This window comes from Streptomyces sp. bgisy027, assembly GCF_057710365.1.
Genome location: NZ_JBYIVZ010000023.1, coordinates 1 through 57,671, shown reverse-complemented (window position 1 = coordinate 57,671; position 57,671 = coordinate 1). Strand labels below are relative to the sequence as shown.

Here is a 57,671-nt window from a genome sequence, read left to right as displayed (position 1 = left end):
TTGTGACGGGGCGTCACCGTTCCCGGACCGGCGAGGCGGTCAGGACCGTTGAGCCCTGCTCTGGGCTCCCTGCTCGTCTTCCCAGCGCTTCCACAGCAGCGGCATCTCCCTGGCCAGCCACGCATAGAAGTCGTGCATAGTCCGCAGCCGTTCCTTGCGCTGCTCCGGAGCGCCTTCCAGAATTCTCAGACCCTGTTCGGTGATGTCGACGAAGGACTGGTAATGCTCGGCCTGACTCTTGGCCAGGGCCGGCCACACACCTTCTTTGATCCGGTAGTAGTCGCGGCGCTCGCCGGGCCGTGAGATCTTCTCCACCATGCCGCTCGGCACCAGGAAGCGGGTCGCGGCGCTGACGGACCCCTTGCTGGCCTGAAGCACTTCGCCCAGGTCGCCGGCCGTCTGCTCCGCGGGGTCGCAGATCAGCAGCCAGGCGAGAACCCTTCCGGCCATGCGGAACAGCCCTTGCCGCTCAAGGCTGATCGCGGCTTCCTCCACGAAGGCAAGCTCTTCCTCGGTGGCAGCGGCCCCGCGCCGTACACTCTGTTCCATTTGTTCAGGATACACCGAACATAGAGAACCTGCCGATCCAGCGCGCACCTCCCCCTCTCCCCTCCCCGCTTCCGCACGCAAGGCTGCAGAGTCCGTACAGAATTTTGCCTTTTGTCTGTCATTGCACTGATATCCGCCTTGCGTTGGCGTTCGTACCGTCATGGCGAGTGCAGCAGACCGTCATCCCCGACACAAAGGATCCTCATGCCTCGCCTGCCTGCCCTGTTCGCCGCCCTGCCCCCGAGCGTCCTGGCCAAGCGGCTGGGCACCTACCTGGCCGGCTGCGTGGTGTTCGCCGCCGGGGCCACCCTCTTCATCCACTCCGATCTCGGCACCGATCCGCTCGACGTCCTCGCGCTGGGCCTCAAGGAGCACATGCCGATCACCATCGGCGTCGCCCAGGCGGCGATCGCCGCGGTGTGCATCGCAGTGTGGTCCCTGTGGAACCGGCGACGCCCGGTCGTGGCACCGTTCGTCACGTTCTTCCTCTGCGGCAGCCTGATCGACCTGATGCTCCTGGCCGACCTGTCGTGGATGGCGAGCGTTCCGTCCCTCACGGCGGCGGTCCTGCTGTGCGCGTACGGCTCGGCACTGATCATCATGAGCGGTGTCGGCATACGCGCCATGGACCTCATCGTCATCACCATGACCCACCGCTGGAAGTGGCCGTTCTGGCTCGCCAAGGCCGGGATCGAGGCGGTACTGCTCGGGCTCGGATGCCTCCTCGGAGGCCCCGTCGGCGTCGGGACGCTGTGCTTCCTGGTGTTCGTCGACGGCCTGATCCAGCCCTTCATGGCGCTCAATCGGCGGGTCCTGCGCCTGACCAACCACGGCCTGGCGGAGGCACCTGCGCCTCCCGGACAGGTACGCGTCTCAGCCTGACCTGCGGGGTCCGGCACCGGGAGCCTCAGCCCCGGTCCGGCCCCGTGGCCAGTCCCCTCCCGGCGGTCGGTCGGATGGCCGGCAGGGGTACGAGTACTCCGAACGCCACGAGGACAGTGCGGCCGGGGCGTCCGGCCACAGGGTGCCACGACAAATGTCCGAGAGCCCTCGGCCAGAACTCCGCAATCATGGCCACCGAAAAGCGTAAAGCGGAATGTAAGGCGAGTGAAAGCGCAGCCTAAAGGAATCGCGGATGGCCAGGTCAGAGCACCAACAGGCATCAAGAAAAGAGAAGTCGACACCCCGCACGGAATCGAAAGCGGACCGCTCTTCGAAAGCTTGACCGGTAAATCGGCACACCAATACTTGAGGGCATGACCGAAAAGATTGAGGGCGCCATATCCGAGCGCTCCACCCTCACCGAGGCAGAGAAGTCCTTCGTCCACAAGATCGCCGAGCACTACCACATCACCGACGGGATGGAGTGGGAGCGCGGCTACGTCATCGGCTGGATGATCATCAGCTACCCGGCGAAGCAGAGTGCCAACGAGATCGCCAAGGCGCTGGACATCCCCCGCGAGCCGGTGGACTGGATCGCCGACCTGCTCACCCCGCCGGGCGTGTACACCCGCGAGGAGATCCCCGGTACCGACGACTACTCCATCACCCTCAACGACGGCGCCTGGCCGAACGCCGTGGAGCACTCCTTCCGCCGGATCCCCGAGTTCCACGCGGCCGTTCAGCACGGCCTCGAGGTGCTCAAGGACCAGCCGGAGGAGCGGATCGAGCGCCTGAAGCGCATGGAGTACCTCTACGGAGTCATCTCGCGCAAGCTCGAGGGCGTCTTCGACGTCTTCGAGGAGCACCGCAACTCCGCGGCCGTCTGAACCGGCCCGTCCTTCCGCCCGGCGTCCCTGGGCGTGCCCAGGGACGCCCCGTCCACCGCCGGCCACCACCTTCAGGGCGACGGCCGCGTGCCGAGTCCGGAGAGCACCGAGGGACCATGACCAGGGAACCCCACGTCACGTTGAGCAGAACCGACGTGCACCTGTGGATCGAGTCCTCCGCAGGTCCGGACGGCGAGCCCCGCAATCTGCGCGAGCACGAATCGGTTCTCTCCCCCGAGGAGCGCAACCGGGCCGATCAGTTCTACTTCGCGCGCGACCGCGCCCAGTTCGTGATGGCGCGCTCCCTGCTGCGGCGCTGTCTCTCCGAGTACGTCGACATCGAACCGGCCGAGTGGGAGTTCGAGTTCAACCGGTTCGGCAAGCCGGCCGTCCACCACCGGCTGGGCGTCGATCTCGACTTCAACCTGTCGCACTCACGCGGGATGTGCCTGCTCGGCATCACGAGGGAACGTCCCATCGGAGTGGACGTGGAGAAGCGTGACGCGCGCATCTCGCTCCCCGACCTGATCCACCAGGTGATGTCCGAACCCGAGATCGAGGAACTGCGCCGGCTGCCCGCGCGTGCCTGGAAGAGCCGTTTCCTCGACGTGTGGGTGTTCAAGGAGGCGTACGCCAAGGCGCGCGGCCAGGGCATCTCGCTGCCGTTGCGGGACATCTCCTTCCTCTTCCCGGACGGCCGTACCCCGCAGCTGGTCCTCAAGCCCTCGCTCGCGGACCGGCCCGACCACTGGCTCTACGACTTCGTCAAGGTTCCGGTCGACTTCCATGCCGCCGTGTGCATCGGCCGCCGCCGTGACGAGGAACTCCAGTTCGAGATGCGTGAGCCCGAGCCGCTGTAGTCACCGCGCACATCACCGTCCACCACGGCCTCCCCCGTACCCGGGTGGAAGCGCCGCCACCCACCCCTGTCCTGGAGGACTCCCGTGCACTCGCCCGACGGTACGTCAGGTACACGGGCCGCCGCCCCACGGTCCGGCATGCGGCCGGAAGATCTCGGCAGCGCCGACTTCCGCGCCGACCACGGCGTCGCATACGCGTACGCCTCGGGGTCGATGTACAAGGCCATCGCCTCCGTGGAGCTGGTGGTCCGGATGGGCCGGGCCGGGCTCCTGGGCTACTTCGGCGCCGGCGGTCTCACCGAAGGCGAGCTCGACGCGTCGCTCCGGCGCATCCGCGCGGAGCTCGGCCCCCACCGGCCCTTCGGCGTCAATCTGCTGGCCTCGAGGCCGGAGCGCGAGGACCGCACCATCGACACCTTTCTCGCGCACGGCGTACGGCGCGTGGAGGCTGCCTCGTTCGTGCAGGTCTCTGCGGGCCTCGTCCGCTTCCGCCTGACGGGCGCGCACCGCGCCCCCGACGGCACGGTCCGGACCCCGAACCACATCATGGCCAAGGTCTCGCGCCAGGAGGTGGCGGAGGCGTTCCTGTCCCCGCCACCCGCCACGCTCGTCCGGGACCTGGCCGCCGCCGGGCGTGTCACGCCCCAGGAGGCCGCGCTCGCGCAGTCCGTCGCCATGTGCGACGACCTGTGCGCCGAGGCCGACTCCGGCGGTCACACCGACCAGCGGCCGTTGACCGCCCTGCTGCCGGCCATCCTGACGCTGCGCGACCGGGCTGCGGCGGCCCACCCGGCGGCCGGGCGGGTCCGGATCGGAGCGGCGGGCGGCATCGGCACGCCCGAAGCCGCGGCCGCCGCGTTCGTCATGGGCGCCGACTTCGTCCTGACCGGCAGCATCAACCAGTGCACCGTGGAGGCGGGCACCTCGGACACCGCCAAGGACCTCCTTCAACAGGCCCAGGTGCAGGACACCGCGCTGGTACCGGCCGGCGACATGTTCGAGATGGGCACCAAGGCCCAGGTCCTGCGCCGAGGCCTGTTCTTCCCTGCCCGCGCCAACAAACTCTACGAACTGTGGCTGCGGCACGGGTCGCTGGACGAACTCGACCCGGACACCGCCGACCATGTGCAGCGCCGCATCCTCGGCCGCTCCTTCGAGGAGGTGTGGCAGGAGGTCAAGGCGCGCTATGCGAGCACCCGCCCGGCAGTCGTCGAACGCGCCGAAGAGGACCCCAAGCGACGGATGGCGCTGATCTTCACCTGGTACTTCGCCAGGGCCACCCGGGTCGCGCTGGAGGGCGATGCCGGCAGCCGGGTCGACTTCCAGATCCCGTGCGGCCCGGCGCTGGGCGCGCTCAACGAGCGGCTGCGCGGCACGCCCGGCGAGAACTGGCGTGACCGCCACCCGGACGACCTCGCCCGACTGATCATGACCGGCGCCGCGGAGCTGCTCTCCCGCGCCGCCCACCTCACCCCCACGTCCCGGCCCTTCGCCGCGGCCTAGTCCCTCGACGTCCCTTGGAGATGCGGACATGACGCTCATCCATGTGTTCCCCGGCCAGGGCTCGCACCGCCCCGGAATCGGCCGGGACCTGTTCCCGAAGTTCCCCCACCTGGTCCGCCAGGCCGACTCCGTGCTCGGCCGCTCGATCGCGGATCTGTGTCTGAACGCCTCCGCGCAGGAGCTCACCGACACCCGCAACACGCAGACAGCGATGTACGTCGTCAACGCCTTGTCCTACCTGGACGCCGTCCGGGAGACGGGCCGGGTGCCTGACGCGGTCGCCGGGCACAGCCTCGGTGAGTACGTGGCGCTGTTCGCGGCCGGTACGTTCGACTTCCTCACCGGTCTGGAGATCGTCGTACGGCGCGGCGAGCTGATGGCGCAGGCGCCCGAGGGCGGCATGGCCGCGGTCATGGGAGTCGCGGAGGACCGTATCCACGAGATCCTCGCCGAGCGGGCGCCCGCCGTGGACGTGGCCAACCTCAACGCCCCGGGCCAGACCGTCGTCTCCGGGCCCCGGGACGACATCGCGAGGCTGAAGGACGTCTTCGGCTCGGAGGCCAAGGCCGTGGTGGCGCTGAACGTCGGCGGTGCCTTCCACTCCCGCCACATGGCCGACGCGGCCGCCGAGTTCGGCACGTTCCTGGCGCAGTACCGGCTGGCCTCGCCGCGTATCGAGGTGATCTCGAACGTGACGGCACGGCCGTACGGCACGGACGACCCGGCCGATCTGCTGACCCGGCAGATCGCGTCGCCGGTGCGCTGGACCGAGAGCATCGCCCACCTGCTGGATCGCCCGGAGCCGGAGTTCCGGGAGATCGGTCCGGGTCAGGTGCTGACCGGTCTCGTCGCGCAGATCAGGACCCAGCGGCGGGCGCTGTCGCCCACCGCGTGAACCCCACGAGCGAGTGAGTCGAGAGGCGATCATGGAAGACCAGACGACGCCGACCCGAGTGCGGGCCACCGCCGCCGTGGTCGAGACGTTCCGGCAGGCCAGTGCCGATGACAATCCGCTGCACGTCGACGCCGACTACGCACGGCGCACCGCCTTCGGCGAGCCTGTCGTCCACGGGGTGCTCGGCACCCTCCTCGCCCTGTCCAGCCTGCCGCCGCGTCCTGGCCGCAGCCCCGTCCGCATCTCCGCGCGCTTCCAGGCGCCCGTGTACGCGGACCAGGACTATGTGTGCGAGGTCGCCGAGGACACCGCCGAGCGCGCGACGGTCCAGCTCCGCGACGGCAGCCGCACGCTGCTGGAGGTGACGGCGGAGTTCCGCGAGGGGCCCGGGCCGGACACCGAGGGTCCGGCCGACGCCCCGGACGCCACGGTGCGGCAGCGACCACGCGATGCGGATCTCACGGAGTTCACCGCGGGCATGTCCGTGGGTGAGGGCTACGCGCCGCGCTGGGACGGTATCTCCTGCCTGGTCGATGAACTCGGCCTTCGCGAGCGGGGCCTGGGCCCGTTTCCGGTCGGTGTTCTCGCCTGGATCAGCTACCTGGTCGGGATGGAGGCACCTGGCCGGGCCGCTCTGCTGTCCGACTTCGAGGTGGAGTTCCGGCAGACGGACGGCGATGAGCCGTTCACCGCGCACGCCGAGGTGGCCGACGTGCAGGAGAGGTTCCGCTTGCTGCGGCTCACGGGCACCGTCGAGGCAGCCGGCGTGCGGGCCTCGGCAGCCGTGCGCGCCTTCCACCGCGCGGACGTCCCCGGGGGCGACGCCCGGACGCTGACCGAGCTGCTGCCGGACGGCGAGCCGCTGCAGGGCCGTACCGCCCTGGTCGTCGGCGCCAGCCGCGGCCTGGGAGCAGCCGTCACCCAGGCGCTCGCCCTGCAGGGCGCCGAGGTGTACGCCGGTTTCCACCGCAGCGCCGAGGACGCAACGGCGGCCACCGCGAGCATCGGCAGCGCGGGGACCCGGATCCACCTGCTGCCCGGCGACGCCGCCGACCCCGAGTGGGTGGCCCGCGCCTTGGACCGCGTCCGCGAGGAGCGCGGCGGGCTGGACCTCCTGGTACTCAACGCCTGCCCCACGCCGGCCGAACTTCCCCTGGAACCGACGACTTCACAGCGCGCGGCCGATCATGTCGCCCGCGCACTCGCCCTCAGCCGTGAGCCTCTGGCCGGCCTCGCGGGCGAGGTCGCCGGGCGCGGCGGATGCGTCCTGGCCGTCTCCAGCGCGTGGACGGCCGCTCCCCCGCCGGGCTGGTCGGCGTACGTGACGGCCAAGTTCGCGGTCGAGGGGCTGGTCCACGCGGCCGCCGCCGAACACTCCGGCGCGTCCTGGCTGATCGCGCGCCCGCCCCGGCTGCGTACGGCGATGACGGCGACCCCGCTCGGCAACGACCGCGGTGCGGCCGTCGAGCCGGTGGCCGCGGCGCTGGTCCGCGTCCTGGCCGGACCCGCCGAGCCGGGCACGGTGCACGTGCTGGACTTCACGGACGACGGTACGGCGCTCATCGACTCGGACCCGGAGCCCACGAAGGAGACCACCGACAGCTCCAGTACGCGGGTCCGGTCCCCCGAGACAGCCTCGGACACGCGGGAAACCCAGGACGCCCGGGAGACCGCCCCCGCGCTCCGTCCCCTCGACCTCGGCCTCGTCGCCACCTTCACCCTCGACCCGCTGCTCGACCCGCTGCAGCACTGGTGCGACCGGCTGGGACTCGGGCTCCAGGTCCGGCCGGCCGGCTACGCGCAGGTCTTCCAGGAACTCCTCTCCCCCGACGGGGTGTTCGCCTCGGTCGAGCAGGGCGTCAATGCCGTCCTGGTCCGGACGCAGGACTGGCCTCAGGGCGAGGGCGTCCGTACGGCCGAGGAGTTCACCGACGCGGTGCGCGCACACGCCGGCCGCAGCTCTGTCCCCGTACTGGTGCTGCTGTGCCCGCCGTCTCCCGCACATGCCGGTGGCCGCGGCCGGGACGCAGAGCTGACCGCCGCCGAGGAACTGATCGAACAGCAGCTCGGCGACGTCTCCGGCGTGCACGTGATCGGCCGGGAGCGGTGGGCGGGCGGAGTGGTCCCGGCCGGCGAGACCCACTACGACGGGGCCCGTGACGCGGCGGCGCACATCCCGTTCACGCAGGAGGGCTGTGTCGTCCTGGCGGCCGGCGTGGCACGGGCCGCGCACAGCGCGCTGACCGCTCCGTCGAAGGTGATCGTCCTCGACTGCGACAACACGCTGTGGGGCGGGGTCGTCGGCGAGGACGGCCCGCACGCGGTACGGCTGGAGCCGGCGTACCGGGCGGTGCAGGAATGGGCCGTGGCCCGCCAGCGCGAGGGCGTCCTCCTCTGCCTCGCCAGCAAGAACGAAGCGGCCGACGTCGACGAGGTGTTCGCCGTCCGGGAGGACATGCCGCTGCGTCCTGAGCACATCACTGCGCGCCGGGTGAACTGGGAGCCCAAGGCCCTGAACATCGCCTCGCTCGCCGCCGAACTCGACCTGGGTCTGGACAGTTTCGTCTTCCTCGACGACAACCCGGTCGAGGTGGCGGCCGTCCGCTCCGCCCACCCGCAGGTCCTGGCACTGCAACTGCCCGAGGACGGCGACGCGGTCCCGGCCTTCCTGGACCGCGTGTGGTCGCTGGACCGGCTCACCGTCACCGACGAGGACCGCCGGCGCACCGACTTCTACCGGGCACGCGGCGAGCGCGACTCAATGCGCCGCAACGCGGCGTCGTTCGCCGACTTCATCGCCGGCCTGCAGTTGTCGGTGGACGTGGCGCCGCCGACGCCCGAGCAGTATGCGCGGGCGTCGCAGCTGACCTACCGCACCAACCAGTTCAACCTGTCCACGGTCCGCCGCGGCGAGGCCGAGATGCAGGTGCTGCTCGCCGACCCGAAGGCGCGGATCCGCACCGCTCATGTCCGCGACCGCTTCGGCGACTACGGCCTGGTCGGTCTCGCCATCACCCGGGAGGACGCCGACGGTACGTCCGCGACCCTCGACACCTTCCTGATGAGCTGCCGGGTGCTGGGCCGCGGCGTCGAGCACGCGTTCCTCGCCTCCGTGGCCGGGGAGTTGGCCGAGGCGGGTGTGTCCGAGCTGGTGGCGCCGTACGTGCCCAGTGAGCGCAACACTCCGGTGCGCCGCTTCTTCGACTCGGTGCTCGGCGCGTTCGCCGAACCCGGCGAGGACGGTCACATCACGTACCGGGCGCCGGTGGTCACGGCAGCCGAAGCGGTATTCGCGCCGGAGGACGCGCAGCCGGCGGAGGAGGCCGGGGCCAAGCCCGCCCGCAAGCGGCAGGCGAAGCCGTCCGACGCGGCCCTACGGGACACCGTGCGCCGCCGTGCCCTGGTCGACCTCGCGCAGGACGCCGATCCGCTCACGACCGTGCTCCACGCCACCCGGCCCTCCGCCCGGCTCTCGGCCACCGCGGCACGGGAGTCGGCCCAGGAGCCGGCGGTGCCGACCTCGGGCAGCCTCGCCGAGGCGCGGGAGGCCGTCTGCTCGGTCGTCGCCGAGGTGCTGGGACTGCCGCTCGCGGACATCGGCCCGCACACGCCCCTCGAGGCGATCCGTATGACCTCGCTGGCCGTGGTGGACGCGATCATCCGGCTGGAGAAGCGGTACGGGCAGCTGTCCAAGACGCTGTTCTTCGAACACCGGACACTCGGCGACATCGCCGCGACGCTGGCCGGTGACGCGGGTGAGGAGACAGTCGTGGGCGGCGCGGCGGAAGCGCGCCCGGCGCCCGCGCAGTCCCCGGTCGTACGGCGCACCGCCGCCCGGGAACCCGCGGTGGTCCCGGCCGACGGCACGCCCTCGCCCGAGCCCGTCGCCGACCCGATCGCCGTCGTCGGCCTGGCCGGCCGCTATCCCGGCGCCGACAGCCTCGACAAGCTGTGGCAGAACGTGCTGCACGGCCGCAGCGCCGCCCGGCCGGTGCCGTCCGACCGCTGGGACCACGCAGCGGTGTACACCCCCGAGGGCGGGCAGGGCCGCACATACAGCGGGATCGGCAACTTCCTGGACGGGGTCGCCGACTTCGACTCGCTGTACTTCGGGATCGCGCCGCGCGACGCCGAGCAGATGGACCCCCAGCAGCGGGTGTTCCTGGAGACGGCGATCGAGGCCGTTCAGGACGCCGGCTACGACCGGCACACGGTGGAGCGGAACACCGGCGTCTACGTGGGCGCCATGGCCGACGACTACCGCACCTTCAGCGCCAACGGCGCGGCCACCGGCCACTCCCCCTACCCGTACGCCGACAACTACGCCATCGCCAATCGCGTCTCGTACTTCCTGGACCTGACCGGCCCGAGCATGGTCGTGGACACCGCCTGCTCCGCCTCCGGTGTGGCGCTGCACCTGGCCTGCGAGGCGATCCGGCGCGGTGAGGTGTCGGCCGCGATCGCCGGTGGGGTGAACCTGGTCCTGCATCCGGTACGGCACATCCAGTACGCACAGATGGGGATGCTGTCGAGGACCGGTGCGTGCCGTCCGTTCGCCGAGGGGGCCGACGGCTTCGTCATGGGCGAGGGCGCGGGGGCGGTGCTGCTCAAGCCGCTGTCGCGGGCGCTTGCCGACGGTGACCACGTCTACGGGCTCATCCGCGGCACTGCCGTCAACTCGGGTGGTCGTACCAGCGGATTCACCGTGCCGAGCCCCGAGGCTCAGGCGGCGCTGGTGTCGTCGGCGCTGCGCATGGCGGGCGTGGACCCGGCCACCGTCGGCTATGTGGAGGCCCACGGCAGCGGCACCTCGCTGGGCGACCCCATCGAAGTGCGGGCGCTGACACGGGCGTTCGGCGAGCGGGAGCAGGCCGGGAGCTGCGCTCTGGGCAGCGTGAAGGCCAACATCGGCCACCTGGAACCCGCCGCCGGCATCGCGGGGCTGACGAAGGTGCTGTTGCAGCTCAAGCACCGCACCCTGCCGCCGACTCCGCACGCCGACAGCCCGAATCCGTTCATCGAGCTGGACGGCAGCCCCTTCCGGCTGCAGACCGAGGCCGCGCCGTGGGAGCCGACGGGCGCGGAGTCCGACGGCGGCACGCCACCGCTGCGCGCGGGCGTGAGTTCTTTCGGCGCGGGCGGCGTCAACGCGCATCTCGTCGTCGAGGCGTACGAGCAGCCGCCCACGGAAGAGGAAGCGGAGGACGCGGTGCGTACGGAGTTGTATGTGCTGTCGGGGCGCACGGACGACCAACTGCGCGCCAGCGCACAGCGGTTGGCCGCCCACCTGCGCGGTCCGGGGCAGTCGGTCCGGCTCGCCGACGTGGCGCACACCCTGCGCACGGGACGCGAGGCCCTGGACGTACGGGCCGCGTTCACCGCCGGCGGTCGCGAAGAGCTGCTCGGCGTGCTGGACCGGATCGCGGAGGGCATCGAGGACGGCACCGGCGCGGTGCACACCGGACGGCTGGTGCGGGGCGGCCCGCTCACAGGGCTCTTCGCAGATCTGGCCGGCGGGCAGGACTTCCTGGCGTCGCTGGCCGCGCGGGGCGAGCTGAACACGCTGGCCCGGCTGTGGGTGCAAGGCGCGGACCTCGACTGGACGGTGCTGCTGCCCGCCGCGCGCCGCACTCCCCTGCCCGCCTATCCGTTCGAACGCGTGCCGTACTGGCTGCCGTCGGCCGCCCTGAGCGTCACCGGCACCCCCGCGCACGCCGTCGACCAGGCGCCGGCGGCCGACCCGAACGGCACCGCCACGATCTGGACGCCCCGCTGGGAGCCGTCGGTCCTGCGGACCGCCGACGGTGCGCAGCCGCCCGCGACAGTCCTGGTGCTCGACACGCCCGGCACCGAGCCGGTCGCCGATGACGACCCGGACCGGCCCTGGCTGCTGCTGCACGCCACGGAGTACCCGGCGGGCGAGGTGCCCGACGACGCCCTCGGCCCTGTGGTGCGCCGCGGCAACGCCGACGACCTGCGCCTGCTGCTGGAGCGGGCGGGCGCCGAGGGGCCCGTGGTGCTGGTCGACCGGCGCGGGCTTTCCACGCCGCCGCGGCAGCCGGAGGAGTGCGCGTCCGCGGTGGCCCAGCGGCTGCCCGCCGACCTGGGCCGTGCCGTCTCGGTCGGCGCGCTGCCCCCGGTGACGTACGTCCAGGTGACCTCGGCGGACGGGGGTGACCCGGTGGAGCACGCGATCGCCGCGTTCGGCCGCTCCCTGGCCCGGGAGACGAGCCGCTACCGGCACGTGCGCGTCGGCGTCGCCGACGGCGTGTCAGCGTCCCTCGCCGCGCTGGTCGCGGAGGCCGGCAGCGCGGACGCCGAGGTCCGGCTCGGACCGGACGGACGTCGGGTGCTGCGCTTCACCGACGACCCCCCGGCCGGCGGCCACGGCGGGCCCGGTTTCACCGAGGGCGGCCACTACGTCGTCACCGGCGGCTCCGGCGGCATCGGCCGACTGGTCGCGGTGCACCTGGCGGAGCAGTACGGCGCCAGGGTCACGCTGGTCGGACGGTCGGCGCCGGGCCCCGAGCACGAGCGGTTCTGCTCCCGGCTGCGCTCGCTCGGTGGCGACGGGCTGTACGTGCGGGCGGACGTGACTGACCGATCCTCCCTGGACACCGCGCTGCGCACGGCCCGCTCGCGCTTCGGTTCGCTCTCCGGTGTGCTGCACGCCGCGGGGCTGATCGAGGACGCGCTGCTCCAGGACAAGCGGGACGAGCAGATCGCCCGGGTGCTGGCACCCAAGACCACGGGCACGGCACTGCTCGACGAACTGACGGCCGACGACGGTCTCGGCGTCTTCGTCCTCTTCTCGTCCGTCGTCGGCACCGTCGGGAACGCCGGCCAGTGCGACTACGCGGCCGCCAACGCCTACCTGGACGCCTTCGCCGTACGCCGCGGCGAACAGGTCGCCGACGGTGCGCGCCGCGGCCGTACCGTCTCGGTGGCCTGGCCGCTGTGGTCCGAGGGCGGCATGCGGCTGGACGCCGAGGCGGCGGCGATGGCCGTCACGACGATCGGTCTGGTGCCCATCGACACCGCCGAGGCCATGCGGGTACTGGAGGACGCGGTACGGTCCGACGCGCCACGCCGGTACGTGTCCTGCGCCGGGGCCGACCGCACCGCGTCGGTCCTCGGCCGGGCCGGCCTGGGCGCGCTGCCCGGCGCCGAACCCACGGAGCAGCCGGCCGGGGGTCCGGCTGCCGAACCCGACACGACCGGGGTCCGGACCCTGGTCGTGGAACGCATCGCCGAGGTCGCCGGCACCACTCCCGACCGGATCGACGCGGCCACCGAACTCGGCGCCTACGGCTTCAACTCCGTCCTGCTGACCACCCTCGCCAACCGGCTCAACGACACCTTCGACGCGGCCCTGACGCCGGTGACGTTCTACGAGTTCACGACGGCGGACGCGATCGCCACGCATCTTGTCGAGCGGCATGGTGCAGGCCCTCGCACAGTTCCCGCCGCCGGATCGGCGCCGGAAGCCGTCGCCGAGCAAGCCGAGGCGCAGACGTCGACTCCTCTCGTGGAACCGGCCGTCGACGTCGTCCCGCAGCCGACGCGGGCGAGGGCTCACGCCGACGACGACCCCGTCGCCGTGGTCGGTCTGGCGGGCCGCTTCCCCGGCGCGCCGGACGCCGAGACGTTCTGGCGGAACCTGCTGGCCGGACGGGACCTGGTCACCGAGGTGCCGGCCGAGCGCTGGAACTGGCGGGCGTACGACGGTGATCCGCGCCGGGAGCCTGGCACGACCGACTGCCGGGCGGGCGGCTTCCTCGACTCGGTGACCGCCTTCGACGCCGCCCACTTCTCGCTCTCGCCGCGCGAGGCCTCGCTCATGGACCCGCAGCAGCGGCTGTTCCTGGAGACGTGCTGGCACGCCCTGGAGGACGCCGGGTACGACCCGAAGTCGTTCGCCGGGACCCGCACCGGGGTCTTCGCGGGGGCGACCCTCCACGACTACCTGGAGGTCCTGCGCGAGCACGACACCGACGTCGCCGGTCACACGGTCACCGGCAACGTGCACGCCATCGTCGCCAACCGTGTGTCGTACCTGCTGGACCTGCGCGGTCCCAGCGAGACGGTGGACACCGCGTGCTCCAGCTCGCTGGTCGCCCTGCACCGGGCCCTTGCGGCGCTTCGGGCCGGCGAGTGCGAGGCCGCTCTCGTCGGCGGGGTCAACGTCGTGATGACGCCGACCTGGTACGTCTCGCTGAGCCGTGGCGGCATGCTGTCGCCGGGGGGCCGCTGCCACACCTTCGACAGCCGCGCGGACGGCTATGTGCGTGCCGAGGGCGTCGGCGCGGTGCTGCTCAAGCCGCTGTCGCGGGCGCTCGCCGACGGCGACAGCGTTCGCGCCGTGATCCGCGGCTCTGCAGTGGGCCACGGCGGCCGAGCCCACTCGCTCACCGCTCCGACCCCACGCGGCCAGGCCGACACCATTGTCGCGGCGTTGGGTGACGCGGGCGTCTCCCCGGGCTCCGTCGGATACGTCGAGACGCACGGAACGGGCACCAAGCTGGGTGACCCGATCGAGATCCAGGGCCTCAAGCAGGCGTTCGAACGGGCAGCCGACGGTGCCGAGCTGCCCGCTGGTTCCACCGTCCTCGGCGCGCTCAAGGCATCCGTCGGACACCTGGAGAGCGCCGCCGGCATCGCGGGTCTGATCTCGGCGGTGCACGCCCTGCGGGACCGCGCCCTGCCACCGGTGACCGGGCTCGGCGAGCTCAACCCCTATCTGGAGCTTCAGGGTTCACCGTTCCGCGTGCTGCGCGCACCGCAGCCGTGGGTATCGAACGGTGGCACGCCGTTGCGGGCCGGAGTGAGCTCGTTCGGCTTCGGCGGCGTCAACGCGCACGTCATCGTGGAGGAGCCGCCCAGGCCTGCGGAGCGCGCCGCCGAAGCGTCCGGTCCCCAGGTTGTCGTGCTGTCCGCGCGGACACGAGAGCGGCTGCGCGCCTACGCCGCCCGGCTGCTCGACTTCGCCGCCGGGTGCGACGTACGCCTGGACGACCTGGCCTGGACGTCGCAGGCCGGCCGTACGCCTCGCGCGGAGCGACTCGCGGTCGTCGCCTCGTCCTTGCCCGAGCTGCGGGAACGGCTCGAGGCGTACCTGGGCGACACCGGTGAGGCCGGGACTCCGGGGGTGCACCTCGGCGGACCGCACCGGGAGACGGCCGCCGGTGCCGCCGTGCACCCGACGGACCCCGCGGACGCGGCGGCCCGCTGGACGGCGGGCGAGGCCGTGGACTGGCAGGCGCTGCACGACGCGCCGCGCCGCCGGGTTCCGTTCCCGGGCTGTCCCTTCGACCACGGCACGGAGTTCGGGCCGTCGGGCATTCCGGCACGGACCGTCCGCGCCCCCGAGCCGGCGGCCGGAGAGAACCCGCGGCCCGAGCAGGCCGGCGCCGGTGACGGCGAGGAGACAGTGCCCGAGCTGCTGGCCCGCGACTGGGTGCGTACGCCGCTGCCCGCCCCTTCCGACGGCGGGCGCAGGCCGCTCGGTGTCCTGCTCGTCGCTGCGCAGGACACGCTCGGCTTCGCGGAGGCCGCGGCCCACGCCGCGGGGGCGGAGAAGAGCGGCTGGGTGCTGGTGCGGGAGCGGAGTCTGCTGCCGCACCTGGGACCCGACGAGTACGACATCGACCTCGCCGACCATGCGGCGGGCCGCGCGATGGCGGAGCAACTGTACGACCGCTACGGGCAGTTGGATGCGGTCGTGGACCTGACGGACCTGGCCGCGGGCGGCGGGCGCCGCGCGCCGCTGGTGCGCGAGGCGGCGCGGATCGGTCTGCTCCAGGAGCTGGTGCGCCGCGCCACTGCGGCCGGGCACGAGCTCGCGGTGCTGCATGTGACACGCGGCCGCCAGGCTCTGCGGCACAGCGGGCCGCGCGCCAGGGGTGCGGCAATGGCCGGCCTGGTGCGGGCCGTGGGGGCCGAGTACAAGGCGGTCCGGGCGGCCTCTGTCGACCTCGACCCGGCCGTCACGGAGCCGGACGCGGTCCTCACCTCGCTGCGCGCCGAACTCGCCGCCGTTGCGGGCGCCCCGACCGAGGTCTGTCTGCGCGGCACCGACCGCTACGTTCCGGGGCCGTTGCGCAGGCTTGCCGCGGGGCCGGAGCGGCCTGAGTTCGATCCCGGACGCACCTACCTGGTGACCGGCGGCACCGCGGGGCTCGGACTCGCGGCCGCCGAGCGGCTGACCGAACGGGGCGCCCGCAAGCTGGCGTTGCTGGGACGGCGGCCCCTGCCGCCCCGCTCCGAGTGGGAGCGGATCACGGCCGCCGCGGACACCGCCGGGGACGGGGCCGACCTGCGAACCGCCGAGCTGGTGCGGGTGGTCACCGGGTTGGAGGCCCGTGGGGTACAGGTCCTGATCCACGCCGGCCCGCTCACGGACCGTACGGCGCTCGCCGCCGTCCTGGACCGCGTGCGCGGTGAGCTCGGTCCCATCGCCGGAGTGGTGCACTGCGCCGGCTCGGTCGACCGGCGGCACCCCGCGTTCGTCCGCCGCTCCCCCGAGGCCGTGGCCACGACCTGGGAACCGAAGACCGCCGGACTCCAGGTGCTGGACGAGCTCGTCAGGGCGGACCGCCCCGACTTCTTCGTCCTGTACTCCTCGATCTCGGCGGTGCTGCCGCACCTGGGCGTCGGACTCGGCGACTACGCCGCTGCCAACGCCCACCTGGAGGCCTACGCCGCCGAGCGCAACGCCGAGGAGGGCCCCGACGGCACGCGCTACCTCTCAGTGGCCTGGGGCAGTTGGACGGGCCTGGGCATGGGCGAGGTGAAGGCCGACGCCTACCGGTCGGCCGGCTTCGGGGCGCTGACCCGCGAGTGCGGCCTGGGCCTGCTCGAACGGGTGATCGCGGAAGGCGTCGACGGAGCCGTCGCGGCCTCCGTACGCCCGGGGCACTTCCCGTCCTCGCCGGGGACGACGGCCCCGGCTCCGAGCTCCGAAGGCCCGGCAGCACACCCGCGCGTTCCGGACACCGAAGCCGGTCGCGACGAGACGAATGAGACCCACGAGAAGAAGGAGCAGCAGGTGACCACCTCGGACGGCGCCGCGAGCGCTGCCGTCAGGACGGCGGTCGAGGACTTCCTCCTCGACCTGATGGCCCAGGAACTGATGCTGCCGAAGGACGCGATCACCCCCGACGCCTCCTTCGCCGAGCTGGGAGTGGACTCCATCCTGATCGCCGGGATGGTGGGCAGGCTCGAGGAGCTGACGGACGCCCCGCTGGACCCGTCGGTGGTGCTGGAGAACCCCACCGCCGCCCGTCTCGCCGGCTTCCTGACCCTCCAGTACCCGCGGGGCGTCGAGCGGTGGGCGACCGAGCGCGGCGTCGGACGGGCCTCGCAGGTCCCGGCCGGTGCCGGCGGTGCGCCCCAGCCGCAGCGGCGCGGTGGCCCCGGCTCGGCCACCGGACCGGGGCCCCTGGCCGTCGTCGGCATGGCGAGCCGCTTTCCCGGTGCGCCCGACACGGAGGCCTACTGGAAGCTCCTGGCCGAGGGCCGCAGTGCGATCCGCGAAGTGCCCGCCTCCCGCTGGAGCACCGCCGAGCTGTACACGCAGGGGAACCAGCCCGGACGTTCCGTCTCCCGGTGGGGCGGATTTCTCGACGGGATCGAGGACTTCGATCCGGAGCCGTTCGGGATCGCGCCGGCGGACGCCGCGCACGTCGACCCGCTGATCCGGCTGGTCCTGGAGTGCGCCGAGCAGACGTTCCGCAACGCCGGGTACGAGCGGTCCGAGCTCGCGGGTACCCGCACCGGTGTGTTCGCGGCGGCGCAGACCGGCGCCTACGCTCCGCGGATCCGCGTCCCGCACCGCAACACCGTCACGGGCCTCAACCAGAACTTCGCCGCAGCCCATCTCGCCCAGGTCTACGACCTGCGCGGCCCGCACCTCGTCATCGACACCGCCTGTTCCTCGTCGCTGGCCGCACTGGCCCTGGCCGAGCAGTCGCTCCGGCTGGGCGAGTGCGACATGGCGCTGGTCGCGGCGGCGGACCTGCTGCTCGACGAGATGCCGTACCTGAAGCTCAGCGCGTCCGGGGCGCTCTCCCCGGACGCGCAGTGCCGGGTCTTCGACGCGCGGGCCAACGGCCTGGTGCTCGGGGAGGGAGCAGGCGCGCTGCTGCTGAAGCCGCTCGACGCGGCGCTCGCCGACGGAGACCGCGTGTACGCGGTGGTGGAGTCCGTCGCGGTGAACAACGACGGCCGCACGATGGGCCTGACGACGCCGAACCCGGACGCCCAGGAGGACGTGGTTCGCCGGGCGCAGCAGGCCGCGGGCGTGGACCCCGGGGCGATCGGTCTCATCGAGGCGCACGGCACGGGCACGATGATCGGCGACCCGATGGAGCTGCGCGCCCTGACAAGGGCGTTCGGTGACGCCGAGGGCCACACGGGGTACTGCGCCGTGGGCAGTGTGAAGTCCAACATCGGGCATGCGCTGATGGCCGCCGGCATGGCCGGGCTGCAGAAGGTCGTCCTGGCGCTCAGGCATCGTGCGATCCCGCCGACGCTGCACTGCGAGACACCCAACCCCCGCTTCGACTTCGACCGGTCGCCCTTCTACCCGAACACCGAGCTGCGCGACTTCGCGCCGATCGACGGGGTGCGCCGCGCCGGTGTGAACGCCTTCGGCTTCGGCGGGGTCAACTGCCACGCCGTCCTGCGGGAGCCGACGGAGGCCGAGCTGAGCACCCGTCCGGCCGAGCGCCCGAGTCTGCCCCCGGCCGTCTTCCGCCGTACCCGCCACTGGGTGGAGCGGGACACACGGTCCGTCGTGGCACCGAGGAACGCCGAACCGGCCGTCTCCCCGCCCTCGGTGGAGCCGGCCTCCCCGGAACAGGCCCACCCCGCCCCCGCCTTCTCCGCGCCTGCCGCGCACGCCGTCGGCGGCCGCCCGATCCTGCCGCTCGAGGAGTTGAACTGACGATGTCCGACATCCATCGGTCCGTTGATGTGGAGGCCGCTCAGCGCTCGCTCGCCGGGCGCCGGTTCGCCACCCGGGTGACCGCCCGGGACGCGGCGGTCCGCGACCACCTCGTCCACCGCACACCCGTGCTGCCCGGCGTCTTCCACCTCGACCTGGTGCTGAGGCTGGTCCGTCACCTGGGGGTCGATCCGGCGCTGGTGGAGCTCAGGCGGTGCGTCTTCGTCCGGCCCCTGATCGCCGTCGGAGACCTCCACCGGCAGCTGGAGGTCACGGTCGGCGAGACCGGTCCGCGCGGCGGGCTGCCGGTCACGGTGCGCAGCCGTCCGCTGCTGGGCGGCGAGGTCGCCGACGAGGAGTGGCAGGTCAACTTCCGGGCGGAGATCCACGTCGTGGGTCCCTGGGAGCCGCAGCCGGTGCCCCCGGGGCGGCTCGACGCCGCGGCCGGCCCCGACTCGCTGGACGCCGACGACCTGTACGCGCTCGCCCGGCAACTCGACATCGAACACGGCCCGTTCATGAAGGTGCAGGGCAGAGTCGGTGCGGGTGACGGCTTCTCGGTCGCCGATGTGCAGCTGGATCCCAGTGCGGTCGAAGCGCTCGGGCACTTCCACGTGCACCCCGTCTTCATGGACTTCTCGGTGCTCGTTCCGTTCCTGCAGTTCCCGGAGCCGGTGCGGCGTGGGATCGTCCAGCCGTTCATCCCGATCTACGTCGACTCGTTCCGGGCTCGCCGGGCCCTGGAGTCACGCACGCTGGTGCACTCCCCGCGGCTGCCGAACCTGCACGTCGACGACAGCACGCAGGCGGTCGTCGCGGACATCGACCTGTGCACTCCGGACGGTGAGGTGGCGGTCCGCCTGACCGGGTACCGCGCGAAGCGGGTGCGCACCACGCAGGACATCCGCAAGCACGCGGAGGAGGGCCGGCGCCTCGCGGAAGCGAAGGCGGCGCAGAGCACGTCGCAGGTCCCTGCCGCACCTCGGGCAACGGGACCGGCTTCCGCGTCGGCCGCCGCCCCGGCAGTCGGCGGCGATCTGACGGCCCTCGTGACCGGCCTGGTCGCCGAACAGACCGGCGAACCCGCCACCACCATCCACCCCGGCCAAGGCTTCTACGACGAACTCGGCCTCACCTCCGTCGACCTCCTCAACATCGCCGGACAACTCGAAACCGCACTGAACACCCAGCTCTACCCCACCCTCCTCTTCGAACACCCCACCATCAGCCAACTCGTCACCCACCTCGAAAGCGAAGGCATCCAGGCACCGGCGGCCGAAGCACGGCAGCCCGCACCCGCCGGCGACCTCACCACCCTCGTCACCGCCCTCGTCGCCGAACAGACCGGCGAACCCGCCACCACCATCCACCCCGGCCAAGGCTTCTACGACGAACTCGGCCTCACCTCCGTCGACCTCCTCAACATCGCCGGACAACTCGAAACCGCACTGAACACCCAGCTCTACCCCACCCTCCTCTTCGAACACCCCACCATCAGCCAACTCGTCACCCACCTCGAAAGCGAAGGCATCCAGGCACCGGCGGCCGACATCGCTCCGGCAGCCGGGACACCCACGCCCGCGCCGACTTCTCAGGCCGCCCCGGCGCCCGTCCCGGCGCCGGGCGCCGACGCTCCGATGGCGATCGTCGGTGTAGCCGGCCGTTACCCCGGTGCGAGGAATCTCGACGAGTTCTGGGAGGTGCTGCGCACCGGACGTGACTGCCTGAGCGAGGTTCCGGGCGACCGTTGGGACGCGGACGTCTGGTACGCGCCGGAGCCCGGCACCGCGGGCCGCTCGTATCTCGGGCGGGGCGGCTTCATCGACGATGTCGACCGGTTCGACTCGACGTTCTTCAACATCCCGCCGCGGCAGGCGAGGTTGATGGACCCGCACGAGCGGCAGTTCCTGGAGGTCGCCTTCTCGGCGCTGGAGGACGCCGGATACACACCGGAGTCGCTGTCGGCGGCCGTACGCGGCACGGTGGGTGTGTTCGCGGGGTCCATGTGGGCCGACTACCACCTGCACGGCCTGGAGAGTGTGAAGGAAGGCGGCGCGGACGTTGCGTTGAGCTGGCTCGGCGGCATACCCAACCGGGTGAGCCACGCCTTCGACTTCCGCGGCCCGAGCGTGCTGGTGGACACCGCCTGCTCGTCGTCCCTGACGGCGCTGCACCAGGCATGCGAGTCGATCCGCCGCGGGGAGTGCGGCGCGGCGCTGGTGGGCGGCGTGAGCCTGTCCCTGCATCCGTACAAGTACGTGCGCTCGGCGGCCAACGGGCTGCTGGCCAAGGACGGCACGAGCCGCCCGTTCGGCGAGGACGCGTCCGGGTACGTCCCGGCGGACGGCGTGGGTGCGCTGATCGTACGGCCGCTGGCGGACGCCGAGGCGGACGGTGACCGCATCCTGGCCGTCGTACGGGGCTCCGCCGTGAACCACACCGGCCGCACCCCCGGCTACACGATCACCAGCCCCGACGCGCAGAGCCGGGTGGTCGAGGAGGCCCTGGCGCGAGCCGGCGTCCCCGCCTCGACCGTGACGCTGCTGGAGGCGCACGGGGCGGCGACCGCGCTGGGCGACCAACTGGAGATCGACGCCCTGACGCGGACGTTCCGGAAGGAGACCGACGCACGCGGCTTCTGCGCGATCGGGTCGGTGAAGGCGAACATCGGCCACACGGAGGCAGCCGCGGGCCTCGCCTCGCTCACCAAGATCCTGCTGTGCCTGCGTCATCGCACCCGCGTACCGGCACCGCACGCCGAACGCCCCAACCCCGCCATCGATTTCACCGCGTCGCCCTTCCGGCTGACGCGCACCGAGGAGCCCTGGACACCGGTCACCGATCCGGCCACCGGGCGCCCGGCGCCGCTGCGTGCGGGGGTCAGTGCCTTCGGCTTCGGCGGCGCGAACGCCCATGTGGTCCTGGAGGAATACGTGCCCACGCAGTCCCCTGCCGCCGAGGCGCGGGCCACGTCGGCCCGTCAGGTCGTCGCGCTGTCGGCCCGTACCGGCGAGCAGCTGACGCGCCGGGCGTCCGACCTCGCAGGAGCCCTGCGCGAGCGGTCCGCGACGCGGCTCGCCGACGTCGCCCACACGCTCGCCGTGGGCCGACGCCATCTGGCCGAGCGGCTCGCGCTGGTCGTCTCGTCCACCGTTGAACTGGCGGACGCACTCGACGCGTTCGCGGCCGGCGGTACGCCGTCCGTGCCTCACTTCCGCGGCACGGTCCGACGGGCCACGGCCGGGGCATCCTCGCTCGCCCCGGGCACGGCGCCTGAGACCGTCGCCGGGAACTGGGCGCACGGAACGGTCGACGCCCTCGCCGAAGTGCCCGGTGGCCGCCGGATCGCCCTGCCCACCTATCCGTTCGCCGGGGAGCGCCATTGGATCGCGCCGGCCGGTGGCCCTCCGCAGGTCCGGCCCGACCCCGCGCAGACACCCGAGCCGGAGCCGGGCGGGCAGCGGGAGGTTCCCGCCGCAGGCACCGTCCCGCAGGACGACCTCCGGCAGGTGATGCTGTACGAGCCCGCCTGGGCACCGCGCCCGGCCCCGGCCCCCGGCGTCCCGCTCGACGGCGCGACAGTGCTGGTCCTGGACACCTCGGACGTGCGAGCAGCAGCCCTGCGGACCCGTGTCCGCACGGTGCTCGTCACTCCGGGCAGCGGCTTCGCCCGGATGTCCGACGACCACTTCACCGTCGCGCCGGACTCCCTGGAGGACCACAAGCAGCTCCGCCGGGCCCTGGAGCAGGAGGGCCGGGTGCCCGGCGCGATCCTGCACCTGTGGCACCTCGACGGAGCGGCCCCCGACGGTCCGCCGGAGCGGCCGACCGGACTGCTGTCGGTGTACGCGCTGTGCCAGGCGTGGGCCGTGGGCCGCCGTGTCGCCCTGCCCGTCGTGCACGCCTACCACTCCCCCGCCGAGTGCCCGCCGGACGCCTCCGTGGGCGGCCTGGCGCGTGGTCTGCGCCTGGAACAGCCGAAGCTTCCGCTGAGCACCGTCCGGTTCGCCGCGCCCCAGAACGATCCTGCGCGGGCGGCCGACCTTCTGCTGTCGGAGGCGTCGTCGCCCGGGGACCTGGAGGTCCGGCACACCGAGGCAGGCATCCGCGAGGTGCGCGGCTTCGCCCCCACACGTCCGCTGCCCTCCGGCACCCCGCTCGCCCGCCCGGGCGGCACCTACCTGATCAGCGGCGGCACCGGCGGCATCGCGCGGCATGTCGCCCGGCGCATGGCCCGTGCGGCCCAACCCGACATCGTGCTGTTCGGCCGCTCTCCCGAGGGCGAGGCGCAGCGGCGGTTCCTCGCGGAACTCGCCGCGCTGGGTACACGGGCCACGTACGTCCAGGCCGATGTGACCCGGCTGGACGACGTACGCCGACTGGTGGCGACCGCGGAAGAGCGGTTCGGCACCGTCACGGGCGTGATCCACACCGCGGGTGTGGTCGAGGACGGCCTGCTGATCAACAAGACGGCCGACTCCGTACGACGGGTGCTGGCGCCCAAGTTCGACGGGGCCCGCAACCTGGACCTGGCGACCGCGGACCGGCCGCTGGACTATCTGGTGCTGTTCTCCTCCACCTCCGCGGTCCTCGGTTCCATCGGCACGACCGACTACACCGCCGCCAACGCCTACATGGACGCCTTCACCGCATGGCGCGGCGAACTCGTCGCCCGCGGCGAGCGCCATGGACGCAGCGTCTCCGTCAACTGGCCGCTGTGGGACGAGGGCGGCATGCGCATCAACCCGGCTGTCGAGGCCCAGGTGCTGCGGAGCACCGGCCTGGTGCCGCTGAAGACGGCGCACGGCCTGACCGCGCTGGAGGCGGGTCTCGCCCATGACGGGCCGCAATTGGCGGTCTTCGAAGGCGACCGGCTGAAGGTCGAGCGCCTCCTCGCGGTCATCTGGCCGGAACGGGTGCGGACCTCCGCCAACCCTCGCGTGCGACCCTCCGCCGCACCTCGGCCGTCCGTGCCCGGGGCAGGTCCGGCGGACACGGAGATCACGGCAGAGCTGGAGGCCATGATCTGCGAGACCGTGACGGGCGTACTCCCGCAGGCCGCGTCCCTGTCCGAGGAGCTGGCCACCTGGACCTTCATGGAGCTGGGCCTGTCCTCGGTGGACGTGGTCGCCCTCGGGGCCCGGCTGGGGCGGCAGTTGGGCGTGGAGATCGTGCCCACGGTCTTCTTCCGCTGCACCCGGGTCCCCGAGCTGGCGGCCCATCTCACCGAGGAGCACCGTGACGCGGTGCGTGCCTGGTACGCGGCGTTCAAGGGGACGGCGTCCGAGCCGGCTCTGCCGACGGCCGCCGGCGGCACGAAGGAGGCGACGACGGCCGTCTCTGTGACCGAGCCGGCTCCCGCACCGGCCGTGACCGATCGCGACATCGCCGTGATCGGCCTGGCCGGCCGCTTTCCGGGAGCCTCGGACGTCCGGGAACTCTGGGACGCGCTGCTCGCCGGGCGCGACCTCGTGGGTGACGTCCCGGCCAGTCGCTGGGACCACGCCCGGTACCTGGACGCCGACGGCGCGGCCGGAACCACGGAATGCCCGGCAGGCGGGTTCCTCGACGACGTGAGCCGCTTCGAGGCCGCGTTCTTCGGGATCCCGCACGCCGAGGCGGAGGCGATGGACCCGCAGCTGCGGCTGCTGCTGGAGGTGCTGTACGAGGCCGCCGAGGACGCGGCCGTCCTGCCGGGGCTGCGCGGCAGCGACACCGGTGTCTTCGTCGGCGAGTGCTTCCGCGACTACGAGGGCGAGATGATCGCCCGGGGTCGCAGGCCGGGGCCGTACGACGCCACGGGCATCGCGACCACGATGGCGGCCAACCGGCCCTCCCACTGCTTCGACCTGTCCGGGCCGAGCCTGACGGTCGACACCGCCTGCTCCTCGTCGCTGCACGCGCTGCAGCTGGCTGTGGAGTCGCTGCGGCGCGGGGAGTGCTCCATGGCCTTCGCGGCGGGCGCCAACCTGATGCTGAGCCCGCGTCACTACCTGTCGCTGTCGGGCACGGGAGCGCTGTCACCGACCGGCCGCTGCCACGCCTTCGACGAGCGTGCCGACGGCTACGTGCCGGCCGAGGCGGTCGCCGCGGTCCTGCTCAAGCCGCTGAGGGCCGCGCTCGCCGACGGGGACCCCGTCCGGGCCGTCGTCAAGGGCGTCGCGGTCGGCCACGGCGGCCACGCGGGCACCGTCACCGCACCGAACCCGCAGCGGCAGACCGAACTCATCGAACGCGCCTGGCGCGACGCCGGCGTGCCGGTGCACACGATGGGCCTGCTGGAGGCCCACGGCACCGGGACGAAGCTCGGCGACCCGATCGAGATCGAGGGCCTGCGCGGCGCGCTGACCGGCCGTCCTGCCGACGCCCCGCCGGTAGTGGTCGGCACGGCCAAGGCGCATCTGGGCCACGCCGAGGGCGCCGCGGGCGTCGTCGGCGTCGTCAAGGCGGTGCTCTCCCTGGAGCAGCACCGGATCCCGGCGATGCCGGACTTCCGGAAGGCCAACCCGTATCTGCGCCTGGACGACGGCGCACTGAGCGTCCCCGCCCGGACCGTCGAGTGGCCCGCGCAGGCGGGCGTTGCGCGCCGGGCCGGCGTGAGCTCCTTCGGGTTCGGCGGTGCCAACGCACACGTGGTCCTGGAGGAGGCGCCGGACCGTACCCGTCCAGTGCGGGACGGCAACCGCAGTCTGGTCGTGCCGTTCTCCGCGGCGTCCGCCGAGGCACTCCCCGAGGTGCTTCGCCGCCACCGTGCCGCCCTCGACGCGCGGCCCGGCTTCGAGGCCGTGGCCGCGACGCTTCAGCACGGCCGTGATCCGCTGTCCGCCCGGGTCGCCGTGGTGGCCGCTACGGACCGGGAACTGCGCGCGGAACTCGACGTGTTGCTCGCGGGCCCCGTCGTGGCGGGGACGGTCCTGGCGGCGCCCGGATCCGACGTCGGGGCCGTCGCTGCCGCGCGGCGGTGGGCAGCCGGAGAGTCCGTGGACTGGACCCCGGAGTCCGGCCGCGCGGACGCGCCCCGGCTGAATCTTCCCGGCCGGCGCTTCCACGGCGAGCAGTTCTGGCTGCGCGAGCCCGAGCAGACCGCCTCGTCCGTCCCTGCCCTGGCCATCTCGCCGGCACCGGCACTGGCTACCTCACCTGTGCCTGCTCCGGCCCTCGCACCCGAGGCCGCCGGCCCGGTCGCCCAAGCCCTCGCTGCCGCCGAGGAGTTCATGGACTCGTGCGGCTACGACGCCATCGGTGTGCGGCGCGGCTTGGCGCGGCTCGGCGTCGTGGGCGCCCGGCTCGCCGCGCTCTCCGTGCGCGAGCATCTGGGAGTCACCGGAGAGCTGTCGGGCGCCGACGTGCTCGGCGGCCTGCCGGCCGTGGAGCCGTACGGACGCTATGTGGCCAGGCTGGCCGACGTGGTGACCGCCGCTCCTCGCCCGCTGCCCGACATCACCGCGGAACGGGACCTCATCGAACGGGAGTTCAGGGACCTGGCGCACGACCACCCGGAAGTGGGACGCCATGTGGATCTGGCCCGGGCTGTGATCCCGCACATACCCCACGTCGTCACGGGCGGCACCTCCGCGCTCGATCTGTACTTCGGCGGCGAGATCACGGACCTGCTCAGCAGCATCTACCACGGCAACGCCATCGCGGACCACTACAACTCGGTGGTCGCGCACCTCGCCGACGGCTTTGTCCGCGCGCGCACCGAACGGGACTCCGGCCGACCGGTCAGGGTCCTGGAGGTCGGCGCGGGCACCGGTGGCACCACGGGCCCGGTGCTGGAGCGACTGGCGCGTTACGGGGCCCGGGTCGAGTACACCTTCACGGACATCTCCGCCTCGTACTTCCGCCAGGCGCGCCGCAAGTTCGCCGACGCGGGGGTGCCCATGGTGTTCACGCCGTTCGACCTGGAACACGATCCGTCCGCGCAGGGCATCGGGGAAGGCGCGTACGACCTGCTCGTGGCGTCCAACGTGGTGCACGCGACGCAGGACGTCACCCGTTCGGCGACCCATCTGCGCCGGCTGCTGGCCGACGGGGGCCTGCTGCTCCTGAACGAGATCACGTCGAACATCGACTACCAGTTCCTGCTGTTCGGGATGATCCCCAGCTGGTGGACGTGCCAGGACACCGAGCGCATGCCGGGAGCGCCACTGCTGGCGCAGGGGCGGTGGCAGGACGTCCTGCGTCGGTCGGGATTCGCGGAGAGCTGGGTGCAGACCCACGACAACGGTGTTCCGGACGAGGACGACCAGTGCGTGATCGTGGCACGTGCCGAGGTCGGTGCGCCGTCCGCGTCCCTGGTCGCGACCGCGTCGGCCGCGTCCTCCACCGCGCACGGGACATCGGCGGCCCCCGCCGCGGTCGATGAGCCGACCACCCCCGAGGCCGGTGTACGTGCGCACCTGCGGGAGGTGGTCGCCTCCTTCCTCTCCGTCGCGGCGGACACCGTGGACGAGGACACGTCCTTCACTGAACTCGGCGTCGACTCGCTCGGCACGATCCAGTTGGTGCGCGAGTTGGAGGAGGATTTCGGCAAGCTGCCGAAAGTCCTGCTCTACGAGGCCGGCACGGTCGCCGCGCTGGCCCGGGAGCTCTTGACGCGCGCACCGCAATCCTGCGCACGCTTCGCCCGCGAGGCCGCCCCCACCGCCGTACCGCGGTCCGACACGGCCGCGGAGCCCGCGGCAGTGGTGCGGCCGGAGGCGGGCGCCACCCCGCACCGGGACCCCGTCGCCATCGTCGGCATGGCGGTCCGCATGCCGGGTGCGCGCACGACTGACGAGCTGTGGCGGAACCTGCTGGCGGGCACCGACCACATGGCCGAGATACCGGCGGACCGCTGGGACTGGCGCCCGCTGTTCGGCGAGCCGCACCGTGAGGCGGGCAAGACCAACAGCAAGTGGGGCGCGTTCGTCGACGGCGTCACCGAGTTCGATGCCGAGTTCTTCGGGATCTCGGGGCGCGAGGCCGAGGTGATGGACCCCCAGCAGCGGCTGATGCTCCAGACGGCCTGGCACGCGGTGGAGGACGCGGGGCACGCTCCCTCGTCGCTGCGTGGCAGCGACACCGGCGTGTTCGTCGGCGCCACCTCGCACGACTACACCGCGCACCTGGCCCGGGTCGGACGCTACCGGGAGCCGTACTGCGTCAACGGCAACGCCAAGACGGTGCTGGCGAACCGCATCTCCTTCGAGCTCGGACTGCACGGCCCCAGCGAGGCCGTGGACACGGCCTGCTCCAGTGCGCTCACCGCACTGCACCGCGCGGTGCGGGCCATCGAGGACGGCGAGTGCTCCACCGCCCTGGTCGGCGGGGTGCACCTGCTGCTGGCTCCGGACATGTATGTCGCGCTGGGCCAGATGGGCGCGCTGTCCGCGGACGGCAAGTGCCATGCCTTCGACCGGTCCGCGAACGGCTTCAGCCGGGGCGAGGGCGTGATCGCCCTGTGGCTCAAGCCCCTGTCGCGGGCGCTGGCCGACGGTGACACCGTCCACGCCCTGGTGCGCGGCAGCGGTGTCAACCACGGCGGCCGGGCCCAGTCGCTGCCGGTACCGAACCCGACCGCGCAGGCCGCGCTCATCTCGCGCGTTCTGCGCGACTCGGACACCGACCCGCGCACCATCGGGTACGTCGAGGCGCACGGCACCGGCACCGAGGTGGGCGACCCGATCGAACTGCGTGGGCTGCGCAGGGCGTTCGCGGAGCGCGCGGGGCTGGGCGAGGACGAGCGGGTGGACGCCTGGTGCGCGGTCGGCTCCATCAAGTCCAACATGGGCCACCTGGAGGCCGCGGCCGGTCTCGCCGGCGTCGTCAAGGCCGTACTCGCCCTGCGCCGGGGCGTGATCCCGCCGAGCATCCACTTCCAGGAGGCCAACCCGCTCCTGGACCTGGAAGGCAGCCCGTTCCGCATCGCCGACCGCCGTCAGGACTGGGCCCCGTCCGTGGACTCACGCGGCAGGGCCCTGCCCCGCAGGGCCGCCGTCAGCTCCATGGGGTTCGGCGGGTCCAACGCCCACGTGATCCTGGAGGAGTACCCGGAGCACGCCCCGCATCCCGCCGCAGCGACTGCGGCGGGGCGGGCCGAGATGTTCGTGCTGTCGGCTCGCGACGGGGACCGGCTCAGGGAGGCGGCGCACGCCCTGGCGGACCGCCTGGACGGCGACCGTACGGTCTCTGCCGCCGAGGTGGCCCACACCCTGCGCAGCGGCCGTGACGCGATGGAGTGCCGACTGGCCGTGGTCGCCGAGAGCCTGCCGGAGCTGGTCGCGGCACTGCGCGCCCACGTCTCGGGGCGCGCCGACGACCGCCTGTTCACCGGCCGGGCCGGGAACTCCGGGACGGCCGCCGTGCCCACCGACGACCCGCGGGCGCTGGGTCGCCAGTGGGTCGAGGGCAGGGCAGGAAACGTGGCGCTCGCCGCCCTGACCGCGCCCGGCGTACGACGCGTGGGGCTCCCCGGCTATCCGTTCGCCCCCACCCGCTTCTGGGCCGAGGCCGAGGACGGCTCCGGCGCGGAGCCGGCGCCCGCCACGGGCGAGGGCGACGCTTCCCAGGAGCTGGTCGCCCTGCTCGACGCCCTCAGCAGGGGCGAACTGACCGTTGACGACGTGGACCTGAGCCTGGTCCGGAACGACGGGATGGAACGATGACACCGAACACCGAAACGGTCCGCCGCCTGGTACTCGAGCGAGTCCGCGGCGGACAGCTCGACCCGGCGGTGGCCGCCCGGCTCCTCGCCCGTGCCGGGGCCTCAGCCGACCCCGCGGCCGGGGCGGAGCTCGTCGCCTACACCCCCGTCTGGGAACCGGCGCCCGCGCGCCCCGCCGGACACCGCGCCGTCACCGCCGGGGACGTCCTGCTCGTCGTGGACGGCGACCGCGCGACCGTCCCGGCCGGAGTCCAGGTCCTCCGGCTCGGTGAGGACATCGATGGAGAGACGGCGTCATGGACGGCGTATCTGCGCGAGACCGGTCCGCAGGGCAGGCAGCCGCGCGGCCTGGTCTTCGACCTGTCGGCCGGCACCGCCGCCCCTGAACGGGCGGTTCAGCTGGTGCTTCCGGCGCTGCGCGCGCTGATCACCGACCGCGCGGCGGGACCGCTGCCCGTCGTGTTCCTCACCACCGGTCGGGCACGTCCGGAGGTGGGTGCCGCACTGGGCGCGCTGGCTCAGGTGGCGAGGGCCGAGGACCGCCGGCTGCGGGCGGTCTCCGTGCGGGTCGACGACGTGCCGGCGTGGGCCGGGGACGCCTTCCAGGTGGCCCTGGCCGAGCTGTCCGCGGCCCGGCCGGGACTGGCCGAGGTGCGCTACGGCGTGGACGGCCGGGAGATACGGGTGCTGCGGCCTTCCCATGCCGGCAAGGACCGGCCGTCCGCGTTCCGCGACGGCGGCCGCTATCTGATCACCGGCGGGGCCAAGGGCATCGGGTTGCGCCTGGCGGCGCTGCTCGCCCGTGACCACCACGCCCGACTGGTGCTGACCGGCCGCTCCGAGCCCAGCGAGGCGCAACTGGCCGAGTTCCGCCGCCTGGAGGAGGCCGGAGCGCGGGTCGTCCACGTCCGGGGCGACATCACCCGTCACCCGGACGCCGAGGCCGCGGTCGATGCCGCCCGGCGCGAGTTCGGCGGCCTGGACGGCGTACTGCACGCCGCGGGCCTGAACGAGGACGCCTACCTGGTCAACAAGGACACCGACTCGGCCCGTCGGGTGCTGTCCGTGAAGCTGGACGGCGCGGCGCACCTGGACCGGGTCACGTCCGGTCTGCCGCTCGACTTCTTCGTCCTGTTCTCCTCGACGTCCGCCTACTTCGGCGCCGCGGGGCAGGCCGACTACGCCGCCGCCAACCGGGCGCTGGGCGAACTGGCCGCCACCCGGGCCCGGCGTGTCACCGCCGGTTCGCGCCACGGCGCGTCGGTTGCGGTCGCCTGGCCGCTGTGGGCCGAGGGCGGCATGGAGATCTCCGCCGGCAACCGGCGGGTGCTGGAGAAGATGCAGGGCATGCTGGCCATGCCGACGGAGGTGGGCCTGCGCGTCCTGTCCGACGCCGTCACCACGGGGAAACCCGAGACGTTGGTGGTGTACGGGCGGGCGGAACGCATCGACGCCTGGATCACGAAGGTGTGTGCCGAAGAGGCCTTGGCGGAGGAAGCGGCCGAGGACTCGGCCGTGCCCGCCGTGAGCGGCGACGGCCTGGTAACCGCTGCGGAGTCGTACCTGCTGGATCTCGTCACCGAAACGGCGAAGCTTCCCTCCGGACGGCTCCGCGCCGACCAGGAGTTCTCCACCTTCGGCGTCGACTCGATTCTCATCAAGAAGCTCACCGCCACTTTGGAGGACCGCTTCGGCGACCTGCCGGTCACCCTGCTCTTCGAGTACCGGACCGTGGGTGAGCTGGCACGCTTCCTCGCCGAGGAACGCGCGGACGGGTTGCGCGAGGTCCTCGGCCTGCGTGCCGCCCGCACCGCCGAGGCGAGCAGGCTGCCGCTCTTGGCACCGGCCACCCCCGCGAGCACCGACCGTCCCCAGGAGAGCTCGCCGGCCGAACTCGCCGGAGGACTGCCCTACGACCAGGCGGTCGCGATCGTGGGGGTCGCCGGCCGTTACCCGGGCGGTGCGGACCTCGCACAGTTCTGGCAGTCGCTGACCGCCGGCGCCGACCTGATCGGCGAGGTGCCCGAGGACCGCTGGGACAACGACCGCTACCTGGCCGCTCGGCGGGGCACACCCGGTGCGATCACCGGCAAGTGGGGCGGGTTTCTCGACGACGTGGCCCGCTTCGACCCGCTGTTCTTCGCCATCTCCCCCGGCGAGGCCGCCAGGCTCGACCCGAACGAGCGGATCTTTCTTGAGGTCGCGTGGTCCGCGCTGGAGCACGCCGGGTACTCGCGGCGCAGACTGCACCGGACCACCCGCGTCGGCGACATGCACTCCGTGGGTGTCTTCGTCGGCGTGACGGGCTCCCAGTACGGGCTCGTCGGAGCCGAACAGTGGGGCCGCGGCAACAAGGTGTTCGCGCACTCCATGGACTACTCGATCGCCAACCGGCTCAGCTACGTCCTGGACGTGCACGGCCCCAGCATGGCCCTCGACACGGCCTGCTCGGGCTCGCTGACCGCGCTGCATCTGGCCTGCCGCAGCCTGCTGTCGGGCGAGACGAAGCTGGCGATCGCCGGCGGGGTCAACGTCAACATCCACCCGATCAAGTACGCGACGCTCACGGACATGCGGCTGCTCGCCTCCGACGGCCGCTGCCGCGCGTTCGGCGCGGGCGGTGACGGCTTCGTGCCGGGCGAGGGCGCCGGCGCACTGATCCTCAAGCGGCTGTCCGACGCCCTCGCCGACGGCGACCGCGTCCACGCGGTGGTGCGCGGCACCGCCGTCAACCACGGGGGACGCAGCAACGGCTACACCGTGCCGACCCCGCGCGCCCAGGGCGCGGTCGTCGCCGACGCGCTGCGCGCCGCCCGCGTGGACGCGCGCACCGTCACCTATGTCGAGGCGCACGGCACCGGAACGGCTCTGGGCGATCCGGTCGAGGTCGAGGGACTGAAGCGAGCCTTCGCCGAGTACACCGACGACACCGGCTTCTGCGCCCTCGGTTCCGTGAAGTCGAACCTGGGGCACCTGGAGGCGGCGGCCGGGGTGTGCGGCATCACCAAGGTCGTGCTGCAGTTCGCACACCGCACCCTGGTCCCGACGCTGCACAGCGAACCGGTCAACCCCAAGATGAACCTCGCGACCACGCCCTTCTATCCGCAGCGGACCACCGGACCCTGGCACGCCACGGACGGTACGCCCCGCCGTGCTGCGGTGAGTTCCTTCGGGGCCGGAGGCGCCAACGGCCATGTGGTGCTGGAGGAATGGACCGCTCCGCAGGGGTCCCCGGACGATGGTCGCCCCTACGTCGTAGGGCTGTCCGCGCGCACTCCCGAGCAACTGCGGCAAGCCACCCAGCGGCTCGTGGAGGATCTCGCGCGCGATGACGAACGCTCACTGCGGGACATCGCTTTCACCCTCCTGACCGGCCGGGACGAGTGGGACCACCGACTGGCGGTCGTCGCCACCTCGGTGGACGAGCTGCGCGCCTGCCTGCGCGCCCACTTGGAAGGCAGGGTGTCGGCGAAGGTGCGCACCGGGCGTGCCGACCAAGCCCCGGCGCCCCTGCGGGAGTTGCAGGCGGACGGCCGTCGGGAAGCGCTCGCCGACGCCTGGGTGGCGGGGGCGCGGATCGACTGGCAGGACGCGTTCCGCGACGGGCCGCGCCCGGCGCCCGTGCCGCTCCCGGCATATCCCTTCGGCGGCAAGCGCTACTGGGCGGACCTCGTCGACGAGCCGGCCGACGACACCGCGCGCACCGAACTGCCCGTCCTTCGCCGCACCGACGCGGTGATCGCAGACCACACGGTGCTGGGCAGGGCCGTGGTCGCCGGGGTCCTCCAGCTGGGGCTGGCGCGGGAAGCTGCCGGCCTTGCCGACACCGCGGTGGTGTTCGAGGACGTCCGCTGGCGCGTTCCGCTGGAGGTCGAGGGTGACGAACTCGCCGTGGACGTCCGCTTCGACCGCGACGGCAGGTCGTACGAGGTGCGCAGCGCCACGACGGTGCACTCCAGCGGCGTGCTGACCGCGGGCGGCGGTGCGGCACTCGGCCACGTCGATGTGGTGACGGTGCGCGCCCGCTGCCCGCACCGCACCGACGCCGCCGAGGTGTACGGGAAGTCGCAGGCCGCCGGGCTGCGCTACGGACCGTTGTTCCGGGGGCTCGTCGCGCTGCACCGCGGTGACGGCGAGGCGCTGGCGGAGCTGTCCGGGCCGGATGCGGACGTACCGGCCTGGGCTGCCGAGGCGGCGATCACGGACAGCGCGTTGCACGCTGTGCAGGGGGTGCTGCCCCAGGGCGACAACCGTGCCGCGCTGCCGGCGTCGCTGACCAGGCTCACCGTCAGCGGATCTGCGCTGCGGGCGCGTTACGCCCACGTGGAGCTCGCGGCGCTCGATGCCGAGCGCGGCACCGCGCGGGTCGACGTCGCCCTGGCCGCCGCCGACGGCACCGTACTGGCCCGGTTCGAAGGGCTGCGCATCGCACGCCCCGCCGGAGGGTCCGGGACGGCTCCGCAGCAGGAGACCGGGGCGGACGAGGCTGTTCCGCTGTACCGCTCGGTGTGGCGGCCGACACCCGCGGGCCAACCGTTCGAGACGGACGACGACCGCCCGGTCCTCGTCCTGGGCACGGCTCACGACCACGGCCTCGGCAGCGCCGTGGCCGAGTACCACCGTAGGGCCGGCCGCCAGGTCGGGCACGTTCTGCTGGAAGACGTCACGCCGTCGGCCGAGGCCTTCGGCCGGGTCCTGGCGGAGGCCGGCGATCCAAGCACCGTCTGGTTCCTGGGCGGCGTGGAGGGGCGGCTCTACTCGGCCGATGACCTCGAACAGCTCAGCACGGCGCTCGACCGGGGCCCGGTGGCGTTGTTCCACCTGCTCAAGGCCCTGGACGCACGGCGTGCCCGGGCCGGGACGCGCCTGCATGTGGTGACGTCCGGCGTGCAGCAGACCGACGAGGCCGTTGCGGCCCGTAATCCGTTCGCCGGCGGGCTGCCCGGGCTCGTCGCTTCCGCATCGCGCGAGCTGGGGTTCCTCGCCCTCAGTTGCGTCGACGTGGCCCGCGACGACCTGGTGCGCTGCGCACGGCTGGGCGACTGGACCTCTGTGGTGGCCCAGTTGGCGGCGGAGCCCGCCGCCCGTCCCGCGCACCCGGTCGCGCTGCACGGCGCAGTGCGGTACACCCAGTCCCTCGAACGCATCGACCTGCCGGGCGGAGAGGAGACGCCGCCGCTGCGGGACGGCGGCCGCTACCTGATCACCGGCGGCGCCGGCGGTCTGGGCACGGTCGTCGCCGAGCACCTCGCCCGTGCCTACGGAGCCCGCGTCCTGCTGACGGGCCGGCGGCCGCAGGAGGAACTTCCCGAGCGCGTCCAGGCGTTGCTGAGCGCCCTGCCGGACCAGGTGGCGTATGCGTCCGCCGATGTCACCGACGAGGTGGCGCTGCGGTCCGCCGTGGCGCGGATGCGCGCCGCGTGGGGCGGCGTGGACGGAGTCGTGCACTCGGCGTTCGTCCTCAACGACCGCACGCTCTCCCGCATGGACGAGGAGACCCTGCGCTCGTCGTTCGGGCCGAAGGCGTACGGCACGGTCGTGCTTCAGCGCGTCCTGGCCGACGAGCCGCTCGACTTCTTCGCCGTGTTCTCCTCCGCCATCTCGCACAACGGCAACGCGGGGCAGGCCAACTACTCGGCCGCGTCCACGTTCCAGGACACGTACGGGCGCTTCCTGGCCGCCCGGCTGCGCAGGCCCGTACGGATCTTCAACTGGGGTCTGTGGGGCGAGAGCGGATCGGTGGCCACCGACGACTACCGGGACCGGGTGACCGCCCGGCTCGGTGTCGAGCCCATCAGCGACACGGCCGGCCTTGACGCCTTCCGACGGGTGCTCGCCGGGCCCGCCGTGCAGGTGGCTCCGGTCCGCGTCGCGGGATCCGACGGCGGCCCGGCGCCGCGCCCTGTGTCCGGCTCCCGGGAGGTGTCCGAGGCGGTGCGCCTGGCCGAGGCGGCGGGGCACGCCCGGACCGCCGACGACGCGCGGCTGACCGGCGCGGAGTTCTTCGCCGCCCTGGAGCCGTACGCGCGAGTGCTGCTGCGCGACGCGTTCCTCGGCCACGGTGCCTGGCCGGAGCCCGGCACGACCGTGACGCGGGGCGACCTGTCCCGCCGCCTCGGGGTACTGCCCGCCCAGGAGCGGCTGCTGAACGCCGCCATGTACGCCCTTGTCCGGGGCGGGCATCTCTCGCGGAACGCGGACGGAACGCTGACCGTGCCTGCCACGGAGCCGGAGGTACCGGACCCGCAGGCCGCCAGGGCCCTGCACGACCGCCTGGTGTCCGCGTATCCCCACGCCGCCGCGCTGGCCGAGTTGCTCCGCGAGTGCACGGAGGTGCTGCCGGAGGTGCTGTGCGGCCGCCGCAACGGGCTGTCGGTGCTCTTCCCCGGCGGCAGCGACCACAAAGTGGCTCCGCTGTACCACGACGACCCGCGCTCGGAGCACTTCAACGCCGTGTGCGCGGCGGCCGTGGCCGCGTACGTAGGACAGCGCTCCGGTGCAGGTGCCGAGCGGCTGCGGCTGCTGGAGATCGGCGCGGGCACCGGCGGCACCAGCCGCCCCGTCCTCGACGCGCTCCAGCCCTTCGGGGACCGCTTCGACTACGCGTTCACGGACCTGTCCCCCGGTCTGGTCCGCAAGGCCCGCGAACGGTTCTGCGAACCGTATCCGCAGGCCCGCTTCTCGGTCCTCGACATCGCGAGCGATCCGGCGTCCCAGGGCTTCGAGGAGGGCACGTACGACGTGGTCCTCGCGGCGAACGTCCTGCACGCCACCCCGGACGTGCGGCACAATGTGCGCGCCGCGGCACGGCTGCTCCGGCCCGGCGGGCTGCTGGTGATCAACGAGGGCACCCGCGTACTGGATGCCGTGACCATGATCTTCGGGCTGACCGACGGCTGGTGGGCGTACGACGACGGGGAGCTGCGCCAGCCCCACTCGCCGCTGCTGACGCCCGGCGCCTGGCGCTCCGTGCTGCTGGACGCCGGGCTGCGCGGAGTGCGGGTCGTCGGGACGGCCGGGCCGGACGACGCGACGGCGGGGCAGCATGTCCTGCTGGCCGAACGGGACGTGTGGCCGGTTCCCGAGCCCCGGGCTCCTGAACCGGACGAACGGTCGGTTCCCGCGGAAGCGGTGGCCGCGTCGCCCGCGCCCCAGGCGCGAGTTGCGGACCTGGCGCAGGCGGCGACCACGTACCTCACGCGCGTCTTCGCCGGCGTACTGAAGGTGGACCAGGCCGAGTTGGACCCTGCGGCACCGCTGTCCTCGTACGGCACCGACTCCCTGGTCGGCATGGAGGCGGCCGACCGGATCGAGGCGGACCTGGGGACCGCACCGCGGCACGTCCCCTTCGAGTCCATGTCGCTCAGCGGTGTGGTCGAGGCGCTGTTGGAGACCGCGGCCGAGCCGTTCGCCCGTTTCGCGGCAGTACCGTCGGCAGAGCCCGGGTACGACGCCGGCACTGAGCCGGCCGGACAAGGGCAACCCGCCTCCGACCTGGCCAAGGTGGCCACCGCCTATCTGAAGCGGATCTTCGCCGAGGTCCTCGGGCTCGACGAGTCCGAGCTGGATCCGGCCGCGCTCCTGTCCTCGTACGGCACCGACTCTCTCGTCAGCATGGAGGTGGTCGACCGGATCGAGGCCGATCTCGGACCCGTCCCGCGCACCATCCCCTACGAGTCCACATCGCTCGATGGCGTCGTCGAGTCCCTGCTGAACGATCCGGCGCAGCCGCTCGTCCGACTGGTCGACACCAGTACGCCGACAGTCCCCGCACGGCGCCGAGCGCGGACCACCCCCGAACGGCCTCGTCGGGAAACCGCCGGGTCGGTGACGGCACCGCCCGCCCCTTCGATGCCGGCGAGCGGCGAAGAACCCCTCGCGATCGTCGGGATCTCCGGCCGCTTCCCCGGCGCCGACACGCTCGACGCCCTCTGGGAGCACCTGTCCGCGGGCCGGCGCGCCGTCACCGAGGTGCCCGGCGAACGCTGGGACCCGGAGGGCGCGGACCGTACCGGCTGCTGGGGCGCCTTCCTCGACGCCGTGGAGGCGTTCGACCCACTGGTGTTCCGGATGTCGCCACGCGACGCCGAGCGCACCGACCCGCAGGAGAGGCTGTTCCTGGAGGCGGTGTGGACGGCTCTGGAGGACGCCGGGACGACGCGGGTCGGGCTGGAGCGTTCCGCTCGCGCCGCGACCGGCACCGGGGTCGGCATGTTCGTGGGCCTGATGCACAGCCCCTACCAGGTGCTGGCGGCCGAGCTGCGCGGCGCCGGTTCCGACGCGCACGCCCACTCCTCGCACTGGTCGGTGGCCAACCGCGCCTCACATGTCTTCGGGTTCACCGGTCCGAGCCTCGCCGTGGACACGGCGTGCTCGTCCGCGCTGACGGCACTGCACCTGGCGTGCGAGGCCGTACGGCGTGGGGACTGCGGCGCGGCGGTCGCGGGCGGTGTCAATCTGATCCTCGACCCGTCCCACCACTCCGCACTGGCCGGCATGAAGATGCTCTCCGCGGACGGCCGCAGCCGCTCCTTCGACCAGGACGCCGACGGCATGGTCCCGGGTGAGGGCGTGGGCGCGGTCGTCGTCAAACCGCTGTCGGCGGCGTTGCGCGACGCGGACCGGATCCACGGGCTGGTGCTCGGCTCCGCGGTCAACGCCAACGGCGCGACCGAGAGCATGGTCACGCCGAGCGCCGAGGCCCAGGAGGAGCTGCTCCGGCGGGCGCTCGCGCGTGCCGGTCTGGGCCCCGAGGCGGTGCACTACGTGGAGGCGCAGGCGACCGGCTCGCCGCTGGCCGACCCCGTGGAGGCGGCGGCGCTGGCGCGGGTGTTCGGCGGGCACGGCACAGCGGTCGGCTCGGTCAAGCCGTCGCTCGGCCACCTGGAAGCGGCCTCGGGCATGGCCCAGCTGGCCAAGGTGCTGCTGCAGATGCGGCACGGCGAGCTGGCCGCCACGCTGGACTGCGCGCGGCCGGTCGCGGAGTTCGACGGCCGGACGCTGCGCCTGGTGCGCGAGAGTGAGCCATGGCCAGGCCGGGTCAAGCCCGCCGAACGCGTCGCCGCCATCAGTTCCTTCGGGGCGGGAGGGGCCAACGCCCACGTGGTGCTGGCGGGTCCTGCGGCCACCGCGCTCACCCCGGGTCCGCGCAGCGGCCCGCGGCTGGTCCTTCTGTCAGCGCGCCGGGAGGAACAACTGCGCACCCACGCCCGGCGGTTGCGCGACCACCTGGCAGCGCTCGGCGACGCTGCACCTCCGCTCGCGGACGTGGCCCGGACGCTCGCGGCGGGCCGGGAGCACCTCGGTCGGCGACTGGCCGTCGTCGCCCGGGACGTCCCGGATCTCGTACACCTGCTGGACCGCCACCTGGCGGGTGAGCGGACAGAGCGGAACGGCACGGGCCATGCCCCCGCCGATGCGCATGCGACGTACGCGGTGCTCACCGGGGCGGACGAAACCGCACTCACGGCAGCCGGGGAGGCCTGGGCGAGCGGCGCCCGGCTGACCGGTGCCGAGACGGCGCTCGGACTCAAGGACGGGCGGATCGTCTCGCTGCCTGGCTATCCCTTCGCTCGCACCGTGCACCGGCTGCCCGCGGAGACGACGTCCACGATCGCCACGCGGCCCCCCGAAGCGGAACCCGCACCGGCGCCGACCACGCTTCCCACCGTCACCGCAGCTCCGCCACAGCGGCCCTGGCAACCCTCAGACCTGGAGGAGAACGACGTGTCAGAGACCATCGGCCACCCCGCACCACAGGCCGTCGAGCACATACGCGCGACCGTGGTGAACGCGGTGGCGGCGGTGCTGGGGGTGCAGCCCGACGACATCGGACTGGACGAGCACCTCAGCGACTTCGGCTTCGACTCGGTCACGGTCGTCGACCTGGCCGACCGGGTCAACGCCGAGCTGGACACCACGCTCAACCCGGCCGACCTGTACGGATTCCGCAACGTGGGCGCGCTGGTCGACTCGCTGGCCCGGCAGACCGCCGACGCGTCGGCACCGGCGCCGCCTCTCCCGCCCGTACCGGAGACGACCGCGGCTGCGTCCGCCGTACGCGAGGACCTCCCCGCGCGAGGAGCGAGCCCGGTCGAGCCGGCGCCCGTAGCCCACCCGTCCTACGAGCAGTCGGCCACCGACCGCAACGAGCCCGTCGCCATCGTCGGCATGGCCGGCTCCTTCCCGGGCTCGCCCGACCTGCCGACGTACTGGGCCAACCTGCTGGCGGGACGCGACCTGGTCGGCGAGATCCCCGCCGAGCGCTTCGACTGGCGCGAGATCTACGGCGACCCGCGCACCGAGCCGGACAAGGTGCCTTCGCGCTGGGGCGGGTTCCTGGCCGACGCGGACCTGTTCGACCCGGCCTTCTTCCGCATCTCGCCGCGCGAGGCGAAGCTGATGGATCCGCAGCACCGGCTGTTCCTGCAGACGGTGTGGCGGACCGTCGAGGACGCCGGCCACGACCCCGCCGCCCTCGCGGGCAGTGACACCGGCGTGTTCGTCGGCTGCGGCTCCACGGAGTACGCGACGTTGCTGCTTCAGTCCGGCGTCGAGATCGACGGCCAGCTGGCCACCGGCAACGCGCACAGTGTTCTCGCCAACCGTGTCTCGTTCCTGCTGGACCTGCGCGGTCCGAGCGAGCCGGTGGACACCGCCTGCTCCTCCGGCCTGGTCGCGGTGCACCGTGCGGTGCGGGCCATCCAGGACGGCGAGTGCTCCGCGGCGATCGCCGGCGGGGTCAACCTCACCCTGACCCCCACCGGCCATCTGGCCTTCGGCAAGTCCGGGATGCTGGCCGCGGACGGCCGCTGCAAGAGCTTCGACCACCGCGCCGACGGCTATGTGCGCGGCGAGGGTGTCGGCGCGGTCCTGCTCAAGCCGTTGTCGGCCGCCCTGCGGGACGGCGACACGGTGTACGCGCTGGTGCGCGGCACGGCCGTCAACCACGGCGGCCGCGCGGCTTCGCTGACCGCACCCAACTCCGGGTCGCAGGCCGACGTCATCACCGCGGCCCACCGGCGGGGCGGCACCGACGCCTCGCTCGTCGGGTACGTCGAGGCACACGGCACCGGAACGGCCCTGGGTGACCCGGTGGAGCTGAACGGCCTCACGCAGGCCTTCCGCGAACTCGGAGTGACCGAGGACAAGGGGCAGTTCATCGGGCTCGGGAGCGTCAAGACCAACGTCGGGCACCTGGAGACCGCCGCCGGAATCGCCGGGCTGATCAAGACGGTGCTGGCGATCCGCCACCGCATGCTCCCGCCGACGCTCCACGTGCAGCGCCCCAACCCGCTGCTGGACCTGGCGGGCAGCCCGTTCCACCTGGTCGACTCGGCGCGTCCGTGGGACCGGCCGCGCACCGCGTCCGGTGCCGAGGCGCCACGCCTGGCCGGCGTCAGCTCGTTCGGCTTCGGTGGCGTCAACGCCCATGTGGTGGTCGAGGAGTTCATGGCCCCGCGTCCGGCCGGGGTCCACCGCGGCGCACCCCAGCTCTTCGCCCTCAGTGCCCGGACCGACGAGCAGCTCAAGGAGTACGCGACGCTGCTCGCCGACCACCTCGACCGGGCCGCGGTTCGGGGCGGCGACACCGTCGACACCCTGGCACTGGCCCGTACCCTGCAAAGTGGCCGGCCCGCGCTGGAGCGCCGCCTGGCCGTCGTGGCCGGATCGGCCGCCGAACTGGCGGATGCATGCCGGGCGTTCGCGGCCGGCGCGGAGAGCGGCATCGCGCTCCACACGACTCCGGTCACGTCCGACCGGACCGCCGCGGGCCTGCTCGACGAGGACGACCGTGCACGGGTGCTGGAGCTGGCGCGCGCCGGTGAGCTGGGCAAGGCGGCGGCGCTGTGGGTACGGGGTACGGACCTCGACTGGGCGACGCTGCACGGCGGAGCACCGTGGCGTCGGGTGGTGGGTCTGCCCACGTATCCGTTCGCCCGGGAGCGGTACTGGCTGCCTCCGGTTCCCACCCTCAAGCCGGCCGCTCCCGCCCTGGCCGCGTCTTCCGCTCCAGCACCCGCGACACAGTCCGCGCCGGCTCCGGCCGCACCGACGCCGATCGCCCCGGTCTCCCGCACGACCCCGGCGCTCGCCGCCCCCGTGATCGCCGCGCAGCCGGCCGTCGCTCCCCGGGTCAACGGCGCCGCCCCGTCGGTGAACGGAAACACGCCGACGACCGGCACCGCGCCCCGCTCCACGGCACCGGCCGTCCCCGCCCAGGCCACGCCGGCCACCACGCCCGACTCCACCGCGCCCGACTCCACCGCGGCCGACTCCACCGCGCCCGCCCCAGCCGGTCGCACCGCCGCAGCCGGCGGCGACCTGGCCGCACAGGTCCGGGTGCTGCTGGCCGAGGGCATCGGCCTGGCCCCGGAGTCCGTGGACCCCGACCGGGACCTGGCGGCGTACGGCGTCGACTCGATCTCCGCGCTGCGGATCATGCAGCGGCTGCAGGCGGCCTTCGGCGACCACATCCCGATGGCGGCGATCTTCGAGTGCACGACGCTCAACAGCCTGGTTCAGCACCTGATCGACGAGTACGGCGTCTCGCCCCAGGGCACGGCGGCCGCGGACACCGGACAGGCCGTACCGGGCGCGCCGGGCGCGGTGGGCGCCGAACCGGCCACGGCCCCGGAGGCCGCCGCACCCCGGGCAGCCGTCGTCCCTTTCGGCGATGACGGCCCGGGCACCCCGCTGCACGGCCTGCCCGGAGCCACCGGTGAGCTGACCTGGCTGCTGCACCTGGGCTCCTGGTTCGGCGCCGAAGGCCCGGTCCGGGGCGTGGAGTTCACCTCTCCGGCGCCGCGAGGGACGAACAACGGGCACGGTCTGACCGAGCTCGCCGAGGCGTGCGCCGGGGCCGTCCTCGCGGACCGTCCGCAGGGTCCGTACCGGCTGGCCGGGCACTCGGTCGCCGCGCGCCTCGCCGTGGAGACCGCCCGGATCCTGACCGACGCCGGTCACGAGGTGACCCAGCTGGTCCTGCTGGACGCGCCCGAGCCCGACGCCACTCACGCGGAGGACGAGGGCGCCGATGTCCGGGCCGTGGCGGAGCAGTTCGCCGCCGTATGGACAGGCAGGCCGCTGACCACGACCGGCACCGGACCCGACCGCGAGTCGGCCCTGCGCTCGGCCGCGGAGTCCCTCTCGGCGCTGCCCGGCATTCCGCTGCGCGGCACGGACCTCGCCGAGCGCCTGGCCTTCGCGGCCGACTGGCGCGGCGCGCTGCGCCGGGCGGCCGGCGACACGGCCGTACGCCCGCTCGCCCTGGCCGGCCGCACCGCCGTCCTGGCCACACCGGACGCGAAGTCCTGGGACCGCGCGCTGGTGCCGCCGCCCGCCCTGCTGGAGCCGGTGACGGCACCGGCCGGCACCGTGTCCCGGGAGGGCGCGGCCCAGCTCGGTTCACGCCAGGCGGAGCCGGCGCCCGGGACCGTGGCGCCGCTGGAGATCACCGACCGCGAGATCCGCACCGCACCGGCGGATGACCGTCGCTTCCTGGTACCGATCAACCGCAGCGGCGGCAAGGCGCCGTCGTTCTGGGTGCACCACCTCTTCGGCGACGTCAGCTACTGCATCTACCTGTCGCGCCACCTCGGCATGGACCACCCGCTGTACGGCCTGGAGCAGCTCGACCCGGACCTGCGCTTCACCGAGTTCGAGTCCATCGAGGCGATGGCGGCCCGCTATGTGGCAGAGATCCGCGAGGAGCACCCCGAGGGCCCGTACGTGCTGGGCGGTGCCTCGTTCGGCGGCATCCTGGCCTTCGAGATGGCGCGCCAGCTCGTCGAGGCGGGCCAGGAGGTGTCCCATCTCTACCTGGTCGACGCTCTGCTGCCGGGCACCGGCGCCTGGACCGGCGTCGACAGCACAGTGATCACTGAGGAGAACCAGGACGCGGTGACCCTGATGCTGATCGGCAACTCCGCCTCGCAGCTGTGGAAGGCCGACCCGACCCTGACCATCGACGAGCTGATCGGCATGTCCGCCGACGAGGCCATCGACCACGTCACCCGGCACGTCGTCGAGGGATCCCCGGCCCGACTGTCGGCGGACGAGGTGCACCGACTGATCCGCACGCGCTTCGCACTCCTCGACCTCAACGGCAAGCTGCTGCTCGACTATGCGGCCCGGCCCTTCGCCCGCCCGGTGCAGACGACGGTCTTCCACGCCACGAAGGGCTTCTCCGCCGCGGAGAACCCGTACGGCATGCCGGCCATCGGCCGGGACGACTCCGACACCACCAACGGGCTCGGCTCGCTCGCCGGGGACGACGTGACCGTCCACGACCTGGACGCGGACCACTTCACGATCGTCCTCGAGGACAACCTGCGCGCCATCGCCGAGGTCGTGACCCGCACCCTGCCCGCTCTCACCCCGAACGGACCGCGCTCATGACCGACTTCAGCGTCTACTTCTTCTCCTCGAACGACCGAGGCGGCTTCGGGGACCGGTACCGGTTCATCCTCGACGTCGCCCGTTACATCGACGACAAGGGCTTCAAGGCGATCTGGACCCCCGAGCGCCACTTCCAGGAGTTCGGCGGCAGCTTCCCCAACCCCTCGGTGCTCAGCGCGGCCCTCGCCGTCACGACGAAGAACCTGCACCTGCGGGCCGGCAGCATCGTCCTGCCGCACCACCACCCGGTTCGGGTCGTCGAGGAGTGGGCCCTGGTGGACCAGCTCTCCGGGGGACGCGTCGGCGTCTGCCTGGCCACCGGCTGGCACAAGGGGGACTTCGTCTTCCACCCCGACCTGTACGACACCCGGCGGGAGTACACCTTCGGGCACATCGAGACGCTGCGCGCCCTGTGGCGCGGGGACCAGCTCGCATTCCCCGGCCCGGACGGGCAGTCCCTGAACGTGCGCACGTATCCGCGCCCGCACCAGCCGGACCTGCCCCTGTGGCTGGTGCACACCTCCAACCCCCAGACATGGCTCCAGGCCGGCGGCGCGGGCCTCAACGTGCTGACTCTGCTGGACAGTTGGGAGCGTCTGGAGGAGAACATCTCGGCGTACCGCAAGGCCCGGTCGGAGGCCGGGCTCGACCCGGCAGCCGGAGTCGTCACCGTGGGCCTGCACACGTTCGTCGGCGACGACGAGGCGGAGGTGAAGCGGATCGTGCACGACCCGGTCCGCAGCTACCTCTCGTCCTTCGTCACGCAGAAGCGCAACGACGCCGCCGTGGACGGCGGGTCGTCGGCGATGAGCGACGCCGAGCAGAAGGCGCTCGTCGACATCGCGGCGGAGGACTTCTACCAGCGCCGCTCGCTGCTCGGCACGCCCGACAAGTGCGCGAAGGTGGTGCAGCGGCTCAGCGACATCGGCGTCGGTGAGATCGCCTGCCTGGTCGACTTCGGCGTCCCGTTCGACACGGTCCTGGGCATGCTGCCCCAACTCGACGGGCTAAGGGCCCGGTTCGCCTCTCCGACACCTGCCATCGCTCCGGCTCCGGGCGAGGACGCCGCCCTCGCTTGGTACTACGCCCGCATGTGACAGCCGCAGTGCGGCGCCGGCGGCAGAAACCACCCCTCTGCCGCCGGCGCCGCCCCTCCTCCCTGGAGTGCTCCCATGACCACGGCCCTGTCCGACTTCGACCGCTGGGTCCTGCGCCCCGCTCCTCGCACCGCCCCCCTCCTCCGGCTCATCTGCGTGCCGTACGCCGGAGGCGGCACCGCCGCCTTCCAAGGTTGGAGCGATCTGCTGCCGGACACCGTCGAGCCCTGGTTCCTCCGTCTGCCCGGCCGCGAGGCCCGCTTCCGTGAGGAGCCGCGCACCGACGTGCCGGTTCTGGTCAAGGAGGCGGCGGCCGTCCTCGGACCCGCACTGGGCGGCCCGTACGCTCTGTTCGGCCACAGCCTGGGCGCGCTGATCGCGTTCGAACTCGCCCGCGAACTACGCCGTTCCCATGGCAAGGAGCCCGTCCACCTCACCGTGTCCGCCCGCTCGGCCCCCCACCTGGCCCTCCGCCACGCCGTCGTCCACCAACTCCCCGACGACCTGCTCCTGGAGGCACTCGACCGGCGTTTCAACGCCATCCCGCCGGCGATCCGCGACGACCCTCAGATGCGCGCCCTGTACCTGCCGGTGCTCCGCGCGGACGTCACGCTGCTGGAGACGTACGTCCACACGCCGGCAGCACCGCTGCCCTGCCCCGTCACGGCCTACGGCGGCGAGGACGACCCGGAGTTCGGTCCCGGCGAGTTGGAGGGCTGGGAGCAGCACACCGCGTCCGCCTACCGCCTGCGTGTGTTCCCGGGCGGTCACTTTTTCCTGAACTCCTGCCGTGCCGAGTTGGTCACGGACATCACGGGGGATCTCCATGCCGCGACGATCCCCTGACTTGAAGCCCTCACCGCCGGCCGGCTGCTGCGCATGTGTCCACGACCGAGTCCTCCTCGCACGCCATCACGGCGCCGAGGACGAGGAGAATCACAGCGTGAGGTGAGCCTGCTCAGTCATCCCTCGGCTGCGGCGCGGGGATGAGCGACGCCGCCACCGCCTTGTTCACCGCGTCCAGTCGCGAGACCGCTCCGAGCTTCCGGAAGACGTTGCGCAGGTGGCGCTTGACCGTCCCCTCCGCGATGTTCAGTCGGCGGGCTATCTGGGAGTTGCTCAAGGCATCCGCGGTGAGGGCCAGGACTTCGCGTTCGCGTTCCGAGAGGACGTCCTCCGGGGCCTGATTGACCCGAGCGAGGCCCTGCTGGGACACAGAGAGAATCACGTGACCCGGTCCGCGGTCGACGACGACACTGTGGATCGCCGAGATCAGTTCGTGGCGCGTCGACCCTTTGACGAGGTAGGCGCTGGCGCCCAGGGCGAGCAGTTCCCGGGCCAGTACGACGTCGTCGTGCATCGTCAGCACGACGACACGGGAACGCGGCGACACCCGGCGCAGCTGGGGGATGGTCTCGCGGACGCCCTGGCCGGCCATCTCGACGTCGAGGACGACGACGTCAGGACGCAGCTCGGATGCCTTCTCGCAGGCGTCCTTTCCGCTGTGGGCCTCGCCGACGACCTCGACGCCGCCGGCCGCCGTGAGAATCTCCGTCACGCCTTCCCGGAACAGCGTGTGGTCGTCGGCTATGAGGATCCTGATCGGTCTACGTGGAATCGCCACCCGTATCCCCCTTCAGCGGTAAGAAGGCCAAGACGCGTGTGCCGCAGCCCGGCTGCGACTCCACGGCGACGCTGCCGCCGAGCAGTTCGGCACGTTCCCTCATGGAGAGGACTCCGCTGTGGCCACGGGGCGCGGTGGTCACAGGGTCGAACCCGACGCCGTCGTCCTCGACCGCGGCGCGTACTTCGCCGGGTGCCACGTGCACCTCGACGGTGATGAGCGTGGCGCGGGCGTGGCGCACTGCGTTGCGCTGTGCCTCACGGACGATGAGGAAGAGCTCCTCCGCCACTCCGGGCGGCAGCCAGGATTCGTCCCCCGTCACCGAAACCCGTACCTCGGCGCCGTGTTCGCCCATACCCTCGAGGTCCCGGTCGAGTGCCGTGCGCAGCGACGCCGTGTCGATCCGGTGACGCAGGCCCGTCATCACATCGCGCAGGCTGCTCAGTGACTCGCGCACGGTCGCGCGAGCAGCATCGAGCTTCTGCTGCGCGAGGGCCGGTTGCTCCTGCTGGTACAGCTCGTGCAGTTCGAACCAGTTGAGGGCGGTGCCCAGGTGGCCGGCCACCTCGTCGTGCAGTTCTCTCGCGATACGTCGGCGTTCGTCGTTGTGCGCACTGCCGATGCGCTCCAGGAGATAGCCGATGTGGGCCACCGACCGGGCCGTGTGACTGGCCACGATCTGCCGGTGCAACAGAGAGAAGAGGACGGCCGTCTCGGCCGCACTGGGGCGGCCGGCCTCGGGTTCGTCCATCAGTACGACGACCACCGCGTCGAACAGCGCCGCCGCGGCGCGCCCGGACTCGACCGGGTGGGTACGCGGACCACCGGGCTGCGGAGCGTCCGCGCCCAAGTAGTCCGTACCGTGCGGCAGGTAGGTTCCGCGGTGCAGCTCGGAGATGACGTGAGCGATGATCCGCCGCGCCTCGGCAAGATAGCGTTCGGCGTTCTGCTCCCCCCTGAGCAGGGAAGAGTCGGTGCTGTGCAGTGCCGCGTCATATGCCGCGAGGATCTCGTCCATACGGCGTTCCAGCACAGCAGCGGCACTGCTGCGCATGCCCTGTTTCGTCTCCATGCTGAGACACCCCCGTTGACCAGGTGAACACATCCTCATTGCACCTGTGTCTGAATTTCGAAGACTACATCGACCGCTTGAGCAAGCAACGTTAAGAAGGCGTCAAGATCACCTTTGCGGTCCAGGTCCGGCGCGCGATGTACCCCGAAAGACACATCCGGTGATGCCTCCCTGGGCGCCGACACTCCGCTCTTTGTTGATACCGGTCGACCAGTATTATTAACCTCGTATCAGCGAGACAGCGCACAACCGCTCTCCGGTACCGCGAGAGGGGATCTGTCGGCCGGGGGAGGCATCAGATACATGAACGTTCTGATCGTCGAGGACGACGACGGGATGGCCGAAGCGCTCGAAGAGGCACTGGGCGTCCACGGGTTCCGCACCCGACGCGTCAACACCGGGGCCGAGGCACTTGACCATGTCGCGCACGTCGGCCTCGTACTGCTGGACCTCGGCCTGCCGGACCTCGACGGTCATGAGGTGTGCCGTCGTATCCGCGAGGTGTCGTGCGTACCGGTTGTCGCGCTCAGCGGACGGACCGAGGAACTGGACCGGGTCATGGCCCTGCACATGGGCGCGGACGATTTCGTCGCCAAGCCCTTCAGCCGCCATGAGTTGGTGGCCCGGATCCGGGCCATTCTCCGACGGGCCGGCGGCTGCTCCGTGCACGGGACGAGCCAGACCTCCGCCGCGGCCCCCGTACCGTCGTACCAGCCGGTGTTCCCCTCCTTGATTCCCGCCCAGGCCGTGGCACCGGCCATGGTCCCGGCGGCGACTTCGCCGGTCACCGCGGCTGTCCCGGCACCTGCACTCGTCATGCGGTCGCAGTCGGCCGCGGAGCAGCCCGTCAGCGAACAACCTCGGCTCGCCCAGGACCCCTTGCGGGCGGGCCCGATCCAACTGGACCCACGTACCCGCAAGGTGTTCGTACGCGGCGAGGAGATACGCATCACCCGCAAGGAGTTCGACCTCTTGACGATGCTGCTGGAGGAGCCCGGCACGGTCGTGGCGCGCCAGGAAATCATGTCCCGCGTGTGGGACGAGAACTGGTTCGGATCGACCCGCACGCTCGACGTCCATGTGGGCTCGCTGCGTACCAAGCTCGGCGACACGCGGTGGATCGAGACCGTTCGCGGGGTCGGCTACCGGCTGGCGGTCCCGACAGCCGCACATACCTGAGACAGGACCGACGACGATGACGATCAGCCTGCCCGCCCCCGCACCGGTTCCCGTGCCGCCCCTTCCCAGCGGCAGTTCCCCCACGGTCGCCGCGGCGGCCGCACACCAGGTGCGCGGGCCTCTGTCCTCCGTACGCCTGCGCCTGGAGCTCCTGCTGGACCGGCTCCCGGGGGCGTCGGACACGGCCACGAGACGTGAGGTCCACGGCGTACTGCACGAAGTGGAGCGTCTCTCAGACGTACTGGAGCAGGTTCTCGCCTGGGGCACCGTCGAGCAGGAGAACGATGCCCCGGTGGAGACGGTCGACGCACTCGGCGTGGCCGCCGCCCGGGTCGACGCCTGGCACGTCACGGCCGCCACGCGCGGCGTACGGCTGTGCCTGGACGGCATCGCGGTCACGGGAACCCAGGTGCGCGGTTCCCTGGAGCAGTGTCTGGACGTGTTTCTGGACAACGCGCTGCACGTCACGCCGGATGGCGGCGGTGTTCTGGTCACCGTCCACGAGGGGCCCGCCGAGATCCGGGTGGAGGTCTGCGACCAGGGGCCGGGCATGACGGAGGACGAGATCGCCCATGCGGGCGAGCCGTTCTGGCGGGGCACCGCAGGACACGGGCGCCAGGGGACCGGACTGGGACTGACCATCGCCGCCGCCCTCCTCTCGGCCTCCGGCGGGCGTCTCGAACTCGGCCGCGCACCCTCAGGGGGCTTACGCGCGGTCGCGGTTCTGCCGCGCGCGGACTGAGATCGCCGCACGAGGGGGCAACCCGCTACCTCAGGGCCAGGCTGATCCCCGTCCGGCGAGCGACGGTCACCAGGAGCACCGTGACGAGCAGGGCACCGCCGCCGACGGGCACATAGGTCGCCGTTCCGTCGGCGCCCGCTTCGGTGACCGTCCACACGATCTTGGCCAGGGCCGCCGCGTCGAAGACGACGATCCCCCAGCCCAGGGAGCGACGCCACAAGGCAACGCAGAATCCCGTGAGCAGCAGAGGCGCCAGACAGAGCATCAGGACCTGGAACGGGTTCGGCCGGGTGAGGAACTCCCGCTCCATGTCGAGCACTCCCTGGATCCGCGGGTCCGGATGAGCCGGGGCGGGGAACCAGAAGAAGCTCGTCAGCAGGGCCACCAAGGTGAGGGCGAGCGCCCAGGGTCTGCGGCGCCATGCGAAGTAGGCGAGCGGCAGGAAGAACAGGGGCCTGATGTACCAGCTCAAAGGATTGGCGTGACGCGCCCACGCCCAGCGAAGGAGATCGGAAAGGTGGTCGGACACTGCCTGCACGGCTCTCCTGCGCGACGGAATTCATCGATGACACAAGGCGAACCGCCTTTCGCGCCACCGTGTCACGGGAGGGACGTGGTGCGGCTCTTTGTGCGAGGCCCCGGCTGCCCCGGAGCCGAAGGGCTGAGGCCGCCGGAGTGGGGTCGAACGCGACCCCGGTCTTCATGGAAGTCTCCCCCTACGCCTCGGCCGCCCTCCCCGGGGGATGTAGGAGGGCGGCCGAGAGTGATGGGTCCGAACGCCGGTCAGACGTTCAGGTCGCGGTTCCTGAACCGGGCGAGGCCCAGTCCGAACAGCACCGCGGGAGCGATGAGCAGCACGAGCATGGCCGGGTCGAAGCCCTCACGCAGCGGGCTGCCGCCGAGGTAGTAGTGGAAGGCGGACAGATACTTCAGCGGCTCGATCGCCTCGGACTGGGTCGCCAGCGCGTTGACGATGAAGGAGAAGGCCCCGTAGCCGGCCGTCACGCCGAGCGTGAGCGTACGGCGTCCTGTGATCGCGCCGGTCGCGAAGGCGACCGCCGCGAAGGTGATCACGAGGAAGGCCAGTCCGACGACCGTGACGAGCAGGTTGCCGAACTCGACCTTCATGTCGAGCGCGGAGTTGAGCACCGCGAGTTCGAGCAGGACGACGAGCGAGAAACCCCCCACCGCCAGGCACGTCGCGGCGAACCGCTGCACCAGCAGCTGGCCGCGTTCGATCGGCTGAGCGAGGTAGAGGTCGAGCAGACCCGTCTCCTCCTCGCCGGCGACCGACTTCGAGCCGGTGATCGTGACGTAGACGAGGAGCAGCAGCGGCACGATCATGCCGAGGATCGTGGCCCGCAGGAAGCCGGGCCCGGTCGACAGGTCGTCGAAGGCCAGAGCCTTCTGGAAGCCGCTGGGGTCCTGGGTGACCTTGTCCGGGTCGAAGCTGGAGGTGTACATCAGGGTGACCAGAGCCAGTCCGACCGCCCAGAAGATCAGGCCGCGGCGCTGATCGCGCAGCGCCTTGCCGAAGACGGCGAGTGGTTCAGCGGACACCGTGCATCTCCTCCTTGGGCTCCTGCGCGTAGGCGTGCAGGAAGATTTCCTCGAGATCCGGCTCCTCGCACACCAGGCTGACCACGGTGTGCTGAGCAGCCGCCTTGACGAGCGCGTCGGCCGCGCCGTCGAGCGTGCAACTGAGCGTGTTGGCCCGGACGTCGACGTCACGCACACCTGGCAGGACGGCGAAGTGGCGGGGATCCACGGGGTCCGCGAACCGGATCTCCACCCGGCGCTGCGCCTGCTCCAGCAGGGTGTCGACGTCCGAGACCGAGATGAGCCTGCCGCCGCGGATGATGGCCACCCGGTCGCCGACGTGCTGCACCTCCGACAGGATGTGCGAGGACATCAGGACGGTCTGCCCGTTCTGCTTCGCTTCGCGGACCATCGCCAGGAACTCCTGCTGGACCAGTGGGTCCAGACCGGTCGTCGGCTCGTCGAGAATGAGCAGGTCGGGGTTGTGCATGAAGGCCTGGATGATGCCGACCTTCTGCTTGTTGCCCTTGGACAGGTTGTGCACGGGCCGCTTGAGGTCCACGTTCAGCCGCTCGGCGAGCGACGGGATCGTGGCCTTGTCCACCCCGCCACGGACCTTGGCCAGGAACTCCAGGAGTTCCAGGCCGCTGCCCCGCCCCGCGAGCGGAAGCTCGCCCGGCAGGTATCCGACACGCCGGCGGAGCTCACTGCCGCCGTCGCGCGGGTTCTTGCCGAAGAGTTCCATCCGGCCCGCGGAGGGACGGATCAGATCGAGCAACAGCCGGATGGTCGTGGTCTTGCCCGCACCGTTGGGGCCGAGATAACCGAACACTTCCCCCTGGTTGATGCTCAGCGAGAGTCCATCCAGGGCTTTGTGTTTCCCGTAGGACTTACTGAGTCCCTCGGCCAGCGCCACAGGGGTCATGCTGCATCCGCTCCTTCTTCTCTTGCTCCCAGCGACTCCAGACGAGGGGCATCTCGCGTTCCAGCCACTCGTAGAAGTCGTACATCTCCTGCAGACGCCGGCTCCGTACCGGCGGCTCGTCTGCCAGCAACTCCAGTCCGCGCGCAGTAACCCGCTTGAATTCGCCGTATCTGGAGGCCTGGGTCATGGCGTGCTCGATCCAGGCGTGAGGGTTGATGCGATAGCGGTCACCCCGTTCTCCCGGCCTGCGGAACCGCTCGACCAGTTGGCTGGGCACCAGGTGCCGCAACGCCGTGCTGATCGAGCCGATGCTGACGGAGAGCGCCTCGGCGATCTGACCGAGCGTCTGCTCGGCCGGGTCACAGATCAGCAGCCAGCCGATGGCCCGGCCGGACATGCGGATCAAACCCTGCTGCTCCAGTTGCAGAGCGACTGCCTCGACGAACTCCAGCTCCTCCGAAGTGGCCGTCGTTCCCGTCATCAACCTTCACCCCCTTTGGTTTGTTCAGAATACACTGAACAGACAGCACGTACTAGTCGTTCTGCTGTTGCTGCGAGTGCGAAACCTTCCGCAGGACCGCGTGCCCTTCGAAGCTAGAAGGTGGATTCCCCCAGAGCATCGCTCTGACCTGCCGCTACGTCGAAGGTGGTGGGGGCGCGCTACTCCTTTCGGGACACCGGGCCCGCCGTCCGTTGCCCCGCCTCCGCGGACCTTCCGACCATCGGTGCACCAGGAACCAACCACGCCCCGAACGGGAGAACCGCATGTCTTCTCGGCTCTTCACCTCGGAGTCCGTGACCGAGGGCCATCCGGACAAGATCGCCGACCGGATCAGCGACACCGTCCTGGACGCACTCCTTGCGCAGGACCCCACAGCGCGCGTCGCGGTGGAAACCCTGATCACAACTGGCCAGGTACACGTGGCCGGTGAGGTCACGACGAGTGCGTACGCCGACATCCCCACCCTGGTGCGCGACGCCGTGCTCGACATCGGCTACGACTCGTCCGCCAAAGGATTCGACGGCGCCTCGTGCGGCGTCTCCCTCTCCATCGGCGCTCAGTCGCCCGACATCGCACAGGGCGTCGACACCGCGTACGAGGCACGGGTCGAAGGTGATGGTCATGAGCTGGACCGGCAGGGCGCCGGCGACCAGGGCCTGATGTTCGGTTACGCCACCGACGAGACACCCGAACTGATGCCGCTGCCCATCAGTCTCGCCCACCGGCTGTCCCGCCGGCTGGCCGAGGTCCGCAAGAGCGGCGACGTCCCCTATCTGCGCCCGGACGGCAAGACCCAGGTCACCATCGAGTACCAGGGCAGCAAGCCGGTCCGTCTCGACACCGTGGTCGTCTCCTCGCAGCACGTCTCCGACATCGACCTCGGCTCGCTCCTGACACCTGACATCCGCGAGCAAGTCGTCGAGCACTCCCTCAAGGAACTCGCAGAGAGTGGCGTGAATCTGGAGACGGACGGTTACCGGCTGCTGGTCAATCCGACCGGCCGCTTCGAGATCGGCGGCCCGATGGGCGACGCCGGCCTCACCGGCCGCAAGATCATCATCGACACCTACGGCGGCATGGCGCGCCACGGTGGCGGTGCCTTCTCCGGCAAGGACCCCTCGAAAGTGGACCGTTCGGCCGCGTACGCGATGCGCTGGGTCGCCAAGAACGTCGTCGCCGCGGGCCTCGCCCGCCGTTGCGAGGTCCAGGTCGCCTACGCCATCGGCAAGGCCGAGCCCGTGGGCCTGTTCGTCGAGACCTTCGGTACCGCGACCGCCGCCCAGCACGTCATCGAGAAGGCCATCACCGAGGTCTTCGACCTTCGCCCGGCCGCCATCATCCGCGATCTGGACCTGCTCCGCCCGATCTACGCCCAGACCGCCGCCTACGGACACTTCGGCCGTGAGCTGCCCGACTTCACCTGGGAGCGGACAAGCCGTGTGGAGGCACTGCGCGCGGCAGCCGGGCTGTAGGACGTACGCCCCACACGTCCACCCACCGCCGAAAGGACAGCCCATGAGCATCGTCGAGGAGAGGAACTCGGCGCATCCACTGCACGCCTTCACCGTGGTGGCGCCCACCCGCATCCCGGCTCCGCGTTCCGCACCTGCCCCCGCCCAGCAGCAGCCGCGTGTGCCCACACTGCGCGAACGGACCGCCGAACTGGCCGGACTGCGCGAACGGGTCAGCAGCGGCCCCAGCCCCGAGGCGACCGAGGCACAACATGCCAAGGGCAAGCTCACGGCGCGGGAACGTCTGGAACTCCTCTTCGACGAGGGGACGTTCACCGAGGTGGAGCCGTGGCGTCGGCATCGCGCGACCGGTTTCGGCCTGGAGGCGAAGCGGCCGTACACCGACGGGGTCGTCATCGGTTGGGGCCTGGTGGACGGGCGCCGGGTGTTCGCGTACGCCCATGACTTCCGCATCTTCGGCGGGGCTCTGGGGGAGGCACACGCCCAGAAGATCCACAAGATCATGGACCTGGCCGAGGCCGCCGGCGCACCGCTGATCGGCCTGTGCGACGGGGCCGGCGCGCGTATCCAGGAGGGGGTCACCGCCCTCGCCGGATACGGCGGCATCTTCCAACGCAATGTCCGCAACTCCGGGGTGATCCCCCAGATCAGCGTCATCACGGGCCCGTGCGCGGGTGGCGCCGCCTACTCCCCCGCCCTGACCGACTTCGTCTTCATGGTGCGCGGCACCTCCCAGATGTTCATCACCGGCCCCGACGTCGTACAGGCCGTGACCGGCGAGAAGATCACCCACGACGGGCTGGGCGGCGCCGACGTGCACGCCGCCACCTCGGGCGTGGCCGCCTTCGTCCACGACGACGAGGAGAGCTGTCTCACCGACGTGCGCTATCTGCTGTCCCTCCTGCCGTCGAACAACCGCGAACTCCCGCCCACCACACCGACGGACGACCCGGCGGACCGGCGTTGCGACGCGCTGCTCGACCTCGTGCCCGCCGATCCGAACCAGGCGTACGACATGCGCCGGGTGATCGAGGAGATCGCCGACGACGGCGAGTACTTCGAAGTCCACGAACGCTGGGCGACCAACGTCGTCTGTGCCCTGACCAGGCTCGGCGGAGAGGTGGTGGGCGTCGTCGCCAACCAGCCGTCGAGCCTGGCCGGGGTGCTCGACATCCACTCCTCGGAAAAGGCCGCACGCTTCGTCCAGATGTGCGACGCCTTCAACGTCCCGCTCGTCACGCTGGTGGATGTCCCGGGCTTTCTGCCGGGCATCGACCAGGAGCACGGCGGTGTCATCCGGCACGGCGCCAAACTGCTGTACGCGTACTGCAACGCGACCGTCCCGCGGGTCTCCGTAGTGCTGCGCAAGGCGTACGGCGGCGCCTACATCGTCATGGACTCCCGCTCCATCGGCACCGATCTGGCGCTCGCCTGGCCAGTCAACGAGATCGCCGTCATGGGCGCCGAAGGCGCGGCCAACGTGGTGTTCCGACGCGAGATCGCCGCGTCCGACGACCCGGCCCGCACCCGGGCCGAGCGGCTCGCAGAGTACCGGCGGGAGCTGATGCACCCGTACTACGCCGCCGAGCGAGGCCTCGTCGACGACGTGATCGACCCCGCCGACACCCGCACCCGGCTCATCGACGCGCTCACCGCCCTGAGGGCCAAGCACGCGCCGCTGCCGAGCCGCAAACACGGGAACCAGCCGCAATGAGCGCCGCCATACGGGTTCTGCGCGGCGACCCGGACCCCGAGGAACTGGCCGCCGTCACCGCGGTGCTGCTCTCCCTCGCGGCACGGGACGAGGAGGCCCTGCGAACCGCGCTGAAGCGGCCGGGAGCCGGCTGGGCCCTTCGTCAGGGAGCTCATCGCGCCGCAGGCACCTGGCTCTCCGTGCCACGTCCGACGTGGCAGCCGCCCGAGTGAACCGCCCCACGCCGCCCCGGCACCGGGCCCACGACCTCCTAGGGAGAAACGCCGTGCGCATCGCAGTGACCGGCTCGATCGCGACCGACCATTTGATGGTCTTTCCAGGCCGCTTCGCCGACCAGCTCATCTCCGGGCAGCTCGACCGGGTGTCCCTGTCCTTCCTCGCCGACCGGCTCGATGTGCGGCGAGGCGGCGTGGGTGCCAACATCGCTTTCGGCCTCGGCCGGCTCGGACTGCACCCCACCCTGGTCGGGGCGGCGGGCGCCGACTTCGCCGAGTACGGCGACAAGCTGCGGTCAGCCGGTGTGGACACGTCCGCGGTACGCATCAGCGAAGGGCTGCACACCGCGCGCTTCGTGTGCACCACCGACACCGACCAGAACCAGATCGCCACGTTCTACGCGGGGGCCATGGCCGAGGCCCGCAACATCGACCTCGGTGTCGTACAGCGCGCCGTCGGCGGCCTCGACCTCGTGCTGGTCGGAGCCGACGATCCGCAGGCCATGCTGCGGCACACCGCGGTGGCGCACGATCTCGACATCGACGTGGCAGCCGACCCCTCGCAGCAGCTCGCCCGCCTCGACGCCGAACAGACCAAGCGCCTGGTGAACAGGGCGCGTTGGCTGTTCACCAACGAATACGAGGCGGCACTGCTCCAGGAACGCACCGGCTGGAGCGAATCCGACGTGCTGAGGAGAGTCGGCACTTGGGTCATCACACGCGGCGAGGACGGGGTTTCCCTCCTTTCGGTCCACTCCGCACGCGTGGACATCCCGGCGGTGGCCTCGGAGGCGATCGCCGATCCGACCGGCGTCGGTGACGCCTTCCGCGCCGGCTTCCTCGCCGGCATCGCCTGGGAACTGCCGTACCCACGAGCGGCCCAGCTCGGCTGCGCCTTCGCCACTGTGGTGCTCGAGTCGGTGGGGACACAGGAGTACAAGCTCGTCCCCGGCGACCTCGTCTCCCGCATCGACCGCGCCTACGGCCGTTCGGCGGCCGAGGATCTCGAGTTTCTGCTGGTAAGCGCGTCATGAGCGGCGAGCAGAGGCAACGCGTCCATGCGCTCCGGGAGGCGCTCGCCACCCGGGTGGTGGTGGCCGACGGAGCGATGGGCACCATGCTGCAGGCGCAGGATCCCTCACTGGACGACTTCCAGCAGCTGGAGGGCTGCAACGAGATCCTGAACGTGACCCGTCCGGACATCGTCCGCTCGGTGCACGAGGCGTACTTCGCAGTGGGCGTGGACTGTGTGGAGACCAACACCTTCGGCGCCAATCACGCGGCTCTCGGCGAATACGACATCGCCGGCCGTGTGCACGAGCTGTCCGAGGCCGGTGCCCGCGTCGCCCGTGAGGTGGCCGACGAGTTCACCGTCAGGACAGGACACCAGCGGTGGGTCCTCGGTTCCATCGGGCCGGGCACCAAGCTGCCCACGCTCGGCCATGTGTCGTACGGCGTGCTCCGGGACGCCTTCCAGCAGAACGCCGAGGGTCTGATCGCGGGCGGCGCGGACGCGCTGCTGGTGGAGACCACGCAGGACCTGCTGCAGACGAAGGCGGCGGTCCTGGGCGCGAATCGAGCCCGCAGCGCACTGGACGTGGACGTGCCGGTGCTGGTGTCGGTAACGGTGGAGACCACCGGCACCATGCTGCTGGGCTCGGAGATCGGTGCCGCGCTCACGGCGCTGGAGCCGCTCGGCATCGACATGATCGGCATGAACTGTGCGACCGGCCCCGCCGAGATGGGCGAGCACCTACGGCACCTGGCCCGCAATGCGCGCGTGCCGCTGTCCTGCATGCCCAACGCCGGCCTTCCGGAGCTCACCAAGGGCGGTGCCCACTACCCGTTGACGGCAGGCGAGCTGGCGGATGCGCAGGAGTCGTTCGTGCGGGAGTACGGCCTGGCGTTGGTGGGCGGGTGCTGCGGTACGACGCCGGAGCACCTGCGGCAGGTCGTGGAGCGGGTTCGTGATCTGGCCCCGACCGTCCGTGACCCGCGCCCCGAACCCGGTGCCGCCTCC

General features: G+C 72.1%; 24 protein-coding genes. 17 read left to right on the top strand and 7 right to left on the bottom strand.

Annotated features, from left to right (window positions below; all coding sequences use genetic code 11):
* Positions 1 to 39: 39 nt before the first annotated feature.
* Positions 40 to 549 carry a GbsR/MarR family transcriptional regulator gene (locus AC3ETA_RS23825; protein WP_432194929.1) on the bottom strand — a complete coding sequence of 170 codons (510 nt, stop codon included), beginning with the start codon at positions 547 to 549 and terminating at the stop codon, positions 40 to 42.
* A gap of 204 nt (positions 550 to 753) precedes the next feature.
* Between AC3ETA_RS23825 and AC3ETA_RS23820 the strand changes: the two genes are divergently transcribed.
* From AC3ETA_RS23820 to AC3ETA_RS23775, 10 genes are all read left to right on the top strand, one after another.
* A complete protein-coding gene (locus tag AC3ETA_RS23820; protein WP_432194928.1) occupies positions 754 to 1,431 on the top strand; it encodes a YczE/YyaS/YitT family protein in 678 nt (225 codons plus the stop codon).
* A gap of 374 nt (positions 1,432 to 1,805) precedes the next feature.
* Positions 1,806 to 2,318 (top strand): hypothetical protein, encoded by a 513-nt coding sequence (locus AC3ETA_RS23815; RefSeq protein ID WP_432194927.1) that lies wholly within the window; start codon positions 1,806 to 1,808, stop codon positions 2,316 to 2,318.
* 116 nt (positions 2,319 to 2,434) lie between these two features.
* Positions 2,435 to 3,178 (top strand): 4'-phosphopantetheinyl transferase family protein, encoded by a 744-nt coding sequence (locus tag AC3ETA_RS23810; RefSeq protein ID WP_432194926.1) that lies wholly within the window; start codon positions 2,435 to 2,437, stop codon positions 3,176 to 3,178.
* Positions 3,179 to 3,316: 138 nt separating this feature from the next.
* Positions 3,317 to 4,681: a PfaD family polyunsaturated fatty acid/polyketide biosynthesis protein gene (locus AC3ETA_RS23805; protein WP_432194925.1), complete on the top strand. Its 1,365-nt coding sequence runs from the start codon at positions 3,317 to 3,319 to the stop codon at positions 4,679 to 4,681.
* A gap of 28 nt (positions 4,682 to 4,709) precedes the next feature.
* Positions 4,710 to 5,576, top strand: coding sequence for an ACP S-malonyltransferase (gene fabD / locus AC3ETA_RS23800; protein WP_432194924.1), 867 nt, complete (start codon positions 4,710 to 4,712; stop codon positions 5,574 to 5,576).
* A gap of 31 nt (positions 5,577 to 5,607) precedes the next feature.
* Positions 5,608 to 18,522, top strand: a complete 12,915-nt coding sequence (locus tag AC3ETA_RS23795) for an SDR family NAD(P)-dependent oxidoreductase (RefSeq protein WP_432194923.1) — start codon at positions 5,608 to 5,610, stop codon at positions 18,520 to 18,522.
* Between the two features lie 2 nt (positions 18,523 to 18,524).
* Entirely contained in the window at positions 18,525 to 29,171 is a 10,647-nt protein-coding gene (locus AC3ETA_RS23790; protein WP_432194922.1) for an SDR family NAD(P)-dependent oxidoreductase, read from the top strand.
* Entirely contained in the window at positions 29,168 to 43,570 is a 14,403-nt protein-coding gene (locus AC3ETA_RS23785) for an SDR family NAD(P)-dependent oxidoreductase (RefSeq protein ID WP_432194921.1), read from the top strand. The genes AC3ETA_RS23790 and AC3ETA_RS23785 overlap by 4 nt, the downstream gene beginning before the upstream one ends.
* On the top strand, positions 43,567 to 44,667 hold the full coding sequence (locus tag AC3ETA_RS23780; protein ID WP_432194920.1) for a MupA/Atu3671 family FMN-dependent luciferase-like monooxygenase: 1,101 nt from the start codon (positions 43,567 to 43,569) through the stop codon (positions 44,665 to 44,667). Before AC3ETA_RS23785 ends, AC3ETA_RS23780 begins: the two co-directional genes overlap by 4 nt.
* A 75-nt stretch (positions 44,668 to 44,742) precedes the next feature.
* Positions 44,743 to 45,513 (top strand): thioesterase II family protein, encoded by a 771-nt coding sequence (locus AC3ETA_RS23775; protein WP_432194919.1) that lies wholly within the window; start codon positions 44,743 to 44,745, stop codon positions 45,511 to 45,513.
* 112 nt (positions 45,514 to 45,625) lie between these two features.
* On the opposite strand, the gene AC3ETA_RS23770 is transcribed toward AC3ETA_RS23775, so the two are convergent.
* Both AC3ETA_RS23770 and AC3ETA_RS23765 read right to left on the bottom strand, forming a co-directional pair.
* On the bottom strand, positions 45,626 to 46,291 hold the full coding sequence (locus AC3ETA_RS23770) for a response regulator (protein WP_432194918.1): 666 nt from the start codon (positions 46,289 to 46,291) through the stop codon (positions 45,626 to 45,628).
* A complete protein-coding gene (locus AC3ETA_RS23765) occupies positions 46,275 to 47,363 on the bottom strand; it encodes a sensor histidine kinase (RefSeq protein ID WP_432194917.1) in 1,089 nt (362 codons plus the stop codon). The genes AC3ETA_RS23770 and AC3ETA_RS23765 overlap by 17 nt, the downstream gene beginning before the upstream one ends.
* Positions 47,364 to 47,666: 303 nt before the next feature.
* Here AC3ETA_RS23765 and AC3ETA_RS23760 point away from each other — a divergent pair, with 303 nt between their 5' ends.
* Both AC3ETA_RS23760 and AC3ETA_RS23755 read left to right on the top strand, forming a co-directional pair.
* Positions 47,667 to 48,542: a response regulator transcription factor gene (locus tag AC3ETA_RS23760; protein WP_432194916.1), complete on the top strand. Its 876-nt coding sequence runs from the start codon at positions 47,667 to 47,669 to the stop codon at positions 48,540 to 48,542.
* 16 nt (positions 48,543 to 48,558) lie between these two features.
* Positions 48,559 to 49,284: a sensor histidine kinase gene (locus AC3ETA_RS23755; RefSeq protein ID WP_432194915.1), complete on the top strand. Its 726-nt coding sequence runs from the start codon at positions 48,559 to 48,561 to the stop codon at positions 49,282 to 49,284.
* A gap of 25 nt (positions 49,285 to 49,309) precedes the next feature.
* Here AC3ETA_RS23755 and AC3ETA_RS23750 read toward each other — a convergent pair whose 3' ends face one another.
* From AC3ETA_RS23750 to AC3ETA_RS23735, 4 genes are all read right to left on the bottom strand, one after another.
* Positions 49,310 to 49,756: a hypothetical protein gene (locus AC3ETA_RS23750; protein ID WP_432194914.1), complete on the bottom strand. Its 447-nt coding sequence runs from the start codon at positions 49,754 to 49,756 to the stop codon at positions 49,310 to 49,312.
* A gap of 311 nt (positions 49,757 to 50,067) precedes the next feature.
* Positions 50,068 to 50,844, bottom strand: coding sequence for a DUF2705 family protein (locus tag AC3ETA_RS23745; protein ID WP_432194913.1), 777 nt, complete (start codon positions 50,842 to 50,844; stop codon positions 50,068 to 50,070).
* Positions 50,834 to 51,748: an ABC transporter ATP-binding protein gene (locus tag AC3ETA_RS23740; RefSeq protein WP_432194912.1), complete on the bottom strand. Its 915-nt coding sequence runs from the start codon at positions 51,746 to 51,748 to the stop codon at positions 50,834 to 50,836. Before AC3ETA_RS23740 ends, AC3ETA_RS23745 begins: the two co-directional genes overlap by 11 nt.
* The gene (locus tag AC3ETA_RS23735) at positions 51,714 to 52,229 is read right to left on the bottom strand and encodes a GbsR/MarR family transcriptional regulator (RefSeq protein WP_432194911.1); all 516 of its coding nucleotides are present in this window, start codon (positions 52,227 to 52,229) and stop codon (positions 51,714 to 51,716) included. Before AC3ETA_RS23735 ends, AC3ETA_RS23740 begins: the two co-directional genes overlap by 35 nt.
* 284 nt (positions 52,230 to 52,513) lie before the next feature.
* On the opposite strand from AC3ETA_RS23735, the gene metK reads away from it, so the two are divergent.
* The 5 genes from metK to AC3ETA_RS23710 all read left to right on the top strand — a co-directional run.
* Positions 52,514 to 53,722, top strand: a complete 1,209-nt coding sequence (gene metK / locus AC3ETA_RS23730; protein ID WP_432194910.1) for a methionine adenosyltransferase — start codon at positions 52,514 to 52,516, stop codon at positions 53,720 to 53,722.
* Between the two features lie 43 nt (positions 53,723 to 53,765).
* The gene (locus AC3ETA_RS23725; RefSeq protein ID WP_432194909.1) at positions 53,766 to 55,436 is read left to right on the top strand and encodes an acyl-CoA carboxylase subunit beta; all 1,671 of its coding nucleotides are present in this window, start codon (positions 53,766 to 53,768) and stop codon (positions 55,434 to 55,436) included.
* Entirely contained in the window at positions 55,433 to 55,648 is a 216-nt protein-coding gene (locus AC3ETA_RS23720; protein ID WP_432194908.1) for an acyl-CoA carboxylase subunit epsilon, read from the top strand. The genes AC3ETA_RS23725 and AC3ETA_RS23720 overlap by 4 nt, the downstream gene beginning before the upstream one ends.
* Positions 55,649 to 55,701: 53 nt before the next feature.
* Entirely contained in the window at positions 55,702 to 56,685 is a 984-nt protein-coding gene (locus AC3ETA_RS23715) for a carbohydrate kinase family protein (RefSeq protein WP_432194907.1), read from the top strand.
* Positions 56,682 to 57,671 (top strand): homocysteine S-methyltransferase family protein (locus tag AC3ETA_RS23710; protein ID WP_432194906.1); only part of this gene is annotated, 990 nt, incomplete at its 3' end. The genes AC3ETA_RS23715 and AC3ETA_RS23710, both read left to right, overlap by 4 nt.

What these genes read in the sequence shown, in the direction of transcription:
- AC3ETA_RS23825 (WP_432194929.1), bottom strand. Translation starts at nt 549, where the DNA reads ATGGAACAGAGTGTACGGCGCGGGGCCGCTGCCACCGAGGAAGAGCTT.
- AC3ETA_RS23820 (WP_432194928.1), top strand. Translation starts at nt 754, where the DNA reads ATGCCTCGCCTGCCTGCCCTGTTCGCCGCCCTGCCCCCGAGCGTCCTG.
- AC3ETA_RS23815 (WP_432194927.1), top strand. Translation starts at nt 1,806, where the DNA reads ATGACCGAAAAGATTGAGGGCGCCATATCCGAGCGCTCCACCCTCACC.
- AC3ETA_RS23810 (WP_432194926.1), top strand. Translation starts at nt 2,435, where the DNA reads ATGACCAGGGAACCCCACGTCACGTTGAGCAGAACCGACGTGCACCTG.
- AC3ETA_RS23805 (WP_432194925.1), top strand. Translation starts at nt 3,317, where the DNA reads ATGCGGCCGGAAGATCTCGGCAGCGCCGACTTCCGCGCCGACCACGGC.
- fabD (WP_432194924.1), top strand. Translation starts at nt 4,710, where the DNA reads ATGACGCTCATCCATGTGTTCCCCGGCCAGGGCTCGCACCGCCCCGGA.
- AC3ETA_RS23795 (WP_432194923.1), top strand. Translation starts at nt 5,608, where the DNA reads ATGGAAGACCAGACGACGCCGACCCGAGTGCGGGCCACCGCCGCCGTG.
- AC3ETA_RS23790 (WP_432194922.1), top strand. Translation starts at nt 18,525, where the DNA reads ATGTCCGACATCCATCGGTCCGTTGATGTGGAGGCCGCTCAGCGCTCG.
- AC3ETA_RS23785 (WP_432194921.1), top strand. Translation starts at nt 29,168, where the DNA reads ATGACACCGAACACCGAAACGGTCCGCCGCCTGGTACTCGAGCGAGTC.
- AC3ETA_RS23780 (WP_432194920.1), top strand. Translation starts at nt 43,567, where the DNA reads ATGACCGACTTCAGCGTCTACTTCTTCTCCTCGAACGACCGAGGCGGC.
- AC3ETA_RS23775 (WP_432194919.1), top strand. Translation starts at nt 44,743, where the DNA reads ATGACCACGGCCCTGTCCGACTTCGACCGCTGGGTCCTGCGCCCCGCT.
- AC3ETA_RS23765 (WP_432194917.1), bottom strand. Translation starts at nt 47,363, where the DNA reads ATGGAGACGAAACAGGGCATGCGCAGCAGTGCCGCTGCTGTGCTGGAA.
- AC3ETA_RS23760 (WP_432194916.1), top strand. Translation starts at nt 47,667, where the DNA reads ATGAACGTTCTGATCGTCGAGGACGACGACGGGATGGCCGAAGCGCTC.
- AC3ETA_RS23755 (WP_432194915.1), top strand. Translation starts at nt 48,559, where the DNA reads ATGACGATCAGCCTGCCCGCCCCCGCACCGGTTCCCGTGCCGCCCCTT.
- AC3ETA_RS23740 (WP_432194912.1), bottom strand. Translation starts at nt 51,748, where the DNA reads ATGACCCCTGTGGCGCTGGCCGAGGGACTCAGTAAGTCCTACGGGAAA.
- AC3ETA_RS23735 (WP_432194911.1), bottom strand. Translation starts at nt 52,229, where the DNA reads ATGACGGGAACGACGGCCACTTCGGAGGAGCTGGAGTTCGTCGAGGCA.
- metK (WP_432194910.1), top strand. Translation starts at nt 52,514, where the DNA reads ATGTCTTCTCGGCTCTTCACCTCGGAGTCCGTGACCGAGGGCCATCCG.
- AC3ETA_RS23725 (WP_432194909.1), top strand. Translation starts at nt 53,766, where the DNA reads ATGAGCATCGTCGAGGAGAGGAACTCGGCGCATCCACTGCACGCCTTC.
- AC3ETA_RS23720 (WP_432194908.1), top strand. Translation starts at nt 55,433, where the DNA reads ATGAGCGCCGCCATACGGGTTCTGCGCGGCGACCCGGACCCCGAGGAA.